We start from the raw sequence: 56643 nt of genomic DNA on the forward strand, positions 1-56643 counted from the left end.
GGGCCCGTTGCCACGACGCCGCGGCACACGCGCCGCCCGCTTCCCTCAAAGCCCTCCAGGATGTCGGTCATGCAGGTGTGCTCGAGGATGCGGGCGTGGGGCAGCTCGCGCGCGCACGCCAGCAGGCGCGTGGTAATCTCCTTGCCCGTGACGTCCTCGTGATAGAGGATGCGCGGGCGAGAGTGGGCGCCCTCGCGCGTGTAGTCGAGCTCGCCGTCCGGCCTGCGGGAAAAGCGCACGCCGCGCTTGATGAGGTCATCTATGATGGGACGGCTCGCGCGGATCATGAGGTCCACGCTCTCCAGGCGGTTCTCGTAGTGACCGGCGCGCAGCGTGTCCTCGAAGAACGACTCGTAGTCGTCCGGGTCGTGCAGGACGCAGATCCCGCCCTGGGCGAGCATGGAGTCGCAGTGGTCCACGGCCTCCTTGGAGAGCAGGACCACCGAGAGCGCCCTCGGCAGGTTGAGCGCGCAGTAGAGCCCGGCAACGCCGCAGCCGACGATCACGACGTCGCAGTCGATCACGCCATCAAACGCCTGTGTTAATTGGGGGCGGTCCCCCGCGTGCAGACGGGGGGACATCAGCGGGCCCCGAGCTCAAGCATGCGGGTGAGCGTGCGGCGCGCGCCCTCGGCAACCGCGGCGGGCGGCAGGTCCACGGCGCCGGTGCCCTCACGCAAGCACGCCACGAGGCGCTCGACGGTGATGCGCGCCATGTCCGGGCAGACCGGGCGCGTGGGCGGAAAGTGAAAGCGCTTGCCCGTGCCCCCGCAGCGGCGCTCCAGCTCGCCGCGGACGCCGTCCACGGTGAGGATGATGTAGTCGAGCGCCTCCCCGGCCACGGCCACCTCGATGATCTGCGACGTGGAGCCCGCAAAGTCCGCAAGCGCCATGGCCTCCGGGCCGCACTCGGGGTGCGCGAGCACCGGGGCGCCCGGGTGCGCCTCCTTGAGCGCGCGGACCTCGTCGGCGGAGATGTCCTGGTGGATGGGGCAGAACCCGTCGTTCAGAATGACGTTCTTCTCGGGCACCTGCTCGGCCACAAAGCTGCCGAGATGGCGGTCGGGCACAAAGAGCACGTTTACCTGCGGGAGCGCCCGAACGATCTTGACAGCGTTTGACGAGGTCACGCAGACGTCAGACCACGACTTGACCTCCACCGTGGAGTTGACGTAGCACGCCACGGCAAGCTCGTCGCCATAGCGCTCGCGCGCGGCGTCCACGGTCTCGCGGCGCACCATGTGAGCCATCGGGCAGTCGGCCGTGGGCTCAGGCATAAGGACGGTCTTCTCCGGCGAGAGGAGCTTGGCGCTCTCCGCCATGAAGCTCACGCCGGCAAAGACCAGGGTGCGGCACGTGAGCGTTGCGGCGAGCTTGGCGAGGGCAAAGGAGTCCCCCACGTGGTCCGCGAGCTCCTGGACCTCGGGCGGCACGTAGTAGTGGGCCAGGACCACGGCGTCGCGCTCCGCCTTGAGGCGCGCCACCTCGGCACGCAGCTCGTCTGTCAGCATGCTTGCTCCCCTCGTCGGCAAACCATGTCAGTATACAGCTTGCTTGACAGGTGACAAGACAGTGACGGGAAGCGGTGTCGCGCCCATGCTCTTCTCGCCCAACCAAAACGGGAGGTTTTGGGCAAAGCGTTTGATGGAGTTGGGCCCAGAGCGGCGAGCGCGCGCTCTTCTCGCCAGCGTCAACTTGGAAAACGTCCCCGACGCTGACTCAAAAGGAGGATTTGAGCGCCCGGGTCGGCCGTCAACATAAAAGATTTGCCCCACAACCTCGAGAAGTGCTCACGTGGGGGCATCCCCCGCAGCGCGCGAGGTCTCAAAACCCAAAACCCGGCTTTTCTCACCAGCGGCCGCGCAAAACACAGGCGAGAAGTGCCCGCGCCCCGCCTCGCGACGGCGCTAGTTGTTCACGCCGTGGTGGCAGACAAACGCCTCGCGCGTGATGGGCTCGAACTTATAGTCGCGCTCCTGGTAGTACTCGATGATCTGCGGCAGCGCGTCGGGCGTGGTGTCTTTGGTGCTGGAGTCGTGGAAGAGGGGCATGACGTTGGTGTAGCCCTCCACGCACGAGCTCTGCACGAGCGTGTCCACCGCCACGTTGGTGCCCGAGGCGTCGGCGGAGCTCACGTTCCAGTCATAGAACTGGTAGCCGCGCGCCTGGACGTCCTCAACGAGCGCGGTCATGATGCCCGCGCAGTAGTTGGCCGAGATCGTGTTGGACGCCCCGCCCGGAAAGCGCGTGAGGTAGGGCACGTAGCCGATCTGCTCCTTGACCATGTGTACGGAAACGCCCGTGGCACCCCAAAAGGGCCGGTTGACGCAAAAGGGCGGCGACCGGTGTCGAGGGTCGCTCGAAACACCTGATCGCCGCCCGCACTGGGTTTCCCGGCTCCTACGAGAGGGCAATGCCCCCGAGCCAGCCGCACCGGACGGTAACGGAGACGCTGTAGTCGCTCACCCACTGGGAGAGGCTCGTCGTGCGAAGGCGGCCGCTCGCGTTGTCGCGCACCACGCCATCTCCCACGTAGATGCCCACGTGGCCATAGATGATGGCGGCCGAGCTGTACGGGACGGTCGGGGTGGCCACGATCATGCCCGGCTGAATCTCAGAGGTCGGGTGCCCGCACCACGAGTAGAACATGTCGTCCGCGTTGCCGTAGAACGAGCCCACCCCGGCGCGACGGAAGACGTTGGACACCCACGCGGCGCACAGGCCGGAGCCCGGCGACGGCGTGGAGTACGCGGCGTTCACCACGTCGGAGAGCGAGCCCGTCCCAAGGACCGCGGTGTTGCCGCCGGTCCACGTGCTGCCCTGCTGGAGCTCCTGCTGGCGGCGTGCCTCCTCTGCCGCCTGCTGGGCGGCGAGAAGCTCGGCGTCACGCTTCTCCATGAGCTCCTTGACCTCGTCGGAGAGGCTGCTCACCAGCTCCTCTGACGCGGCCTGGCGGGCGCGAACCTCCTCGAGCTGGGAGAGCTGCGTTGCCTGGAGGCCCTGAAGCTCGCTGCGCTGGACCTCGAGGCTGGCCTTCTCCGTCTCGAGGGCGCTCTTCTCCTGCTCGAGGCTTGCCTTCTCGACCTCGAGGTTGGCCTTCTCGACCTCGAGCTCTGCCTTGAGGGTCTTGACGTCGTCAATCATCTGGGCGTCCGCCTGGCTGACCTTGTCGAGGTAGTAGATGTTGCTCGTCAGCTCCTCGATGGTCGCGGACGAGAAGATCAGGTCGATCGTGGAGCTCGAGCCGGCCTTGTACGACGAGCTCATTCGCTCGGCGAGGATGCTCTGCTTGCGCTCGATGTCCGCCTGCTTGGTGTCGATCTCGCCCTGCTTGGTGTCGATCTCGCCCTGCTTGGTGTCGATCTCGCCCTGCTTGGTGTCGATCTCTCCCTGCTTGGTGTCGATCTGCTGGGAGAGGTCGCTCACCTGGGCAGACGTCTGGCCAAGGGCCGAGGCGGCCTCCTCGACCTCCAGACCGAGCGCCTCGAGCTCGGCCTGTGCCTCCTCGTAGTCAAGCTGCGCGGCATCGAGCTTCTCCTGGGTGGACGTGGCGAGAGCGACCGAGGGGTAGAAGGTGGCGCAGATACCGGCGCCTATGAGAAGCCTCAGCGCGTCGCGGCGCGTGACGGAGCGAGACGCGACAACATCGCCAATGGGCACGTGCTTTAGGGACATGAAGTCTCCTCGGGTACGAATAGGGTGCAAATGACACGCCCCCCTATTCTAGTAGCAAATCCATACGGCCACGATATGAACATCTGGCTAAGGGTGATGACAAAGGTGACAGGGTAGATTGTCATCATGGGCTTCATGATGACAATCTACCCTGTCACCTTTGTCATCACCCCTGTCGTGCCCGCCCCGACTGCCCGGGCGCTAGCGGTTCTCGATCTTGGCGACGTTACCCACGGTGATGGTGATGCGCCCCTCGGCGTCGGTGGAGAAGTCCAGGTAGCCGGGCTTCTCGGCAAGCTCTGAGGGGAAGGTGATCTCAACGCCGGTGTCCGTGCGAATCTTGTGGCTCTTCGTGAGGCGGTTGGCCACGCCGCGGCGCACGGGCGCCTCCTCCGGAAGCCGCGCCTCGGCCACGCGCTGCTCAAAGCGCTCGGCGACCTCGGGTTTCTCGGCAAACACGGCACGCCCCACCTCAACGGGCGAGAAGGACTCCTCCACGTCAGCGGTCCGCGCGACGAGCGCCTTGGCGCGCCCGACCTCGACGGCCGGCGTGAGGCCAAACTCCTCGGCAACGTCGCGCACGATGACGTTCACCTCGTCGATGACCTCGTGGCTCGACGCCTTGCTCGTGCACTGCAGGAAGCGCTCGGGAATCACCATGACCTTCTCGCCGCCAACGGAGCGCTCCTTGTCATGGAAGTCGATCGAGCCGGTCTCCGCGTCAACCAGCACGTAGCTCGCCACCTTCTGCGAGGGGTTGGGCAGCGTGGCGTCCACGCGGGAGATGTCGTTGGCGTCCCCACCCACCTCGTGGACAAAGGCCTGTTTGCGCGGCAGCAGCACCACGGCAAAGAAGCGCTTCCCCGCCGGGCCGTCAAAGGCGGCGTCGACCTCGGCGTCCGTGGAGAGCGCGTCCACGGCACCCGCGTCCGTGTCAGAGAAGTCCGCAACAAGAAGATCGCACTGCTCGAGGTCCTCCGCGCGGCGCAGCTCCTCCCAGAACCACTGCGCGATCTCGCAGGAGAACTCCACGAACTCGCGCTCCCCCGCCAGGTAGCGCTGGAGCTCCCCCGCAAAACCGGAGTCAGGGGAGAACTCCCCGTGGCGGCTCTCCGCGTTGGACGAGATCTTGCGCAGGTGGCGCTGCACGTAGGAGCGCGTCGCGCGGACGGTGAGGTCGAGCGGGCGCTCCGAGAGGTACGTGGACCCGGAGTCAAAGTCAAAGACGTGGAGGATGGCGCGGTCTACCTTGAGCATGTGTCTCCCAGCATGAGGGTGAGCGGTCAGTGAACGGCCACCATGATAGCGTTCCGGGCACCGCCGCGAGCCTGTGCCGAGAAAGGCGACCCTCTGTACCACTTTTTGAGAGAGCGGCCGAGAAAAGCCGCCCTCTGTACACGGAAGCCCAGGCCGGGCACCGTCCCCAAACGCTGATGCCGAGAAAAACCCGCGCCTGTGCTAGCAAATGCCGAGAAGAGCGGGCCTCTGTACCAGAGCGCTGCCGCATGACGGCCCTCACGACTCGCGCCATGGTACAGCGGTAGGTTTTTCTCGGCGCGGAATGTGAGAAGCGGCACAGGGGCGGGATTTTCTCGGCGCGTCGCGCGAGGGCTGGTACAGAGGGCCGCCTTTCTCGGCGCGGCAAGAGGGCGGCCCGACCGGAAAACCGGCCGGGCCGCACAAAGACTCGGTTGTGACGTCCCCTACAGGACTACTTGCCGTCCTCCTCGCGCTCGAGCGAGGGGATCTTGTCGCGGAAGGTGTTCTCCGTGGCGTTGGCGTGCGGGGACTTCTTGGAGTAGCGCTTGACGGCCGCCGCGGTCTTGTTGATCGACTGCAGCGTGCCGGCGCCGGCCACGCAGCCGCCCGGGCAGGCCATGCCCTCGAGCAGGTAGCCGGGGTACTTGCCCTTGACGGCATCCTTCATCATCTTGCGGCAGTTCTCGAGACCCTCGGCGTTGACGACGTTGACCTCGCGTTCGGGGTCCATCACCTTGATGGCGTTGACCACGGCGTTGGCAACGCCGCCCGCAACGGCGAAGCCGCGGCCGTCGGCTGAGGCGACCTCAAAGTCCGAGCTGCCCTCGCCCTCGAGCTTGGTGTACTCGTCGATGCCGCGCGCCTTCATCATGCCCATCATCTCCTCAAAGGTGAGCACGAAGTCCACCTCGGAGCGCACGGACTTGCGCATGGCCTCGAGCTTCTTTGCCGAGCACGGCCCCACGAAGACGATCTTGGCGTTGGGGTGCTGCTGGCGCAGCAGGCGCGCCGTGAGCGTCATGGGCGTGAGCGCCATCGAGATGCACTCGGCGTACTGCGGGAACTCGGTCTTGGCCATGACCGACCAGGCCGGGCAGCACGAGGTTCCCATGAACGGGATCTTCTCGGGCACCTCCTCCATGAAGTCCTCAGCCTCCTGGACGGTGCAGAGGTCGGCGCCCACGGCCACCTCCTCCATGCCGGAGAAGCCGAGCATCGTGAAGGCCTGGCGCAGCTTGTCGACGTTGCCCTTGCCGCCGAACTGGCCCACAAAGGCCGGCGCCACCTCGGCGATGACCTCGTCGCCGCGGTTGATGGCCTGGATGACCTGGAAGATCTGGCTCTTGTCGGCGATGGCGCCAAACGGGCAGTTGATGAGGCACTGGCCGCAGGAGACGCACTTCTCGTAGTCAATCTGCGCGCGGCCGTGCTCGTCGGAGCCGATGGCGTGCATGCCGCAGGCGTCCGCGCAGGGGCGCACCTGGTGTTGGATGGCGTGATAGGGGCAGGTGTTGAAGCACATGCCGCAGTGGATGCACTTCTCCTGGTCGATGTAGGCCTTCTTGTCCTTGAACGAGATGGCGCCCTTGGGGCAGATCTCGCGGCAGGGGTGCGCGAGGCAGCCCTGGCAGGCGTCGGTCACGCGGTAGGTGTTGTCGGCGCACGCGTTGCAGGCAAACTTGATGACGTTCACCAGGGGCGGCTCGTAGTAGGTCTCGGGCACCGAGGCGTCCGCCAGGCCGTCCGTGAGGCTCTCGCGCTTGTCCACGCCCTGCAGCGGCAGGCCCATGGCCAGGCGGATGCGCTGCTCGACGATCGCGCGCTCCAGGAAGACCGACTCGCGGTAGGTGGCAACGTCGCCGGGGATGATCTCGTACGGGAGGTCGCGAATCTTGCGGCGCGTGGTCTTCTCGTCGTCTTCCTTCATGTCGTAGGCAATCTTGGCGACGTTGGAAAAGACGTTGCGGCGGATCTCGGTCAGGTTGGTGTAGACGCCACGCATGGTATCTGCCATCGGTGCCCCTCTCCTGGGTTGGTCTCATACGTGCGGCGCTCCCCCTCAGAAGCGCTCCCCTCTGTACGTCTAGTATCGCACAGGTCGGGGTACGCGAGGGGTGCGTTCTTCACGCTCCCGCCGGGCGCTCCGGCCAGAGGCGCTCGGGCCACGCGGTCTCAAGGTGCAGGCGCTCTCCGCTAACGGGATGGATGACGTCCTCGCTCCAGGCGTGGAGCAGAAGGCCCGAGGCGCTTCTCGCCCCGCCGTAGAGGGCGTCTCCCACCAGGGGGAAGCCCAGGGAGGCCAGGTGCACGCGAATCTGGTGGCGCCGCCCCGTCACGAGCTCCAGCAAGAGCAGCGAGCGGCCGCCCTTCTCGGAAAGCCTCGTGACGCGCGTTTCTGCCGACTTGCCCTGCCCCGGGCGACAGGCGCGCATGCGCCGCGCGTTGTGGCGGTCACGGCCGATGGGCACACTGACGACCCGATTTGCCCAGGGGAAGCGCCCCGCCACCACGGCGAGGTAGCGCTTGCGCATACCGTGGCCCGCCACCTGGGCGTCGAGCGCGCCCTGCGTTGCCTTGTCCAGCGAGAAGAGCGTGAGGCCCGTGGTCTCCACGTCAAGGCGCTGCACCGCCTGCGGGCGCACGTCCGGGCGACCGGCTGCGGCCAGGTGCTCGGCCACGGCATCCGTGAGCGTGCGGGAGGGCGTGCCGTCGGAGTGCACGAGCATCCCCGCGGGCTTGTCGCAGGCGAGAAGAACCTCGTCCTCGTATATGATGCGCAGCTCGTCCATGCACAAGACCGTACCACACCCCGGGTTTGCGGAGCCGCTCGTTGCCCAGAGGGGGGCGCTGGAGCCACGCACAGGGTGACAGCGTGGTCTTTGGCTGGTACCCAGATCGCCGCGTCCTCCGCTGCCAGTTTTGGGCAAAATCTTTGATGCAGTCGAGTGTCTCGGGGACCTTCTCGCGTGCGCTATCTGGGCAAACGCTGGCAAAAACCCGACCACGCGGCTCGCAATATAAAGGGTTTTGCCCAAAACCCGCAAAGCACCTCCCGGAAACGCCTGAAGAAAAACGCTGGAGGCCTTGCGAGCGCAAAACCTCCCATAGCGTGACAGGTTGACCTATCAGGCGCCGTGCCGAGAGGCCCCTACTCCAGGCGGGCGAGAACCGCGTCCACGAGCTCCGCGGCCGGCACCTGAACCTGCTCATGGGTCCCCATGTCGCGAAGGGTTGCCGCGCCGGCCGCCACCTCGTCGCCGCCGATGACCACGCAGAGGCGAGCGCGGAGCTTATCGGCCTGCTTGAACTGGGACTTAAGCGAGCGCCCCTGGTAGTCGGCCTCGGCACGGACTCCGGCGCCGCGCAGGGCCAGGCGCGCCTCGAAGGCCGCCGCGCGCTCCGCCTCGCCGCCGGTGCAGGCAACGTAGACGCAGCTCGGCTCCTCGCCGCCCATCTCCACGCCCGCAGCCGCGAGCGCGAGGGCAATGCGCTCGAAGCCCACCGCAAAGCCCAGGCCCGGCGTGGGCTTGCCGCCCTCGAGCTCCACGAGGCCGTCGTAGCGACCGCCGCCGCCGATGGCGCCCACGCCCGAGCCCACGGCCTCGACCTCAAAGACCGTGCGGGTGTAGTAGTCCAGGCCGCGCACGAGCGTGGGGTCCTCGACGTAGGCCACGCCCGCCGCATCCAGGTAGCGCTTGACGGCCGCGTAGTGGGCGGCGCACTCCTCGCAGAGGTTGTCCGGCGCGAGCGGCGCGCCCTTCATGACCTCGCGGCAGTGGTCGTTCTTGCAGTCGAAGGCACGCAGGGGGTTAATCTGCGCGCGCTCGAGGCAGTCCTCGCACATCTCGTCCGCGTGATCCAGGATGAACGCGCGGACCTTCTCGCGGTAGGCGGGACGGCACGCGGCATCTCCCATCGAGTTGATAACGAGCCGCAGGTCATCACGCTTAAAGCCCAGGCGCTCGAAGTACTCCATGAGCATGATGATGCACTCGGCGTCCGCCGCAGGGTCGCTCGCGCCAAGCCACTCGACGCCCACCTGGTGGAACTGGCGCAGGCGCCCCTTCTGCGGGCGCTCGCCGCGAAACATCGCCTCGGCGTACCAGAGCTTTGCGGGAGCGGCGCCCTGCGGCACGAAGTTGTTCTCCACCGCGGCGCGCACCACGCCGGCCGTACCCTCGGGGCGCATGGCCATGCGCTGGCGCGGCTTGAGGTGCGCCTCGCTGCCCTTCTCCAGCAGGTCGCCGAAAAGCGCGCCGGAGACCACGCGGAACATCTCCTTGCGAACCACGTCCGTAGACTCGCCGATGCCGTGAACGAAGGTGTCCACCTGCTCGATGGCCGGCGTCTCGATCATGTCAAAGCCGTAGGCGCCAAAAAGCTCGCGCGCCACGTCCTGCATGCGCTGCCAGGCGCGCATGTAGCCGCCAAAGAGGTCCTCGGTGCCCTGAACCTTCTGTCCCATTACGGGTCCCTTCTCGCAACTCGTCGTTTTTCGCCGAACAAGTATAGCGCACGGCCCGCGCCGCCCGCCGCCTTTGCGCCATTCCGGAGGGTATGCGCACAGTTAGTTTTTTTAAACTGGTTGCAAAAATTGTATCCGCAGGTAGGGGAGCTGAGAAAAACACATCAGGTTTTGAACTGTGCGCATACCCTCAGAGCAACGAGCGGTAGGGCGTGCCACGGCCCCCGGCAGCCAAACCTTACAAAACCGAAAGCCGGGAGTAAGCCTCATCGATGGCCCCCGCCCCGCTCACCTGCGAGGATTAAGCCAACAGCCAGGCACTCGTCTTAGGGAGGCCACCATGAAGAAGGTCATCTTCATCGCCATCGTCGTGTTTGCCGGACTCGCCGTCATCCTCGACAGCGGTCGGCCGCGCTCCGAGCGGTTCCGCCGCTAGTTGCTCGTCCCTCTCCGGAAACTAACGCGGTCTGGTTACCTTAAAGAATTGCCCCGACAGGTCTTTTGTTGAAGGATGGGCGTATTTCAGGAACCCTAACCGCGTTATTGTTCCGACGCCCCGCCACGCGCCCTCATCCGCCGCAGAAGGCTGCCGTAGAGCGCCGCGAGAACCTGCTGAAAGAGCGTCCCGATGACCACCGGAAACATGACCTCCCCCGGAAAGTACTCCCCCGCGATGACGGCGCCCGCGGAAATGTTGCGCATGCCCACGAGATAGGTCATCGTGGCAACCTGCGCCTCAGGACGGCGCATGAGCCGCGCGGCGAGAAGCCCCAGCGCATAGCCGCACGTGGCAAACACGCAGATGAACGCCGCCACCCCAACCAGCACGGGCGTGAGGTTGCGAACGTAGGGCGCAACCCCCGTCGAGTTGGTGAGCACCACGAGCACGAGCGCGATCTTTGCCGCCGGCGCTATCACCGGGGAGAGCTCGCGCGCCGCCCGCCCGCGCGTGAGGTCGTTTGCCGCCGTGCCCAGAAGCGCGGGCAGCGCTATGGAGACCACCATCTCCCCCATCATCCGCGCCGCGTCAACCTCGACGGTCTGGCCGAGAAGGGCGTGCAGCGTAAAGGGGATGGAGAAGGGCGCCGCCACGGTGGAGACGAGGATCGTCGCGAGCGCGAGCGACGGGTCGCCCCCGAGCATGTTGGTCCACATGGCGGCAACCACGGCAATGGGGACGCTGTACTCGAGCACCACGCCGCAGACGAGATTGGGGTCAGACCCAAAGAGCAGCGTGGCAAGGCCGCAGGCCACGCACGGCATCGCCACGGACGCGAGCGCCAGCGAGACGATCATGGGAGCGGGGTGGCGCAGAACGCGCCCGAGGTTGCCAAAGGTGTTGGAAAGCGCGCTCTGGAAGGTCATGAACGCAAAGAGCGGCGTCACCAGCGGGTGAAGGACGCCGATCTCCGGAAACAGCACCCCGAGCACCACGCACGCCGGCGATATGAACGCCATGTGGCTCCCGATGAAGCCGCCGAGCCGCTTCCACGCATCCATGTGCGGATAACCTCCCCTCGCAAACACGAGCCATCGTACTTCTCGCCGGGCAGGCGGCGGGCCAAGCGTAACGCGGCGGAAAAGCGCACTGCGCCGCACACCAACAGCGCTATCCTTGTGCGGACGGCACGCCACTGCGAGGGGGACCCATGAAGACCGCGCGCGACATCAAGCTCCTTGCCTTCGACCTTGACGGAACCTTTCTCGCACCGGACAGGTCCGTCACGCCCCGGGCGAGAAGGGCCATCCTCTCCCTGCGCGAGCGCGGCATCGAGCCCGTGCCCACAACCGGCCGCGCCCACCAGAAGCTCTTTAGCCAGGTGCTGGGGATGGACGGCTTTCGCTACGTCATAGCCGCAAACGGCGCCGTGGTGCTCGACGTCGAGAAGAACGTCTACTTTGTCCACGAGGTCATCGCCGCGGACGTTGCCGCGGACCTCGTGCGCGAGCTCGAGCGCCCGGGCGTCGTCACCTACACCTGCCTCGACGACGAGGCGGGAACGCGGATAGCCTCCTGCGAGAGCCTCGAGGTGCTTCTCGACATCATGGGATACAACCCGTGGGACGAGCCCATCGTCGAGCACGCGGCGGATCGCATAGAGTCCGAGGGCATCGGGGCGCTCAAGGTGGGCGCGCACTTCTGCGACCGCTGGCGCTACGAGGACTTCTCCCCGCTCGCCGGGCGCTTTGGCCTGGAGCACGCCGCCTCTGCAACAGGCAACGCGGAGTTTGGCCCGCTCGGCGTCACCAAGGCAACGGGGCTGCGCGCGCTCAGCCGCGCCATGGGGCTCGACCTCCGGGAGGTCTGCGCCATCGGGGACGCCGGCAACGACGCCGACATGCTGCGCACCGCCGGGCTGGGCGTGGCAATGGGCAACGCCACGGACGAGGCCCGCGCGGCAGCGGACATGGTGGCGCGCCCCAACTCGGAGGACGGCTTCGCGGACTTCGTCGAGCGGTACCTGCTCTCCTGAGGAGGCGCCCGCAGGCGCCGGGGCGCGACGTTTCCCAAAATCCCCCCAAGCAAGGAGGGATTATCGTGAAGGGCAGAGTTTTTCTCGCCCGCCCCTTGCCTTTAATTCCCCACTCATTACTATGAATTAGGCGAAAGAAACGACGTGCGGGGGCCGCCCCTCTGCATAAGGAAAGGTGAACCATGGCAACGCAGCTTCTCAACGTGAGCGCGCTCTCGGCGGGCACCGAGGACAAGCCCATCCTGCACGGCATCGACCTCACCGTGGGCGAGGGCGAGTGCCACGTCCTCATGGGCCCCAACGGCGCCGGCAAGTCCACGCTCGGCCACGTCATCATGGGCGACCCCGCCTATCGCGTGACCTCCGGCTCGATTGCCTTTGCCGGCCAGGACGTGACGGAGCTCTCTGCCGACAAGCGCTCGCTCGCCGGCATCTTCCTCTCCTACCAGGCACCCGTCGAGGTGCCCGGCGTGCCACTCTACAGCTTCCTGCGCTCCATCTGCCAGATGCGCCCCGAGCTCAAGACCACCGCGCGCAAGTTCCGCGAGCGCGTGGGCGCCATTGCCGACCAGCTGGAGCTTGACCAGAGCTTCCTCATGCGCGAGCTCAACGTGGGCTTCTCAGGCGGCGAGAAGAAGAAAATCGAGATGCTGCAGCTGCTTTTGCTCCAGCCCAAGCTCGCCATTCTCGACGAGACCGACTCGGGCCTGGACGTGGACGCGCTGGGCATCGTCTCGCGCGGCATCCAGGCGTATCGCGAGCAGGTGGGCGGCGCGCTCATCGTGATCACGCACAACACGCGCATCCTCGAGCGCCTGGAGGTGGACCGCACGCACGTCATGGTGCGCGGGCGCATGGTGGCCGAGGGCCCGGCGTCCCTCATCGCCGACATCGACAAGAACGGCTTCGAGCGCTTTGAGCGCGCGGGCGAGAAGGACGACGCGGCGTGCGCCGAGTGCCCGGGATGCCCCATGGCCGGTGATGCCGAGTGAGCGAGGAGCGTAAGCGCACGCAGGTCGCCGACGTTGACCGCTCCCTCTACGACTTCACCAAGTCCGAGGAGGGCTACGAGCGCTACGACGACGGCCTGACGCCGGAGATCGTCCGCGCGATCTCCGCCAAGAAGGACGAGCCGGAGTGGATGCTCGAGATGCGCCTGCGCGCGCTCGAGCTCTACCACGCGCGCCCGATGGCCGAGAACTGGGGCCCGAGCATTGCGGGCCTGGACCTTGACCACATCTCCACGTACGTCTCGCCCAAGACCAAGCAGGCCAAGAGCTGGGACGACGTGCCCGCCGACATCAAGGACACCTTCGAGCGCCTGGGCATCCCCGAGGCGGAGCGCGAGAGCCTCGCCGGCGTGGGCGCCCAGTATGACTCGGAGATCGTCTACCACAACATGCGCGAGGAGGTGGCCGAGCAGGGCGTCATCTACACCACGATCGAGGACGCCCTCCACGACCCGCAGTGGGAGCCGGTGGTGCACGAGTACTTCGGCACGCTGATCCCGCCCACCGACCACAAGTTTGCCGCGCTGCACTACGCCGTGTGGAGCGGCGGCTCGTTTGTCTACGTGCCCGCCGGCGTGACGCTCCCCTACCCGCTGCAGAGCTACTTCCGCCTCAACGCGGCGGGCGCGGGCCAGTTTGAGCACACGCTCATCATCGTGGAGCCCGGCGCGGACCTGCACTTCATCGAGGGCTGCTCCGCGCCCAAGTACTACGAGGCCAACCTCCACGCCGGCGCGGTGGAGCTCTTCGTGAAGGACGGCGCGCGCCTGCGCTACTCCACGATTGAGAACTGGTCCAAGAACATGTACAACCTCAACACCAAGCGCGCCACCATTGGCGCGGACTCCAAGATGGAGTGGGTCTCCGGCAGCTTTGGCAGCCACGTGAGCTACCTCTACCCCACCACCATCATGGCGGGCGACCGCAGCACCTGCGAGTTCACCGGCATCACCTTTGCCGGCGCCACGCAGGACCTCGACACCGGCTGCAAGGTGATCATGAACGGCGCCGACACCACGGCGTCCGTCTCCACCAAGTCCATCTCCAAGGACGGCGGCGTGAACACGTTCCGCAGCTCGGTGGTCATCGGCCGGCATGCGGACCGCGCGCGCTGCAGCGTGAGCTGCCAGAGCCTCATGCTCGACGACATCTCGCGCTCCGACACCATCCCCGCGATGGACGTGCGCAACGCCACCGCGCAGGTGGGCCACGAGGCCACGATCGGCCGCATCTCGGACGACACGGTGCTCTACCTCATGAGCCGCGGCTGCTCCGAGGCCGAGGCGCGCACGCTCGTGGTCAACGGCTTTGCCAACCCCGTCTCCAAGGAGCTCCCGATGGAGTATGCCGTGGAGATGAACAACCTCATCAAGCTCGAGATGGAAGGGGCCATAGGATGATGGCCGATATGGACCTGGCGCCCGAGGCAGGCGCCGTGCCCGAGGTCACCCTCGAGCGCGTCAACGTTGCCCCCGCGCAGACGTGGAACCGCCTGCGCACGAACGACATCACGCTCACGGTGCCCGCGCACAGTCGCAAGGGTGACGTGTACTTCTCGCTGCCGCGCCTCTTTGAGGGCGTGGAGTGCGGGATGGGCCGCGAGGTCACCGACTGGGCCGAGTCCCAGGCCGCCGGCGCCCGCTACGTGGAGGTCCCGCGCGACGAGAGGCGCGAGGAGCCGATCGTGGTCCGCGTTGGAGCGGGTGATGTGGCCGATACCGGCGTCATGGTCCGCGCAGGCGCCGAGGCCACCATCGTCGTCACCACAGGGGACCTGACAAAGGTGACAGGGTCATCTGTCAGGTTTCCTCAGGATTCTTCTGACGAGAAAAACCTGACAGATGACCCTGTCACCTTTGTCAGGTCCGGCACGTCCGCGTCTCTCATGCGTATCATCGCCGAGGCAGGGGCACGCGTGCACCTGCACGAGTACGTGGGCGTGGGCGCGGGCCAGCAGCACCTTGAGAGCGTGGGCATCACCTGCGGGCGCGACGCCCGCGTGGACGTGCACCAGTACCTGCTCGGCGGCGGCACCGTCGCGCTGGGCCTTGCCTGCGAGCTCGCGGGCGAGCGAGCGCGTGTTGACCTCGGCTGCCGCTACCACGCCGGCGACACGGAGGTCCTCGACATCAACGAGATCGTCCGCCAGCGCGGTCGCGACACGCGCTCCGAGCTCAGCTACAACGGCGTGCTCGAGGACGCGGCCAAGAAGAGCCTGCGCACCACGATCGACCTCGTTCACGGCGCCAAGGGCGCGCAGGGCAACGAGGCCGAGACCGTGCTCGTGCTGGGCGACGACGTGGTCAACAAGACGCTGCCCACGATACTCTGCGACGAGGACGACGTGGCCGGCAACCACGGCGCCACCATCGGCTCGGTGAGCCCGGAGCAGCTGGCGTTTCTCGCCAGCCGCGGGCTTTCCCGCGAGGACGCCGAGCAGCTCTTCGTTCAGGCCCTCTACGAGGACGCCCTCATGCACGCCCCCTGCCCCGAGGCCCGCGCCGTCGTGGAGGCGGGCGCCGGCTCCCTGCTCGACGAGGAGGCGTAGGAGATGGACATCCGCAAGAACCCCTACCGCGCGGACTTCCCGCTACTGGCGTCCCACCCCGAGATCGCGTTTCTCGACAGCGCGGCCACCGCGCAGCGCCCGGCCTGCGTGCTTGACGCGCAGAGACGCTTCTACGAGACCATGAACGCCAACCCGCTGCGTGGCCTCTACAGCCTCTCCGTGGCGGCAACCGCGGCCATCGCCGACGTGCGCGCGCAGGTGGCAACCCTTATCGGCGCCCCAGGCGCGCGCGACGTGATCTTCACGCGCAACACGAGCGAGAGCCTGAACCTCGTGGCCAAGTCCTTCTCGCCGTGCGTCCTGGGGCCCGGCGACGAGGTGGCCATCACCATCATGGAGCACCACTCCAACCTCATCCCGTGGCAGGAGGCCTGCCGTGCGGCCGGCGCGCGCCTCGTCTACCTCTATCCCGAGAAGGACGGCACGCTCACGGACGCTGAGATTGCCGAGAAGATCGGCCCGCGCACCAAGATCGTCTCCGCAGCGCACGTCTCCAACGTCATGGGCTGCGAGCTGCCCGCGCGCAAGCTCGCGGACGCCGCGCACGCCGTGGGCGCCGTCATGGTCGTGGACGCGGCGCAGTCCGTCCCCCACCTGCGCGTCAACGTGGACGAGCTGGGCGCGGACTTCCTTGCGTTCTCCGGCCACAAGGCCATGGGGCCAATGGGCGTGGGCGTGCTCTGGGGCAGGCATGACCTGCTGGAGCAGATGCCGCCGATGCTCACCGGCGGCGAGATGATCGACTCGGTGCGCGAGCAGGACGCCACCTGGGCGCCCGTTCCCGAGAAGTTTGAGGCGGGCACGCAGGACGCCGCCGGCATCTACGCCACCGGCGCCGCGCTCTCCTACCTCACCGAGACCGTGGGGCTTGACGCGGTGGCCGCACGCGAGGGAGAGCTTGTGGCCTACGCGATGGAGCGCCTTTCTGAGCTGGGCTTTATTGACCTTATCGGCCCTGCGGACGCGGCGCGCCACCACGGCGTCATCAGCTTCAACGTGCGCGGCGTCCACCCGCACGACGTGGCGAGCATCCTCGACGCCTCCGGCGTGTGCATCCGCGCCGGCCACCACTGCGCGCAGCCGCTGCTCGCATGGCTCGGCGTTGAGAACCTCGCCTGCTGCCGCGCGAGCCTCGCCTTCTACAACGACAAGAACGACGTCGACCGCCTGGTCGACGGCCTCACTCAGGTCTGGGGGATCTTCCATGGCAGTGACTGACCTTTACAACGCGGCCTTCATGGACCACGTCTCGCACCCCGACTACAAGTACCAGATGGAGGACGCCGACTGCAGCCACGAGGGCGTGAACCCCTCCTGCGGCGACGAGCTCACGTTCTCCGTGCGCTTTGCCGATGACGGCACCATCGAGGAGGCGGCCTTCACCGGCCACGGCTGCGCCATCTCCCAGGCGAGCGCCGACATCATGAGCGACCTCATGATTGGCAAGACGCCCGAGGAGGCGCGCGAGCTCTGCGCCCTCTTCATGCGCATGCTGCGCGGCGAGGAGACGGACGAGGCGGCGCTCGACGCGCTCGAGGACGGTGTGCTGCTGCGCGACATCGCGCACATGCCGGCGCGCGTGAAGTGCGCCGAGCTCGCCTGGCGCACGCTTGACGAAATGCTCGAGGCGCGAAATGAGTAATTGAATGTTACGAAGGGACTGTCCCTTCGTAACATTGGAGGTGATGAGAGATGGCTGGGATGTTCTCGACCAAGGGAATGTACGCGCTGCGCGCGATGGCGGACCTCGCCGCGCACGACGGCTGGGTGTCGCTCGGTGACGTGGCGCGGCGCCAGCACATCTCGCGCAAGTACCTGGAGCAGGTCATCTCCCTCATGCACAAGGCGGGCTACGTTGAGAGCCAGCGCGGTAAGGGCGGCGGCTACAAGCTCACGCGCAAGCCGGAGGACTACACGCTCGGCGAGCTCCTGCGCGCCGCGGAGGGCTCGCTCGCACCCGTGAGCTGCCTCGACTGCACCAACGAGACCCTCTGCCCGCAGCTTGACTCCTGCCCCACCGTGAGCGTCTGGCGCGACCTCGGCCGCGTGACGGCCGGCTACCTGGACTCCAAGACGCTCGCCGACCTCGTGCGCGACCCCGCCGACGGCGAGAAAGGCCCCTGCACCGCCAAGCCCATGTAGTGAAGACTGTGACAAAGGTGACAGGGTAAGTTGTCATGATGACAACTTACCCTGTCACCTTTGTCAGGTCAGAGGAACGCCCGGCCCCGCGCGCTGCGGGACCGGGCGTCGGCATACCTATGTGGCGGGCACGTGCTTCTCGCCAGACTTACGCCCAGCCCTTGCCGTCGGAGCCAAACTCCTTCATGAGCTCCTCGGTGCGGACCTTGATGGCGTCGCGGCCGGGCTTGAGGAGCTTGCGGGGGTCGTAGCCCTTACCCTGCTGGTCCTTGCCCTCCTCGATGTACTTGCGGGTGGCCTCGGCAAAGACGACCTGGAGGTCGGTGTTGACGTTGATCTTGGAGACGCCGAGGGAGATGGCCTTCTTGATCTGGTCAACGGGGATGCCGGTGCCGCCGTGAAGGACGAGCGGGAGGTCGCCGACCTTCTCCTTGATGGCGGAGAGGGCGTCGAAGGAGAGGCCCTGCCAGTTGTCCGGGTAGATGCCGTGGATGTTGCCGATGCCGCAGGCGAGGAAGTCGACGCCCAGGTCGGCGATGGCCTTGCACTGGTTGGGGTCGGCGATCTCGCCCATGCCGGCAACGCCGTCCTCGACGCCACCGATGCCGCCGACCTCGGCCTCAACGGAGATACCCTTGGCGTGCGCGGCCTTGACGACCTCCTCGGTACGCTTGAGGTTGAGGTCGAAGGTCTCCTCGTGGGAGCCGTCGTACATGACGGAGGTGAAGCCGGCCTCAATGCACTTGAAGACGTCCTCGTAGGTGCCGTGGTCAAGGTGGAGCGCCACGGGGACGGTGATGTTCTTGTCCTCGACGAGCTGCTTCACGATGTCGGCGACAATCTTGTAGCTGACCTGCCACTTGGCGGCGCCGCTCGTGCACTGGATGATGACCGGGGACTGCAGCTCCTCGGCGGCGTCGAGAATAGAGGACGCCCACTCGAGGTTGTTGGTGTTGAAGGCGCCGACGGCGTAGTGGCCCTTCTCAGCGGCCTGGAGCATGGCAGTAGCGTTAACGAGCATGTTGACCTCCATTTGGTTGGTAGCCCTAAAGGACGTACGAATTAATGATAGCGCGACAGAAGGGAGAAATCGGTCTCAGGCGCATATTTTGGCGGCCAAGTTTGTCAGCTCTCTGCACGGTTGAGCGCACAGTGGCAGCCACCTGCCCATTGTCCTAGAATCGTGTGCCGTTGTATCAATTGCGAGAAGGGAGCATCCGTTTTATGGAGCGTCCGAACGCCTGGAAGAAGTACAGCGCCGAGCAGCTCGACGCGCTGCACTACCTCTGCGAGGGCTACAAGTCCTACATCTCCGAGAACAAGACCGAGCGCGAGTGCTGCGCCGCCGCCGTGACCATGGCCGAGGAGGCCGGCTACGCCAACCTCTCCGAGCGCATCGCCTCTGGCGAGCCGCTCAAGGCCGGTGACAAGGTCTACGCCGTCAACCGCGGCAAGAGCCTCATGCTCCTGCACATGGGCACCGAGCCCCTCACGGCCGGCGTCAACATCCTCGGCGCGCACATCGACTCGCCGCGCCTCGACGTCAAGCAGGACCCCGTTGAGGAGAAGAACGAGCTCGTCACCCTTGACACCCACTACTACGGCGGCGTCAAGAAGTACCAGTGGGTCACCATGCCGCTCGCCATCCACGGCGTGGTTGCCAAGAAGGACGGCAGCGTCGTGAACGTGGTCATCGGCGAGGACGAGGCCGACCCCGTCTTCTGCATCACCGACCTGCTCCCCCACCTCGGCGCGCAGCAGATGTCCAAGAAGGCCAGCGAGGTCATCGAGGGCGAGATGCTCGACGTGCTCGTGGGCAACCGCCCGCTCGTCATCGAGGAGGGCGCCGAGAAGGACGAGGACGCCGAGAAGAGCCCCGTCAAGGCCGGCGTCATCGCCATCCTGAAGGACACCCTGGGCATCGAGGAGGAGGACCTGCTCTCCGCCGAGCTCGAGATCGTGCCCGCCGGCGCGGCGCGCGACTTGGGTCTCGACCGCTCGATGATCCTCGGCTACGGTCAGGACGACCGCGTCTGCGCCTACACGAGCCTCATCGCCCAGCTCGACTGCGAGACTCCCGCTCGCACCGCCGTCTGCCTGCTCGTGGACAAGGAGGAGATCGGCTCCGTGGGCGCCACGGGCATGACGAGCCACTTCTTTGAGGACGCGATGGCCGAGGTGCTCGAGCTCGCCGGCGAGACCGGCCCGCTCGCCCTGCGCCGCTGCCTCGCCAACTCCAACATGCTCTCGAGCGACGTCTCGGCCGGCTTTGACCCCACGTTCGCGAGCGTCTTTGAGCCGAAGAACAGCTGCTACCTCGGCCACGGCCTCACGTTCAACAAGTACACCGGATCGCGCGGCAAGGGCGGCTCCAACGACGCCGACGCCGAGTACGTGGCCACCATCCGTCGCGTGATGGACGAGGGCGGCGTCTCCTGGCAGACCGCCGAGCTCGGCAAGGTGGACGCCGGTGGCGGCGGCACGATCGCCTACATCCTGGCCACCTACGGCATGAACGTAATCGACTGCGGCGTGCCCGTGCTCTCCATGCACGCGCCGTGGGAGACCACGAGCAAGGCCGACGTCTACGAGGCGTATCGCGGCTACCAGGAGTTCCTCAAGCTCGCGTAGGAAACTTCGTTACGGCAACGGGGGCCGCCCCTCCGATTCTCACGCAAGGACTGCGCTTCGCGGAAGATCCTTGCTTAGAGAATCGGAGGGGCGGCCTTTTGCTGTCACGGTTGTCTGCAGCGGCGTGAGGAACTCCTGGTGGCCGTCGCTCAGGGCCTCCACCCTCTGGAGGGCGCGGGGAGGGTCACTCGATGGCGAGCGTCACCTGGGTGTTGGGGAGGCCGGTCACGGTGGCGGTGGTACGGCCGCGGTCCCAGCTGAGGAACGTATCGCTGTTGATGCGGAACTCCCACTCCTTGCCGGACTCGTCGACGCCGCTGAGGTAGTACGTCGCGCCGCTCTCGCCGCTCACGTCCCTCGTCTCGACATCGTGCAGCTCGACGCGCACGGGGTCGAAGAGGTACGGGATGTCCAGCAGCGGCTGCCCCACAAAGACGTAGCAGGTACACACCATGAGCGCGATGATGACCGCCCCGAAGATGCGCTCGCCCACGCCCTTGAAGTCATCGCGCAGCTGCCGCGCCACCGCCACGACGCCAAAGGAAAAGATGGCGAGCCAGCCCGGAACGCCCACGAGCCGATACGCCACCGCGATCGGCCCCTCGTCCGTCTTGCCCAAGGTAAACAGGCCGATGAGTCCCCACGCGACATAGCTGACCACGGCCAGGGGAACAAGAACTATCAAGGCAATCGCCAGATAGCGGCGCCGGCGGTCACGGGCGGACTCCACGGGAGACTCGCTCGCCTCCGCCTCCTCCATCGCCGCCTTGAGCCTCGCGTACGTATCGTCCTCGTGCGCTTCCATGTACCCCCCTCCGCTCTCAAGACAACGTTAGCCCGAAGCAAGGGGAAATGCTGGCTTGGCCGGCATCCCTTGCGCAACGCTTACGTCGCGGGCCAGGGCGGCCGGGCAGGATCCTTTGCCGGAATCTCGGATTGCGCATGGCGAGAAGAACGCGTAGCTCGGGATTCTGCGGCTAGACGGCCGCGTTTCCCAAGCTACGCGTTCGGTAGTTCAACTTCTGTCACGCGCTAACGCGGATGTTGGTAATCCCCGATTGCGTGTGGAGGTCCGGGGCCGAGGTTCTTCTCGCCCGCACCTACAGGTCGGCCATCGTCTTGCCGGCGCCAACGAGACCCTCGAAGTCGGCGGTGAAGGCGTCCACCGCAGCGTCGATCGCGGCGTTCTTAATGAGGCCCTCGATCACGGAGGAGGCGGCCGTCACGGCGCCGACGCCGTAGCGGGCGAGCTCGAGGATCTGCTGGGAGTTCTTGAAGCTCACGGCGAGCACCTCGCAGGGGAGGTCGTTGGCGCGGAAGATGTCGTGGATCTCCATGGCAACGCCTACGCCGTCGTAGCCCATGTTGTCGATGCGGTTGATATAGGGGGCGGCGTAGGAGGCGCCGGCCTTGGCGGCGAGGAACGCCTGCATCGGGGTGTAGATGGCCGTGGCGGTGGTGCGGATCCCCTCGGCGGCGAGCATGCGAATGGCCTTGAAGCCCTCCGGGACGCTCGGGACCTTGGGGAAGGTGTGGGCGCCGAGCTCGGCCACGATACGCCGGCCGTCGGCGACCATCCCGTCGGCATCGCGGGCCACGACCTGCGCGTGGAGCTCCATCTCGGGCCCGATGATGTCTCGGATCTCGTGCAGGGCCTCGAAGGGCTGGCGGCCGGAGGCGGCAAGGATCGACGGGTTGGTGGTCACGCCGTCGACGGGGTAGTACTCGACCAGGCGCTTGATGGCATTGACGTCGGCGTCGTCGATGATGAGCTTCATGACTGGTTCCTTTCGCTTGGCGTGTGGAAGCGTGCAAAAGTGCCTGTCCCTTTTGCACGCTACAGGGTCTGCTCGGTGCGGGCGATGATGTCGTCCTGGGTGGCGCGGGAGAGCACGTTGAAGAACGCGGAGTAGCCGGCCACGCGGACGATCAGGTCCTTGTGCCTCTCGGGGTGGGCCTGCGCGTCGAGCAGGGTCTCGCGGCTCACGATGTTGTACTGCACGTGATAGCCGTGCAGGCGGTCGAAAAACGATGAGATGAGCATCTCGAGCTTCTGCTTGTTGCGTTCGGAGGCGAGCATCGTGGGAGCCATCTTCTGGTTGAGTAGCACGCCGCCCGTGATCTTCTCCGTGGGAAGCTTCGAGACAGACTTGAAGACGGCGGTGGGACCGTGGGTGTCGGCGTTGTGCGCGGGGCTGCAGCCCTCGGCGAGCGGCTCGTGGGCGTGGCGGCCGTCGGGCGTGGCCATGGTCCCCATTCCCTGCCCCACGTTGGCGCTGATCGAGGAGGTGCCGGCGTAGCGGATGCCGCCGATGGGGCCGCGGCCATGGCGCGTGTTGGGATACTTGGCAATCTCGTCGATGTAGGACTGGTAGGCGTCCACTACGAGCTGGTCCACGGAGTCGTCATCGTTGCCGTACTTGGGGGCGTCGTTCACGAGCATCCGGCGGATCTGCTCACCCTTCTCGCCCGCGAAGTCGCTCTCCAGCGCGTCGGCGAGCTCGGCCGGCGTGATGCGCCTCTCGTCAAAAACGAGCTTCTTGATGGCCGCGAGGGAGTCGGCCATGTTGGCGATGCCCACCTGGAGGCCTGAGATGAAGTCGTAGACCGCGCCGCCCTCCTTGATGGTCTTGCCGCGGCCGATGCAGTCGTCCGTGAGCGCGGAGCACAGGACGTCCGGCACGTCGCGCTCGGAGGCCTTGTCGATGGCGTTCTCCACGATGACGTTCGCACGGGTGATCTCTCGGATGGTCTTGTCCCAGGCCTCCATGAGCTCGTCGTAGCTCTTCATGTCACGGAAGCTGCCGTAGCCCTTGGCAAAGCGCTTGCCGGTGGTCACGTCCACGCCGTCGTTCATCACGCAGAGCAGCATGCGCGGGAAGTTCACGTAGCTCATTCCCGTGCAGCGGTAGCCCCACTTGCCCGGGACGGCCGTCTCAACGCAGCCGATGACTGAGTAGTTGTAGGCGTCCTCCTCCGCCACGCCCCACTTGATGAAGGACGGGATGATTACCTCGTCGTTGTTGAGCGCGGGCATGCCAAAGCCGAGCTTCATGACCTCGATGCACTCGTCGTAGAACTCCTTGTTGAGCCCGGCGTGGTAGCGCACCGTGAGGTTGGGCTGGGTGAGGCGGGTCTTCGCCACGGACTGCAGCACGAGGAAGGAGAGGTCGTTGACCGCGTCGCGCTTGTCCGTGGTCTGGCCGCCGATGGTGACGTTCTGGTACATGGGGCTGCCGGCCGAGGAGAACGTGTGCGCCTGGCTGCGCACCTTGTTGACGGAGAGCGTCTTGATCCAAAGGCAGGTGAGGAGCTCGAGCGCCTCGTCACGCGTGATGGCGCCAGAGGCGATGTCCGCCTGGTGGTACGGGAACATGTACTGGTCGAAGCGGCCGTAGGAGAGGCTGTGGCCGTTGGACTCGATCTGCAGGATGAGCTGGATGAACCAGACGGACTGCACGGCCTCGCGGAAGGAGCGGGCGGGTTCGTAGGGCACGCGCTCGCAGGTCTCGGCAATCCGGCGAAGCTCGGCCGCGCGCGCCTCGTCCTTCTCGGCCTCCGCCATCTCGCGGGCGAGCGCGGCGTAGCGCCCGGCGAAGCGGCGCACCGCGACGATCACCACGAGGACGGCCTTGTAGAAGACGCTCTTGTCGATGGCGTCGGGGTCGGTGAGGTCGAGCGCGGCGCGGCACCGTCCCGCTTGCGCTGGGCAAGAAGGACGTCTGCGTGATCACCGACCCCCACCTGAGCGACGAGGCGCGCGGCGAGCTCGCCGCGGCGGGCGTCACGACCCTGTGACACGGGGACGGAGGGATTGTCACCGCTCCGTCCCCGGTGTCCCACTCCGTCGCGTCACTCCCCCGGTTCCGGCGAGGCGCCCTCCCCGTCGCGATTCATCCGCTCGGCGTAGTCGCGAGCCCGCTCAAGCTGCTCGCTCAGCACGTCAATCGTCTTGGCGAAGGACTCGTTGGCCTGCTCGCGGAACCTGTCGATGCCGTCGAGCGTCGAGAAGACCGCGTCGTATGCGCGCCTCAGCGTCTCGGGCGAGACGCCGCTCGAGACGGCCTGCTGCTGCGTGCGCAGGGAGTTCTCCTGCAGCAGCTTGCTCGTGCGGTCGATCATGGCGTCGGTGGTCCTGTTGACGGCGTCGATCTGGTCGAGCACGAGCTTCTGGTTCTCGAGCGACTGCGCGACGATCACGGCGGTGCGCAGCGCGGTCACCGTGGTGGTCTTGGCGCGCTCGACACCTCGGACCAGCTGGTCGTTGTTCTGCTGGATGATCCCCATCGAGAGGTAGGCCTGGATGGTCACCGCCGCCTGGGTCTGCACGTCCTGGCGGCGCTGACGCACGGCGAACAGCGCGTCGCGCTCGAGCGAGGCGGCGAGCTCGGCGTTGCCCGCGGCCCGCTCGCGCTCGATGCGCTCCACGAGAGCGTCGTCGATGCCGGTCAGCAGCTCGTAGGCGCGCCTCAGGGTCCCGAGGTTGCCCCAGAGGCTGCGCCGCTCCACGTTGAGGGCGGCGTTGTCCTTGCGCAGCAGGTCCTGCCCCTTGCCGAGCGCGAGCAGAATCGCGTTGAGCTGGCCCTGGTTGGACTCGTAGCGCCGGAAGTAGCGCCTCACGCGACTCGCGAGGGGCAGCGCCCCCAGCAGGCGCTCGGCGAAGGTGTCCTCGCCCGGCGCGAGCTCGTCGACCTCGTTGCGCAGGTCGACGAGGCTCCTGGAGACCTCCTGCTGCGCTCCCCCGGACCTGGACGTGGCCAGGGACTGCTCGAGGAAGCGGCTCGAGGTGCTGCTGGTCTCGCGAAAGGCGTCGGCGCCCACCTCGTAGATGGCGTCGACCTCCTGCTTGAACTCGAGGCTCTGGGGCGGCAGGGTCGCCACGCGCGCGACCCAGGAGCCGGCGTTGTCGCTCAGGCGCCGGAGCTCCGCGGCGTCAGGGGCGGGCACCTGCGAGAGCGCGCCCTCGACGCGCACCGGCTCGGGCGCCGGGGTCGCCTCAAGGTCGAAGCGGTCGTCGGGCGCGCTGAGAAGGTCATCGGACATGGGGTCTCCTTTCATGGGGGGTAGGTGGGGTCGGGCGGCAGGCGCGCCCGCGGCCGCAAGGCGGTCGGGCCACGCGGGACGTCAGCTCACGTCGAGCTCGCTCGGGCGGTGCCCGAGGCGCTGCCTCAGGTAGTCGGCGCCGGTCTCGATCTGGGTGGAGGCGCCCTCCACGATGCGCGCGCGCACGAGGTCGAGCGCGCCCGCCACGTCGGCGCACTGCCCGTCGAGCGCCGTGACGTTGCGGCGCGCGCGAGAGCTCGCGCGCCCGCCGAAGCCGAGGTAGCGCACGTTGGTGACGAGCTGCTCCCAGGCGCCCGGCAGCCAGGTCGTCGCGAGCGAGAGCACGAGGCGACGGTCCTCCTCCGCCCCGGCGGACGCGAGCTCGGGCAGGCCCACGAGCTCGACCATGGACGCCACGAGGGCGCGAAGGGGCTCGGCCTCGGCGGCGATGCCCCGGGGCTCGTCCGCCGCGCACGCTCCCTCGATGCGCGCCGCCATCTCGTTCACGGCCTCCGCGGACTCCTTGAGGGCGGGGTCGGCGCCCACGAGCGCCTCAAGGTCAATGGCAGCCACGTGGCTCGGCATGTTGAGCGAGGTGAGCAGCAGCCACGACCCAGCCGACATGAGGGCGCCCGCCGCGATGAGCCCCACGCGGGCAGCGACGCCCGCGACGAGAAGGGCGGCGCCGCAGAAGACCGCGAGGACCGCCACGGACACCCCGATCGCCATGACCCTCTCGCCCCGCATCGATCCCTCCCTCTCTCTCCTCGCCCGACCCGGCACCCGCCCTCGTCTACAGATAGCCGCGGATCTCCTTGAAGGCGGCGGTGAGGTCCCCGTCCGCCGCGTCGAAGACGCGCCCACCCGTGAGCTCGGCGAGCTGCTCCATCTCGTCCCTGCTCGCCTCGCCGAACAAGATCGCGTACACCGGGATGCCATGGACCTCGGGCGTGGCCTCGTACCATGACCTGAACGCAGCGAGGTCCGGCGACTCGAGGTTCTCGCCGTCCGAGAAGAGCACGACGGAGGTCACGTTCGCGTCGGAGCGGGTCCGTGCCGCAAGCTCGAGGGAACGCTCGAGCGTCCCGTAGATCGCGGTACTGCCGGACGCGACGAGCCCCCGGACGTAGTCGCCCACGTCGGAGAGGTTCCCGTCCTCGCCGACCGTGATGTCGCGCTCGTCCTTGACCGAGGTGGCGAACTCCACGAAGTGCACCGTCTCGCGCGGCTGGAAGGTCAGAAGCGAGCCCGTCCCCTCGGCGCCCGTGTCCGTGAGCGAGCCGAGCGCCGCCTTGAGGGAGTCGAGCCGCGAACCCTCCATCGAGCCCGAGGTGTCGATCTGGAAGACCATGTTGGCGGGCTTGCGCACGTCGGAGACCCAGCTCGAGAGCAGCGCCCTCACCGTCTCGAGGCGGTTGGGGAAGGGGATCTCGAAGGCCTCCGTGGCGTCGTCGGCCGTGGTGGCGTCGGTCCGGCGCAGCGTCTCGTCGGCGATGCGCCGCTGGACGTCGTCGCGCCGCAGGTAGTCCACGAGCGCGCGGTAGGCCGCCTCGGCCCGGTCGCCACGGCCCGAGAGCAGCGTGAGCGGGTAGTCGGCGGTGATGACGCCGTCCTGGGGGATCACCTCGACGAGGCCGGGGTCCGCCAGGACCAGGGACTCGTAGTTGAAGACGCCGTCCACCGCCGAGGGGTCGTTGCCGTAGGCGTCCATGAGCCAGCCCGACGAGCCGCTCGTGAGCGCCTGTCCCTGCGCGAAGCGCGTGAGGTCCGCGGCCACCGTCTCGACGTCGTCGGCGGTGATAGCCGCACCCGTGCCCGAGAGCGCCGTGGCGAGCTCCACGAGCGCTGAGAAGCCGCTGTTGGACGAGACCGGGCTCGACATGCCGTAGCGGAACTCCCCCGAGGCGGCGGCGTCGACGACCTCGGCCCACGTCGGGCTCCGCTCGTCCCAGCCCAGCTCGGCGGCGCGATCGGCCCGCACGCCCAGCACGACGGGCGTGCGCATGATCGACGTCTCCTGGCTCACGAGCGAGCCCTTCTCGTCGAAGAGCGACATGTAGGCGTTTGACGGGAACCACGTGGCGTCGTAGTCGCCCTCGCCCGCCATCACGGCCTCCGTGCCGTCGAGCGTGCCCATGTACTCGAGCTCGACCGTGATGCCGAGCTCGTCCTGGGCGTCCTCGAGGATGCCCTCCATGTCCTTGACCTCGGACCCGGCGAGCACGCGAAGCGTGGCGCCGTCGACGGAGGGGCCGTTACCGCCCGACGCCCCCTGGGTCGCGGGGGCGTCATCGGCGGGCTCGTCGGGCGCCGAGCAGGCGGGTAGCGCGAGCGCGCTCGCGATGGCACAGAGCAGGGCGAGAAGGACGACGAGGGCGCGGCGACGCGGGGCGGGTGCTGGTCTCATGGTTCTTCTCCCTTCGCGCTAGTAGAGCGCCTCGATGGTCTGGAGCATGGCGTCGGCCACCTCGTAGCTGGGGGCCTGCGCGGCATCGATGAAGGTCCCGTCCTCCGCGTACCCGGTGAGGGACGCCCCGCTCACCGTCTCGGCGAAGGCGGCCGAGTTGGCGCCGTTGAGCCTGAAGCCGTGCCGCGCGATGACGCGCGCCATGTCGGCGTCGTTCTCGAGGACGTCCTGGACCCGCTGGCCGGCCTCCGAGAAGGCCACGACCACGTGGTCCGAGAAGATCGTGGGCGAGGGGTAGCAGATCCTCATAGACGAGGTCACGCGGGCGGGCTCGTTCATCTGCGCCTCGAGGTACTGGCTCTCGTAGATGAGGGTGAGCGGCTGGTTCATGGGCCCCTTGGAGAGGAAGGACTCCCACGGCCCCGAGGAGGACGACTGCGAGTACCCCTGGTCGAGGAAAAGGCGGGCGAGCGAGTCGGAGGCCTGCCGCCGGGCGGCGTCCTCGCTCGTCACGACCGCGTTGCCGTTGAGCACGTAGCTCGCGAGGCACAGGTACATGAGCGCCGAGTTCGAGGAGCGCACATCGGTCGTGGTGACCATGACGTTTCGGCTCGAGGGGTACGCGTCCGACCCGACGAGGTCCGACCAGCGCCTGCCCTCCGCCACGGCATCGAGGTAGGCCGCCATGTCGAGGTACCACACGCCGTCGCGCTGCTCCGCGATGCCGTTCTGCAACAGGACGTCGAGGGCGGCGTCACCCGTCGCCAGGGCGAGCGGCGAGTAGAAGGGCCGGGTGGTGGAGAGGACCGCGTCCCCGTGGACGTCGGCGAGGTGCGCGGCGGCGATCTCCGAGGAGGGGGAGGCGAAGTCCGCCTCCTCGATGCCGGGGCGCTCCGCCATTGCCCAGGAGCCCGAGGTCGTGACCTGCACGTCGAGGCCGTAGCGGGCGAAGATGGCCCGGGCCTCGGGGTCGGCGAAGAGAGACTCCTTCTCCGAGCCGATGACCCCTCGGACGACGGTGAGCTCCTCGGCCTGGTCGGTCGAAGGCTCGGGGGACGGAGAGCCCCCGCCCGACTCGCCGGACAGGAGCGCGATGGCGCCCGCCACCACGACCGCGGCGACGATGAGGGCCACGCCGGCGATCAGCGTCTTGGCTCGAGCTCCCACGCCACCTCCCCTACCTGAACGCATCCTTACCATAACGATACGTCCGGGGAGGGTGCGCGGGCGGGCGCCGGGGGCGAGCCTTGCGCGAGCATTACGCGGGCCTTACGCGAGCGTGACGCGCCCGCGCGGCCGGGCGGGGGCGTGCGGGCGCGCCTTTCGCGCACGGGGCGGGCGGCGCCGGACCGCTGCTCTTCACGAGCGAGCATGCCACCACGCACGGTTCCTCGCTGTTATCAGGGGCGTTCCGCGCACCATGGCATGCTCGGCTGTGTGGGGCGGCACCGACCCCCCGGCGCAACCAGGCGTGACCGCCCCCTGTCGGCGCGCACTCGACGCAATCTCGCGCGACCAGCTCCCCGAGCCAGCGAGCACTCGGCCGCGTCGCGCGCTCGTCGTAGCCCGATCGCGCACATCTTCGCGTTTTGGGTGCGGACGAGCTCTGATTATGAAGGTGTGCGCGGTCGCGCCTACCATACGACGCAACCGGCCCGGCGGGCCGCCCGCGGCGATTCGACATAGTCCGCCCCAAGCGCACGGCTTCGCCCCCGATTTCGTGCGTTCGGCGCGGGACAATGCCAGAGGCACGTCTGTGCGGCGCGTGCCGGGTGCGGCGAGCGCGCGCCAGCGGGGTACCGCCCGACGCCCCGCCTACCCCAGCAGCGCCATCACCCGGCGCTTGGCGGCGAGGTACTCGTCAGTGAGCTCGAAGCTCTCGCTGGCCACACGGTTCACGGGCACGATGCCCGCCACATGGCTCGGCTCGCCCGCGGCAGGCGCTCCAGCGAGCACGTAGATCCGGCTCGCCATCGAGACGGCCTCGTCCACGTCGTGCGTGATGACGAGCGCGGAGAGCCCCAGCTCAGCCACCACGTCAACAAACCAGCGACGCACGTCCACGCGCGTGAGGGCGTCAAGCGCCGAGAAGGGCTCGTCCAGAAGCGTCACGTCCGCGCCCATGAGGTAGGTGCGCAGGAACGCCGCGCGCTGGCGCATGCCGCCCGAGAGCTCGCTCGGCCACTTGAGCTCGCAGCCCGCAAGGCCAAAGCGCTCGAAGAGCGGCGCGGCCTTCTCGCGTGCCTCTGCCTTCTTCATACCGGCAAGCACGAGCGGCAGACACACGTTGTCAATGATGCGATGGCTCGGCAGGAGCAGGTCCTTCTGCAGCATGTAGCTCACGCGGCCAGGCCGGCCGGTCACGTCCTCCCCGTGGAGAAGGACGCGACCGGACATCGGCATGGTGAGGCCGGCGAGGGCGTGCAAGATGGTCGTCTTTCCGCAGCCGGAGCGGCCAACGAGACAGCAGACCTCACCGGGCTCCACGGTCACGTCAACGCCCTGGACGACGACGTGTTCGCCGTCCCACGACAGCGTGAGGTCGCGTGCCTCGAGCGCAGGGATTCCCGTCCCTCCGCCGACGGGTCGAGAAGCCCCGGCGCTCGGACAGTCCTCGCCGCGCACAGAGCGCGCGTCTGCGGAACTCGCGGCGGGGCTTCTCGTCCCGTCGGCTACCTGCACGTTCTTCTCGCCAGCCCCTGCCATGCGCTACTCCAGGAAGGAGAGGTCGTAGCCGGCGTTGACGTCGAGCTGGTTCTCAACGAGGTTGTTGTCGTTGAGCCACTGGTAGAAGGCGGCCCAGCGCTCGGGGTCGATGACGCCCCAGCTCTCGGCGTCGGCCACGTACTGGTCGGCGAGGTAGGACTGGCTCTGGTGCACGAGCGCGGAGTCGAGCTCGGGCACCTGCGCGCAGAGGATGTCGGCGGCCTCGTCGGGGTTCTCGACGGCAAACTCGTAGCCCTTCTTGACCGCGCGCAGGAAGGCCTTCACGGCCTCGGGGTTCTGTGCCGCGAAGTCGTCGTTGGCGGCGATGACGGGCGTATAGTAGTCAAAGACCGGGTCCACCGAGATGAAGCTGAAGTAGTTGTACGGGAAGTCCTGCACCACGGCGTTCTGGACCGCCCAGGCCTCGTAGACCCACACGGTGTCGAACATGTTGGCGCGCAGGCCGCTCACCTCGTCGTCCACCTCATACGGCACGAGCTCGACCTTGGACCAGTCGCCGCCGTCGGTCTCCACGCAGTGCTTGACCGTGGCCTGCTCGACGGGCATGTTCCAGGTGGCGTAGGTGTGACCCTCCATGGCGGCGGGGTGCGTGACGCCATCCTCCTCGCGGCTCATGATGCCAGAGGTGTTGTGCTGGATGACGGCGGCCACGGCCGAGTAGGGCATCGGCTGGTCGGAGGCCAGGTTGTTGGCGATGTAGTCTTGGTAGGAGACGCCCATCTGCGCGCCGCCGGCCCCGATCAGCGCGTCCGCGCCGTCCGCGGGCGGCTGGACGATCTCCACCTCGAGGCCCTCGTCGGCAAAGTAGCCCTGGTCGAGCGCCACGTAGATGCCCGTGTGGTTGGTGTTGGGGGTGTAGTCCAGGACGAAGGAGATCTTGGTCTTCTCGCCGTCCGTGGAGTCGGCGTTGCCCTCGGCTGCGGGCGTCCCGGAGTTGTTGCAGCCGGCGAGCGCGGCAGTGGCGGCGGAGGCCCCCGCAAGGGTGACAAACTGGCGGCGGCTGAGGTTCTTATCGGTCATTGTTGTTCCTTTCTGCCCTCTTCCAGGGCATGCACGCGCACTGGGCGAGCTCAACGAGCTTCATGAGCGCCAGCGAGAGCGCGGAGATGACGATGATTGCGGCAAACATGCGGTCGTACGAGAAGGACTTGCGCACGCGGGTCATGTAGACGCCCAGGCCCTCGTTGCCGCCGAGCCACTCGGCGATGACGGCGCCGACGATGGCGTAGGTGGCGGAGATCTTGAGGCCGCTGAAGAACTGCTCCGTCGCGGCGGGCAGCTTGGCGTACCAGAAGATCTGCCAGCGCGAGGCGTTCATCGTGCGCATGAGGTCGACGACGTCCGGGTCCACGGAGCGAAAGCCCGAGGCCAGCGACACCGTGATGGGAAAGAACGTCGAGATGATAACGAGCACGATCTTGGGCAGCGCCCCGTAGCCGAGCCACAGCACCAGAAGCGGCGCGATGGCCACCGTCGGGATGGTCTGCGAGATGGTCATGAGCGGCTCGAAGGCCAGGTAGAAGCCCTCAAAGCGATCCATGAGCACCGCAAAGACAAAGCCCAGGGCAACGCCCACGGCAAGGCCCGCTGCGGCCTCGGCGAGCGTGGCCACGCAGTGGCTCGCGAGCAGGGCGGCGTCCTCCACGAGCGCCTGCACCACCTGCACCGGCGTGGGGAGCAGGAAGTTGGGGACGAGCCCCACGCTCACGACGGCCTGCCAGATGGCGAGAAGCGCCAGAATGGTGACAAGCGGCGTGAGGATGCGGCGCGCGCGGGTTGGCTCGGTGCGGACGGCCATGCTAGGCCGCCGCGTCCGCGGACTTGGGAGCAAACTCCGGGTCGCCGGGGTGGTACTTGCCGATCTTGCGGTCCGTGGACATGACGTCGCCGTCAGGGCGGTAGTTGATCTTGGCGTAGCACATCATGTGCTTGCACCCCGCCTTGGCACCCACGAGCTGGCAGTTCTTGAGGATCTCCATGCAGGTCTCGTAGTCGCCCTCGATCGCCGTCTCAAAGGGGCCCACAAAGTAGTCGATCCCCGTTGAGTCGATGTAGGCGATGACGGCATCCACCGCGTCGCACGTAGCGTCGTCGTTGGTGGCGTCCATGGGCAGGAACTGAATCGCAACCGAGCAGTTCACGCGCCCCTCCCTTCCGGGTGCCCCAAGGCACCCCGTCTCTCGTAGGTGCCTCGTTACGCGCGAAGCTCGTCCCTACGCCGGCATTACCCGGATCAGGTTCCTGGGTCAGGGCCGCGATCCTGGGCCCAATCTCAGCCGGCGTGCGCCAGCCCCCCCGTTGTCGGTTGGTAGTGTAGCACGCGCGAGAAGGGCGTGGCGCGTGCTTCTCGTACGCGCCGGCGGGACGGCGCTCGCGGCGGCCGCGCTTCGGGCATTTCCGGCACCGACGCCCCGTGCCCTCCCGGTGCACAAATCCAGATTTGAGCAAATGCGGTGCTCAAAAGGGGGATTTGAGTGCCGGGAGCGTCTCGGGGGACTCGTCTTCTGGGCTTCAGCCCGACGGTCCTTCTCGCCAGCTGGGGCTTTGCAGGCGAGAAGGACCTCTCGTCGATGCGCCCGTGCTCAAATCAACCATTTGAGCACGGGCATTACTCAAATGGGAGTTTTGAGCGCCATGGTCTCGATACGGCACCGGCCCCGTGACGGGACCGCCCCGTAACCGAGCCGCCGCCGTATGGCACATGCCTCACCCACGCCGCACCGCAGCAGACGTACCATGGTCAGAGGACGAGAAGAACGGAGGGCCCGTGACCGGACGCACGCACCTCGCGGTTGGCGCCGCGGCGGCACTGCTCGCCGCCGGGCCGGGCGCGCCCCTCACGACCCTTGCCCTCGCGGCGTCCTGCGGCGCGGCGGGCGCCACCCTCCCCGACCTCGACGTGAGGGACACCGCGCACCCCTGGCGCGAGCGGCTCTCGCGCGCCGGCGCGGCGGCGCTGCTCGTGGGCGCGCTGGTCTTTGACGCGGCAAACGGGAGCGCGGTCCTGCGCGAGGCGGCCTCGCACGGGCTCGGCCGGCTTGCGCTCGGGATCGTCGGGCTCGTTGCCCTCGCCTGCGCGTCGCGGCTCTCTGCCCACCGGGGCTTCTCGCACTCCCTGCTCGCGCTTGCGGGATACGCCGCGGCAACGTGGCTCGTCTGCCCGCCGCTTGCGCCCTACCTCGCCCTCGGCTTTGCCACGCACCTCGCGCTGGACGCGCTCACCTACCGTGGCCTGCGCCTGTTCTGGCCGCTCCCCCACGGCCTTAGCGCCCGCCTCTGCAAGACCGGCGGGGTCGTGGACGCGTGCCTGCTCGCCGCGGCGGTTCTCGCCGTCGCGCTTCTTGCCTGGCAGGCCCTCTCTTAACGACCGGCTTGCGCCACTCGCCGAGTGCTAGCCTGCGGGCCCCCTCAAAGTGGGAAGCACAGAGGTAGCAGCACCCAACTTGGAGAGGAGACCCCATGGCCAAGCAGTTTCCAGCCCTCAACAGCCCCTTTAGCATCGGAAAGGTGACCATCAAGAACCGCTTTGTGATGGCCCCCGTGACAACCGGCAGCTACCTCAACCCGGACGGGTCGTTCTCCCCCACCGGCATCGAGTACTTCGTGCGGCGCGCACAGGGCGGCATGGGCCTGCTCCAGACGGGCGCCCTCACCACGGACACCGAGGTTGACGCCACCTCATCGCTCGGGGGCGCGTTCCGCACGAGCCCCGCAGCGTTTCTCGCGACCTCCGACGCCATGCTCAACCGGACCCGTGCCTACGGCGCAAAGTTCTTCGTGCAGCTGACGCTCGGGCTCGGACGCAACGCGCCCGGCCTCTACGGCCCCTCGGAAAACCCCGTCTTCGGCGCGCCCAACCTGACGTCGCCGGCGCTCACGGTCGACCAGATCCACCGCAAGGTCGAGCAGCTCGTGGAGGCGGCGGGCATTGCCAAGCAGGCCGGCTTTGACGGCGTCGAGGTGCACTCGATCCACTGGGGCTACCTGCTCGACCAGTTTGCCTCCGCGCTCACCAACCGACGCGAGGACGAGTACGGGGGCACCCTCGAGAACCGCCTGCGCGTGAACCGAGAGATCGTCGAGGGAATCAAACAGACGTGCGGCGAGGACTTCCCCGTGACCATGCGCCTGGGCCTCAAGTCCTACGCCAAGGGCTTCATGCAGGCGAGCTTTGACGGCGAGGGCGAGAAGTACCGCACGCTCGAGGAGGGCGTGCGCATCTGCCAGCTGCTCGAGAGCTACGGCTATGACGCGCTGGACGTGGACACCGGCGTCTACGACTCGTTCTACTACGCGTGCCCGCCGATGTACCTGCCGCGCGGCTACATGGTCGAGCTTGCCGAGAAGGCCAAGGGGGCCGTGGGGATCCCCGTGATCGTGGGCTCGCGCATGGGCGACGTCCACGTGGACGAGCAGGCCATCGAGGAGGGCAAGTTCGACGCCGTCGCGCTCGGCCGGCCCATGATGGCCGACCCGGACCTCCCGCGCAAGGTGCAGTCCGGACGCGCCGACAAGATCCGCCCGTGCATTGCGTGCAACCAGGGCTGCCTGGGACGGCTCTTCGGCGGCCTGCCGTGCGGCTGTGCGGTCAATCCCGAGGTGGGCCGCGAGGGCGAGGGCCCGCTCGCACCGGCGCCAACGAAGAAGCGCGTCGTGGTGGTCGGCGGCGGCGTGGCGGGCATGGAGGCTGCGCGCACCGCACGTCGCCGCGGGCACGACGTGACGCTCCTCGAGAGGACGGACGCGCTCGGCGGGCACCTGCTCACGGGCGGCGCGCATGACTTCAAGGTGGAGGTGCGCGAGCTCAACGCCTGGTACCAGGGCGAGCTTGCGGACCTTGGCGTGGACGTTCGGATGGGCATGGAGGCAACGCCGGAGCTCATCGACTCGCTCGGGCCGGACGCCGTCGTTCTCGCCGCGGGGTCGGTGCCGGTGATGCCCCCCATCGAGGGTACGGACAACCCCAAGTGCGTGGGCTGCGTGGACGCCCTGCGCAACGAGGGCGCGCTCGGCCAGCATGTCGTGGTGGTCGGCGGCGGACTCGTGGGCTGCGAGCTCGCGCTCGACCTCATCAACAAGGGCCGCGAGGTGGAGATCGTGGAGGCGCTGCCGGCGATCCTCTCCTCCGGAATCCCCGTGCCGCTGCCCAACATGATGTACCTGAACGACGCCTTTGCCTATCACGGCACCCCCGTCCACACGGGCGCCAAGATCGTGGCCGTTACCGATGAGGGGGCCGTGGTCGAGAGCGTCGAGGGCGGCGAGAGGAGCGTGCTGACGGCAGACTCCGTGGTCATTGCCGTGGGCTTCAAGCCGCGCGAGAGCATGGCGAGCGAGCTCGTTGGCCGCGGCTACGAGGTCTACGAGGTCGGCGACGGTCGCCAGGTGGGCAACATCCTCACGTCCATCTGGGACGCCTACGAGGTCGCGCACGCGCTGTAGGCGCATGGTATGTGACTCCGGGGCCGGCCTCGCGCTGGCCCCGGAGCCGGCGGCCCGGACATCCCCGACGCCGACGCCCCAGACCCCGGCGCACAAATCTGGATTTGAGCAAACACGGCGCTCAAAAGGCCGATTTGAGTACGTGCGCATCAACGAGAGGTCCTTCTCGCCCGCAAAGCCCCAGTTGGCGAGAAGGACCGTTGGGCTGAAACCCAGAAAACGAGCCCTCTGAGACACCCTCAACACCCAAATCGCCCATTTGAGCAACGGCATTACTCAAATGGGCGATTTGAGCGCCATAAGCTCGTTACGGAGACAGCCCCGTGACGACGCGACCGCCGCCTTAGGACACGCACTGCGCCGCAGCAGAAGCACCATGCTTCGGAGGATAAGAAGGACGAAGGTCCTAGCCCTCCGCGCGCACGCCAAGCTCGCGGCAGAGGATGCGCGCCGCGGCACCGGCGGCCAGTGCGCAGTGCGCCTGGCACTGGGAGACACGCTCCTCGCCCCACCACTCCATGCCGCGCGTGAGCACGCGACAGCAGGTCACGTGCTTGGCGGTACCGTCGCGAAAGGCATCGTGCAGCTCGGCGGCAAGGGGCTTGGCGCGCTCCTTGGTCTGCACCATAAGGCCGAGAAACGCCACGGCGCCGGCAAGCGCGCCGCAGATGCAGCCCGAGCCGCCAACGCCCGCGCCCATCCCGGCGCCCATCGCCACCACAGAGCGCGGGAAGTCCGGCTCAAAGGCGTCCCAGAGCGCCGCGATCACGGACTCGCCGCAGTTCATGTGATCGGGGCCCGGCCGGTTGAAGTCGCGCGCCGCGGCCTCCACGGCGGCAATGCTCACGCTCTCTTTCATGTCTCCCCCTCGCGTCGAAATCACGCTCATTCTAGCAAGGGTGTACATTGGGGACAGTCTCCAATTTGCTGACGAGGGAGAGGCCATGAGGATCTTCGCGTACGCGCTGCGCCCCTATGATGAGCTTGGCTACCTTGACGCGCTGAGCCGCGAGCTGGGCTTTGACTACGACTGGACGCCGGACTACCCCACGCTCGAGAACGCGGGTCTCGCCGCCGGTGCGGACGGCGTGTGCATCATCACCAATCCCATGTCGCGCGAGCTGCTCTCCCGCTACCGCGCTCTCGGCGTGCACGGCCTCGCCACCCGCTCCATAGGCTTTGAGCACATCGACGTTGCCGCAGCTCGTGAGCTGGGCATACGCGTGGCGCACGCGGCCTACCCGCCCGAGGGCGTGGCCAACTTCACGATCATGCTCATGCTGATGGCGCTGAGAAAGGTCAAGCTCTTCATGGCCCAGGCTGCCGTCCAGAACTTTGACCTCGAGGGCAAGATCGGACGCGACCTCTCCAGCTGCACGGTGGGCGTGGTGGGAACGGGCGCGATCGGCGCCTGCGTGGTGCGCCACCTCCGAGGCTTTGGCTGCCGCGTGCTCGCCTGCGACCCCGTCGAGAAGGACGAACTGCGCGGCATGGCAACCTACGTGAGCCTGGGCGAGCTTCTTGCCTCGTCCGACGTGGTGACGCTGCACGCGCCGGGCCTGCCCGAGAACCACCACATGATCGGTGCGGCGGAGCTTGCCGCCATGCGGCGCGGAGCCATTCTCGTCAACGCGGCACGCGGGAGCCTCGTGGACACCGAGGCGCTTCTCGGCGCGCTTGAGTCCGGACACCTGGGAGGGGCGGCGCTCGACACCATAGAGCACGAGCAGAACCTCTACTACCTCGACCGCAGCCTCGACGTGCTCCCCAACCGGGACCGGGCGGCGCTTTCGGCCCTTCCCAACGTGATCGTCTCGCCGCACATGGCCTTTTACACCAACGAGGACGTGGAGGGCATGGTACGCAGCAACGTCGAGGCGCTCATGGCCTTTGCCGCGGGCAACGAAAACCCCTACGAGGTTCGCTGACCTCGGGACGCCCCGATACCCATCTGCAAGGCGGGACCCTTCCCGACACATTTTGCGGTGAAAGCGTCGGCCCGCGTCCCCACCTCAAGAACTGGGGACGCGGGCCGACGGTTTTTCTCGGCAAAGTGTCGGAAACCGTCCCCGTTTCAGGGGGACAGAGGGGCGAAGGATGCGAGAAGAACCCGGCACCTACTCCTCGTCGGGCTTCTCGGCCTTCTCGGGCTTCTCGGGCTTTGCGGCGGCGCCGGCCGCACGGCGGTTGCGCTGCTCGATCTCCTCGGCGGTGAGGACGTCCTCGATGCGCAGGTTGACGCCGGCCACCTCGAGGCCCGTCATGCCCGTGACCTGCTTGACCACGGCGTGCTTGACGTCCTCGAAGACCTGCGGGGCATACGCGCCGTACTCGATGAGCACGGAGATGTTCACGCGCACGGCGCTCTCCGGCGTCACCTCCACGGTCACGCCCTTGGTGGAGTCACTCGCGCCAAAGGCGTCCTGGACGCGGTTGAACCAGTTGCCCTTCATGCCCACCACGCCGGGCACCTCGCGCATGGCGATGGCCACGATCTTCTCGATGACGCCGTTGGAGAAGGTGAGCGAGTCCTCCGAGTCCACGTCCTCATCGTCTGTCGCCGCCTCGATGTCCTGCCCGACCTCGGGAGCCTCGGCGAGCGCGGTCTCCTCCACGACCTCGACCTGCTCGACCTGCTCGATTGCCTCGTCGGTTGCGGCAGTCTCGTTCTTGGTCATCTCTCGCTCCTGTCCTCGGGCGCCCGCGGGGCGGGGCGCGACGCTACTGGTTGTTCCTGACAAAGATGTGACGCAGGGCGTTCACGATCTTGGGGTCCCCGTCGAGCACCTGGCCGGCGGCCACGCCCGCGATCACGAGCACGGCAATGACGAGCGTCCGCCAGAAGCCGATCGCAAAGAACACCACAGCGGCGAGAAGCCCTATCACGCCGCCCCAGAACGCCTTCTCGTGACCCGGGAAGGTCCGGCTCACCCACGCAGAGACGCAGTTCACGCCGTGGCGCACGGCATCGCCGGCGGAAGCCTCCGCCTCGTCCGGACGATGCTGCGCCTGGGACGACGGCTCGTCCTTCTCGCCCAGCTCGATCTTGGGCTTAGGGGTCTTCTCGTCTGCCATGGCTTAGCCCTCCCTCGGGGTCTCGCGGGCGGAGCCCATGGAGACCGTGATCTCGCTCGTGGAGTCGGTCGCATCGGAGGCGGCGGGCACCGGGGCGGACGCGGGGCGAGCCTCGCCCTCCCCCTCGTCCGCGGCGGCAACCGTCACGGACTCCGGCTCGATGAACTCGAGGCTCACGTCCTCGACCTTGTCCCCGCAGACGGCGGCGAGGCCGTCCATGAGCTCCTCGTGCAGCTCGGCGCCCTTGACCACCACGTCGACCGTCTCGTGCGGAAGCACACGAACGTGCACGCGGACGTGTCCGCGCTGCTTGGCATCCACGCGGACGCGCGCGGCGGTGCAGGAGCCGTCCGCCTCCACGATGTGGGAGGCCTGGGCGGCGATGGCGTCGCGCGTGACGGAGATGATGCCGCCGTCAACCGTGGCAATCTCGACGGTGCGCACCGTGCGGCGCGAGAAGAGCGCGCGGCAGAGCAGCACGAGCATCCCGAGGGCGCTCACGGCAAGGCAGACGAGCACCGCGATGACGTAGGGCTCGAGGTTGAAGAGCGCGGAGGCCTCCGTGGTCCAGGGGCCAAACCACGTGAGCGCAAAGGCGGCGAGCGCCAGCGCGTTAGCAAGAACGAAGACGGCCATGCACAGGCGCTTGAGTCCACTCATGCGTATCTCCCATCGGGCGACGGTCCCAACACGTCACGTACTCTAGGATACCCCTTGCCCCGGACAAGAACCCCGGCGGCGAGCAGATCGTCGGCGGCCGTCCGGACCAAGGACAACGCGCGCAAAGAGGATGCCCAGAGCGGCGGAGCTCACGGAGGCGAGAAGAATCGCGCACTTGGCGGCGATCGCGTCCTCGGGCGCCGCGAAGGCGAGACCCGTGATGAGGATGGACATGGTAAAGCCGATGCCCCCCATGATGCCCACGCAGGCGACCTGCCCCCAGCCCATGCCGCGCGGCAGCCGCGCAAAGCCCAGGCGCACGAGAAGGTAGGTCACGAGGATGATGCCGAGCGGCTTGCCCACGACAGCGCCCAGATAGACGCCGTGTGCCACCGGGCTGGCGAGAAGCGCGCCGAAGTTCTCGCCCACCAGGTGCAGCTCGGCGTTCACGAAGGCAAAGAGCGGCAGCACGCCGAAGTTCACGAACGTGGTGACGTAGCGCTCCGTGCGCTGCAGGGGCGGCGTGACGTGGTGCATCACGCGCTCCACGCGCCAGGCGCCGTCGGTGAAGTCGTGCTGGCCGAGGACATGGTGCTCGTCGTCGTAGGTGTCGCCGAGATCGTGCGCGCGGCGCTCGAGCCAGTCGCCGAGCTCGACGAGGCGCACGTCGGAGCGGCTCGGCAGCGCAAAGGCGAGGATGACGCCGGCGAGCGTGGCGTGGATGCCGGAGTTGAACATGCAGGCCCAGAGCACCAGGCCCACGGCCACATACGGCCCCACCGAGTAGACGCGCGCCCGGTTGAGGGCGGCGAGCACGCCCACGAGGGCGAGCGACGCGAGGCACCACGGCAGGTTGGGAACCTGGCCGTAGAAGAGGGCAATGACCACGATGGCGAGAATGTCGTCGGCGATGGCGAGCGTCTGGAAGAAGACCTTGGTCGCGGGCGAGATGCGGTCCCCCAGAAGCGACACCACGCCGAGCGCGAAGGCGATGTCGGTGGCGATGGGCACCGCCCAGCCCCCGGCGGGCCCTCCCTCGGCGAGGTTGAGGACCACGTAGATGAGCGCCGGCGCGCAGACGCCGCCCACCGCGGCGAGCATGGGCAGCATCGCCTGGCGGGGCCGGCGCAGCTGCCCCACGGTCATCTCGTACTTGAGCTCAATGCCCACGAGCAGGAAGAAGATGGCCATGAGGAAGTCGTTCACGAACTGCTCCACGCTGAGCGAGACCGTGAGGCGCCCCACCCCCACCTCGAGCGGCAGGGCAAGCAGGTACTCGACCCCCTCGTAGAGCGGGGTGTTGGCAACGACCAGGGCGAGAAGCGCCGCGGCCACCATGACGGCCGCCGCCACGGTGGAGCTGCCGGTCACCGTGCGCAGGGCGCTCCGGCGCTCAAGCCGGCGAATGACGGCGGGCTCACGGAAGATGCTCGGACGCGTCATCGCCCGGTCGCCTCCTCGGAGGCGAGCAGGAGCGCCTGCTCCACGGCGACCTTGTCGGCCAGCGCCTCGGTGGCGGCCTGGAGCAGCCAGGCGAGCTCGGGGTCGGCCGGGTTCCCGTCACAATCAACGAGGGTGATGCCCGCGGCGGGCTCGTCGTCCTTCTCGCCGGGCGAGAAGCGCCGTGCGAGGGCGCCCTCGAGCGCGGCGCACGAGCTGTCGTAGAGCGCCTCGAGGTCGAGCTCGGAGGCCCAGATGAGCGCCGCGAGCTGGCTTACCTGTGCGATGGAGAAGACGCGCTTGAGCGCACAGACAAACAGCAGCGAGGCCACGTGGCGGCGCGTGTAGCGCTTCTTGCGCGGCGCCGGGATGACACCCTGCTTGACGTAGTTGTTGACCATCGAGCCCGTGACGAGGGTCTCGCCGGGGAGCTGCATGAACTCGAGCTCCTGCGAGACGAGCGTGAGGAGCTGGTCGAGGTAGAGCTCTATCCGGGGCATCTCCCGGATGCGCGAGATGTGCACCGAGCCCATGCGCTTCGCAAGCCGCTCCCGCTGGTCGGCGCTCACGCGCGCCGCGACGATCGCCCTGTTCTTCTCCCCCATGCCGCCCATCTCCGATTTTTCTCCAGAAACGGATTATCTAGTATTCAAAACTACGTCTAGGGTCTATAGTCTAGCCAACATGATACCGACCGTGACGAGAGGCGTCACGTCATGAGGGGGAAACCATGAACGAGCAGCGCATCGTCGTCATCACGGACTCCGGCACGGACACGCCGGCGGACTTTGCCGCCGCCCATGACGTGCGCGTGATCCCGCTGCGCATCAACTACTCCGACGGCTCCACGTACGAGAACGGCGTGGACATCACGGCCGAGGAGGTCGTCGAGCGCTTTGCGGAGGAGATTCCCACCACGTCGCTGCCCTCCCCCATGAAGGTCCGCGACACCCTCGAGCGGGCGCGCCGCGACGGCTACGTGGGCGCCGTCGTGGTGACCATCTCCTCGGGGCTCTCCGCCACCTTTGAGACCATCTCCATGGTGGCGCGTCAGATGGAGGACTTCCCCGTGGTGATGGTGGACACCAAGAGCATCGGCATCGCCGCCGGCTTTGTGGTCATGGAGGCCGTGAGGCAGATCGAGGCGGGCATGCCGCTCGAGCGCCTCGGCAGCGTCCTTGCGGCGGTGAGCGAGCGCGTGCGCGTGTTCTTCTCGGTACAGAAGCTGGACTTCCTGCGCAAGGGCGGCCGCATCAGCGAGGCCGTGTACCGCGTGGGATCCGTGCTCAACATCAAGCCGGTCCTCACCTGCAGCCCCGAGGGCAAGTACGTCATCGAGAAGAAGGCGCGCGGCTGGCAGCGGGCGCTGGAGACGCAGATCGCCCTCGTGGCCGAGCAGGCCGCGCGGTGGCCGCAGGTGCGCCTGGCCGTCTGCACGTACGACCCGCGCATACGAGAAGAGCTGGTGCTGCGACTGCGCGAGCGCATCGGCAACGCCGTCGAGATCCTGCAGACCGGCCTCTCGGCCGACCTTCTCGTCCACACCGGCCCCACCCTCGTGGGCATGGGCGTGATGGGGCTGTAGCCTTCTGCTCCACCCGTCCGGCGTGGGCCGGCGGTAACATCCGGCGCTCAGACAGCTTCGCCGCAAAGGGCGCGGCTGCAGAACTCGCGGCGGACGTTACCGCCGGCCCACGCCTACTCGTTTGGGACAGAAGCGTTTGCACGCGCGCCTCGGCAGCCCCCTCTCGCCGGGGGGGCGGGCAGGTTGCCTACAGGCCAGCCACCATGTGCTCGACGATCCTGGCGCAGCGCTCGGCAGAGGCGCGCTCGAAGGTCGCGTAGTCCATGGCCTGGCCCTCGGTGCCCGGCTTGTCCGAGATGGCGCGCACCACGACGAAGGGCACGCCGTTGGCCTCGGCCGCCTGGGCGATGGCCGCCCCCTCCATCTCGCAGCAGAGCGCGCCGAAGGTGTCCACGATGCGCCTGCGGGTCTGCTCGTAGCACACAAACTGGTCTCCGGAGGCCACGCGGCCGGCGAGCACGTGCACCTCGGGCGCCGCCTCTGCGGCCGCGGCGAGGGCCGCGTTGCGCAGAGCCTCGTCCGCGACAAACTCCACGCGCTCACGTCCGGGGATGAGGCCGGGCTCGTAGCCGAGCTCCTCGACCTCAAAGTCGTGCTGGACGCAGTCAGTTGAGACCACGAGGTCGCCAATGTCCAGGCGCTCCGAGTCGAGCGAGCCCGCGATGCCGGTGTTGATGAGGTGCGTGCAGCCAAAGTGATCGGCCAGAACCTGCGCGCAGATGCCGGCATTCACCTTGCCCACGCCGCACTTGACCACCACCACGTCCTTCTCGCCCAGGCGGCCGGAGCAGTAGTCCGTGCCGGCCACGTGCTGTGTGCTCGCATCCGAGAGCTCCGCCTTGAGGTGCTCTACCTCCACGTCCATGGCCCCGATGATTCCGATCTTCATGTGTGCCCCCTAGTCCTCCGGGTAGACGAGATGCGCCTCGTCGATGTTCTCCAGCGTGTTCGTCACGTAACGGCGCGCCCACCACTTGGCCTGGGCGAGGTCCGCGTCGTGCCAGTTGCCGCACTCCTCCGGGCGCGCGCCGGGAATCTCCCCCTCGAAGTCGCGGACAAACTCGAAGGTCTCGCGCACGAGCGGCGCCACCTCGGCGGAGGTGTGCTCGCCAAAGAGAATGAGGTAAAAGCCCGTGCGGCAGCCCATGGGGCCAAAGTAGACCACGCGCTCACGCCAGTCGGGGCTGTTGCGCAGGTACGTGGCGCCCAGGTGCTCGATGGCGTGCACGGCAGCGGTGTCCATGACCGGCTCGCGGTTGGGAGCCGTGAGCCGCAGGTCAAAGGTGGTGACAACGGCGCCCGTCGCCGGATCGGCGTCCATGCGGGACACGTAGACGCCCGGCTCGAGCGTGAGATGGTTGACGGTGAAGCTGGCGATCTTCTCCATGGGGCCTCCGGAGTAGCAGGTTCTTCTCGGCGGTTCTTCTGTCTTCAAGTGTAGCGAGTCGACATCTCACGGAAAACGTGGGGCGGGCGCGTTGCAGCCCCGTCCGCGGCAGGCGCGGCGCCGTTGTGTGCGGTTTTTTGAAGGGACCCCCAGTAGAGCCAGCATGAGCGGAGAAAAACCGCAGGTAGCGGGCGTACGGCCAAACGCTCTACTCAGGGTACCGCTCAAAAACCACACACAACAGCGAAGGGTGCCTCATAGAGCTCGCTACAGCGCACTTGCGAGCCAGGGACGCCCGGAGAGAGAGCGCGCCAGGCGGTCCTGTGCCGTGGAGAAGACCACGTCGGGCAGGACGTGCAGGCGAACCTCGCCCTGCGTGCCGTAGGCGGAAAACGCCGTGAAGATCACGTCCGTCTCAAACGCGGGGTCGAGAAGGTCAGCGAGCTCCCGCGCGGCCACCTGACAGCACTCCTTCGCCACGGCGTTGAGGTCCGCGCCCGGCACCACCGCGATGGGCACCCCGCAGTAGCCCACGCTCCAGGGCGTGATGCGCGTGAGCGCGGTCTTGGAGAGCACTGAGTTGGGGATGACCTCCACCGCGCCGCCGCGCATCATGACGGAGGTGCTGCGCCACGTGACGTCGGTGACCTCGCCGGTCACGTCGCCCACGGAGATGTGGTCCCCGGGCTGGACGGACTTGCTCAGCATGAGGCTGATGCCGCCGATGATGTTGGAGATCGTGTCCTGCATGCCCAGGGAGACGGCGATGGACACCACGCCGAGGGCGGCCACAAAGCCGGCGGGGTCCACGCCAAAGACGGGGCGCATCACGCAGAGAAGGGCAAGCACCCAGATGACGGCGCGCACGATGTTGATGAAGAGCGAGGCGCTCGGCAGGTTGGAGGCGTCGAGCACCTTGTGCATGAGGCGCACGACAACGCGCTCGACCAGCCACGCGATCACCATCGCCACGACGAGCGTCACGCCCTTGTCGAGCCACCCGCCCGCGTCTATGCCAATGAAGTGCTCCATCACGTTCCTCTCGTCCGTCACAAGCTCGATCTATGCGTACGCATAAATGTTACGAAGGGACTGTCCCTTTGTATCATCCCTCGATCTTGACGATGGGGGCAAAGCCCTTGAGGAGCTTCTTCGTCTTTCCCGTGCGCGTGAACTTGACCTCAATGGTGTCCCCCGAGGTGGCAAGGACCACGCCCGGGCCAAAGGTCTTGTGAGAGACGTGATCGCCGGGGGCAAAGCTTGCGGCGGCGCGCGCGGCATCCGGCTTAGTGACGCTCGTGGGACGCGGGGCGTCGGAGGGGCGAGAAGAGCCCCCGGTCGAGCGCGTGCGCGAGCCGAAGACGTTGCCGCCGTAGACCGACGAGCCCCGGCCGCTGCCGAAGGTGCCGTGACGGTCCCCGCGCTTCTCCCAGCCCACGCCGGAGAAGCCCGAGGAGCCCACGCCCACGCGCTCCACGTCCGCGTCGGGGATCTCGCGCAGAAAGCGGCTCGGCGCGTTAGCGGCCACAGAGCCAAAGGTGCGCCTCGTGGTGGCATGCGTGAGGTAGAGCTTCCTGCGGGCGCGCGTGATGGCCACGTAGGCCAGGCGGCGCTCCTCCTCCACGCTCGCCTCGTCGCTCTCGTAGGAGGCGTGCGGGAAGATGCCCTCCTCCATGCCGGCAACGAACACCACCGGAAACTCCAGGCCCTTTGCCGAGTGAATCGTCATCATCGTGACCGCATGCGTCTGACCGGCAAGAGAGTCCAGGTCAGACCTCAGGGCAAGCCACTCGATGAGTGCCGGCAGCTTCTCGGACGCAACGGGAGGCCTGAGGGGAGCGGGCGCCGAGGCGGCGTCCCCAGCGGGCGAATCGCCTTGGCGAGCGAGCGAAGCGAGCGCTGAGCCCGTCGGGGACGCCGCCTCGGCGCCGGATGGCTCAAGCGCACCCGCAGCACGCAGCTGCGCCAGGCTCTCAAGCGTCTCCACCGCGTCGTGCGTCTCGTCGAACTCGGCGGCAACGCCCAAAAACTCCTTGATGTTCTCGATGCGGCCGTCCGCCTCCACGGAGTGCTCCGCCTCGAGGGCCTTGATGAGGCCGGCGCGGTCCACGATGGCGTCCACCACGTCGGCCAGCTCGCCGGTGAAGTGACGCGCCGCCTCGATGGTGCCGGTGAACTCCGAGAGCGCCTGGCGCACCTTGGCGCCGAGCAGGCCCGTCTCGGCAATTGCCAGCTCGCAGGCGCTGAAGAACGAGATGCCCTCGTCGGCCGCGAGCTCGCGGATCTTGGCGATGGAGGTGGTGCCGATGCCGCGCCGCGGCGTGTTGACCACACGCAGCGCCGCCACGTCGTCATCCGGGTTCACGACGAGCTTGAGGTAGGCCATGACGTCGCGGACCTCGGCGCGGTCGAAGAAGCGCGTGCCGCCCACGATCTTGTAGGGCACGCCCGCGCGCAGAAACATGTCCTCGAGAATGCGCGACTGCGCGTTGGTGCGGTAGAAGACGGCCACGTCGTCGTAGCTCGTGCCGCCATCGTGGAGCTTCTCGATCTCCGAACCGATCCAGCGGCCCTCGTCGCGCTCGTCGGCGGCCTGGAACACGCGGATCTTCTCTCCGTCGCCCGCGTCGGTGAAGAGGCGCTTGGGCTTGCGGCGCGCGTTGTTGGCTACGACGGCGTTGGCGGCGGCGAGGATGTGGCCCGTCGAGCGGTAGTTCTGCTCGAGGCGCACCACGCGAGCGTCCGGGTAGTCCTTCTCAAAGTCCAGGATGTTCTGGATGTCCGCGCCGCGCCAGCTGTAGATGGACTGGTCGTCGTCGCCCACGACCATGAGGTTTCTGTGGCGGGCGGCCAAAAGGTTGGTGATCGCGTACTGCACGTGGTTGGTGTCCTGATACTCGTCCACGCTGATCTGGCGGAAGCGGTCCTGGTAGCGCTCCAGCACCTCGGGGTGCTTGGCCAGAAGCTCAAAGGCCTTGACGAGAAGGTCGTCGAAGTCGAGCGCGTTGGCCTTGGCCAGGCGCTGGTCGAGCGCGCGGTACACGCGCCCCGCCGCGCGGTCGGCCGGGTTGGACGAGCTCTCCAGCTCCTCGGGGCCCACCATCGCGTTTTTGGCAGCGGAGATCTTGGCGCGAATGGAGTTCAGCGGGAACTGCTTCTGGTCGATGTCGAGGTCGGCCATGATGGTCTTGACCAGGCGGCGCGAGTCGTCGTCATCGTAGATGGTGAAGTTGGGGCGGTACCCCGCGAGCTCGGGGTCCTCGCGCAGCATCCGCACGCACATGGCGTGGAACGTGCAGACCCACATGCCGCGCGTGCCGTACGGCAGCAGGGCCTCCAGACGCTCGCGCATCTCGGCGGCTGCCTTGTTGGTAAAGGTGATGGCGAGCACCTGCCAGGGCTTGACGCCCTCGTCGGCGATCATGTGAGCGATGCGGTACGTGAGCACGCGCGTCTTGCCCGAGCCCGCGCCCGCGAGCACCAGAAGCGGGCCGCGCGTGCACTCGACGGCCTCCCGCTGGGCCGGGTTGAGCCCGGCGAGGTCGATGGTCGGCGCCGGCGCGGCAAAGCCGCCGGCTGCGGCAAACAGGGTCTGCTGGTCGTAGGTCATGTGACTCCCAGGTTCTTCTCGGCAGAACTCGTGCCATACGAGTGTAGCCGCACGACCGGACAGAAATGACCGCACGGAAAGAAGAACACAAGGGCCGGGCACAGGGCGCGGGGCGCCGGTCGGGCGGGAGCGCGCGGACGAGCCCCGGCCCGGCGACCTCGGCGGCGGCGCGTCGCGCTACTTCTTCTCCGCGTCGGAGTCGCCGATGGTGATGTCCTTGTCGTAGGTGAGGCTGTAGGCTACCTCGAGGCCGCGAAGCAGCTCGCGGGCGTCGTGCTCGCCCATCCTCTGCAGCGTCGCCGCCAGGCTCGAGACGCCGCTCGAGCTGTGGTCGTGCGCGTAGCTGTGCCCCTTCTCGGTGCAGTAGGCGATCACGCGGCGCCGGTCCTGCTCGTCGGGGACGCGACGAACGTAGCCCTTGGCCTCGAGCGAGTCCAGGATCCTCGTCATGCGGGGTCGCGTGTAGCCGAGCTTCTCGGCAAGGTCGGACGGGTTCATCCCCCCGTCCTGGCGCGAGAGGTACTCCAGGACCGGGTCCTCCCCCATCGACATGCCGTACGCCGTGCCAATCGAGCCCTTGGCAACGCCTCGCGAGTACATGATGAGCTTTTTCGCTGCGTCCTCGTAGTCCATCGCCGCGCGACTCGTCCTTTCCAGCGAGCTCGCGGGGTCCCAACCCCCCGCCCCGACATCTGGCTGAACGATAATAGTAGCAACATTTTGCGCGCCGTCCACAGCGTCACCCCCCGAGCATCACCGGAAAAACTTCTCTCGATGCGGCGCCGCCTCAGCCAAGAAGCGAGAATATCGTCTCGGCAAAGCCGTCATGGTCGTTGTCGAGCGCCGTCACGTGCGCGGCCGCGGCGCGCACCTCGGCGGGAGCGTTGGCCATCGCCCAGCTCTGCGGGACAGCCCTGAGCATGTCGACGTCGTTTCCCCCGTCGCCGAACGCCGCAGCGTCTCGCTGCGAGATGCCGAGGTGCTCGCAGACCGCGCGGACCCCCCTGGTCTTGCTCGCCTCCCCGCTCATCACCTCGCACAGGGTCGCCGACGAGCGCACCACGGCGAGCGAGGGAAACGCCGCCCCCACCTCGCGCTCGGCGCGCGCGATGGCGTCGGGCTCGCCCACGAGCAGGAACTTGTGAAGCCCGCGCTCCGTGAAGTGGTCCTCGAGCCTGCCCTCGACCGACCGCACGCCCACGATTCGCTCCTCGCGGACGACGCGGGGGTCGCTGCGGTCCGACGTCACCCAGCTGTGGTAGCCGTAGGCCATGCAGCACACGTCGGGCGCGTCGCAAGCGACGTAGTCGCGCACCTCGAGCGCGCAGCCGAGCGCGATGGGGCAGCTCAGCAGCTCGGCGCCTGCGGAGTCGAGCACGTATGCGCCGCTGTAGCACACGAGCGGGCCGGGACGTCCCAGCTCGCCCTGGATTCCCGAGAGCGCCTCGGGCATGCGCGCCGACACGAGCACGAGCGGCACGCCGCGCTCGGCGAGCGCGCGGGCGGCTGCGGCGGTGCGCGGCGTCACGCGGTGCGAGCCGTCGAGCAGCGTCCCGTCCACGTCGGTGAACACGGCCGACGGCAGGCCGCGCACGTCCTTCTCGCTCTCCGTCAAGATGCGCTCCATCTCCATCACCCCTCCGTCCCGCGCACGTGCGCCCGCACGAGCACGGCATCCGATCCGCCGACGTTTTCCACCGTGAAGCGCCCGGTCGCGGCGGGTGCGACGAAGGTCTCCACGCGGTGCACCGCCATGGGCTCGAAGGCCCCCGCGGGGCTCCCCACGACCACCTCGTCGCCCGCGACCAGGTTGAGCACGCTCACCGTGCCCCGCGTGTCGAGAAGGACGCGCGCGCCGGGCCCGATCGTGTAGCGGCGCGTCTCGAGCGGCTCGAGCTCGTGCAGGCCCGTGCGCTCCACCCGCGCCGCGCCGCACGGCTCGTCTACCTCACGCGCCCGGCCGACCAGGTTGCGCCGCACCCACCCCTCGTCGCGGTCCCAGCGGATGACCCGCCCGCCGTGCTCCAGGTGCACCGGGCGCGGGCGGCCGTCCAGGCCCGTGCGTCCCCAGTCCCAGAGCTTGAACGTGAAGATGTAGGGTGTGGCGCTCACCTCGAGCACCATGGTCCCCGCGCCGGAGCAGTGCACGGTGCCGGCGGGGATGAGGAAGTGGTCGTGGGGCCGCGCGGGGAGGCGGTTCACGTAGCGCTCCGCGTCAAAGGGCTCGCCGCCCGCGTTCGCCCGCTCGAGGGCCGCCATCATCTCCCCGGGGTCGACGCCCTCCCTCAGCCCGAGGTAGACGCAGGCACCCTGCTCGGCGTCAAGGACGTAGTAGCTCTCGTCCTGGGTGTAGGCCATGCCGAAGGCGCGCCTGATGTAGTCGGTCGTGGGGTGGACCTGCAGGCTCAGGTTCTGCCCTCCCATGGTGTCCAGCAGGTCAAAGCGAATGGGGAACTCCGCCCCGTAGCGCGCGTAGACCCCCTCGCCCAGCAGGGGCACCGGGCGCAGGAGCGTGAGGTCCATCGCCGGCACGCGCACCACCGCGTTGTCAAAGGCCAGGGCCAGCGCGTTCTCCTCGGGCACGCCGTCGAACGACCACGCGTAGTTGGGCGCCCCGTCGGGCAGGTCGAACCTCTCGCGCATCCACTGCCCTCCCCAGACGCCCGGGTCAAAGTAGGGCACCGTGCGAAACGGTCGGCTCGACGCCACGTCCAGGGCCTCGGCCAGCGCAGGCCCCGCGACGGCGCGCGGCGACCCGGCGTCGACGGTGTCCACGACAAAGTCAGCCCGGCCGAGCAGACTCGCCTTGTGGCGGTCCGCGAGGCGCCACTCCACGAAGTAGCCGCGCTTGAACTTGCGCAGCGGTTCGTCCCCGCCGTTGTCGCAGCGGTAGTTGGGCATTCCCGCGCGGTAGCGAAGCTGGATCTCCCAGCGCGTCACGTCGCAGTAGACGAGCACGTCTCCCGGGTGCACGAGCGCCGCGCCAAACCCGCACACGACGACGAGCCCGCGCGCCCCTCCCACGCGCTCGCGCGCCGAGGCGAGCGATTCGGCGTCCATGAAGTCCTCGAGCTCGCCGAAGCACATGCGCCCGAAGACGCGGTCGTCGGTGAGGAAGGGCTCCATGCGCCGCGTGAGCTCGTCGGGCTCGGGAAAGAGCTCGCGGGTGTCGACGAGGACCTCGGGCCGCAGGCGCGCGAGCGCCTCCAGGACCTCGTCGTCGTGGACCCCCGGATAGGAGTCGCAGGCCACGACCACGCGGTCCGCGCCCGATAGGCGAAGCGCACCCACGCGCCGTGCGAGCGCGCCCACGAGCGCCTCGTAGCCGAGAAGGACCTCGTGCCCCGGGACCCTCAGCGTTGGGAACCTGTCATAGCGCCCGGCCACCGTCCCCTACCTCCCCTCGCCCTTCTTCGCACCCTCGCCGTCGCCCCGCGCGTCGAGGTCCACGCCGGCGGCGTCAAGGATCGCCCTCACGTTGCGCTTGGCGTTGGTGGTCCCCACCTTGAGGACGACCGAGATCGCGGCGCCTACGGCGAGCAGCGCCACCCCGAGCGCGCCAAACCCCGCGCCGCCACCGCCGTAGAAGCCCCAGTACCCCACGATGAAGCCCAGGGCGAGCAGCGAGTAGCCGATGCGCAGCCACACGTTCAGCCGCTGGATGGCATCGGTCTGGAGCTTGGCCTCGCGAACGAGGTCCGCGCGGGTCCAGCCTGAGGTGTCAAGAGCCATGGTCTGTCCTCTCTAAGGCAGGGAGCCCGGGCCGCGCAGGGGAGATGGCGGCCCGGGCAGAAGGAGGTATTCGAGTGGTTCGGTACGGACGTGACTAGGCGGTCGGGGCCGCGATCGTGGCGGCACCGAAGAAGCCCACGGCGGCGCCGACGAAGGCGATGACGAGCAGGATCAGCATCGTGACGATGGGGCTGACCTTCTTCTTGGTCATGAGCCACCAGCACAGGATCGTGAAGCCCAGGGGCAGCAGCTTGGGGTAGATGCCGTCGAGCGTGCCCTGGAGCGTGCCGCCGCCGGGGAGCTGCAGCGACGTGGAGATGGAGACCCAGGTGGCGCAGACGGCGCCGATGACCATGGTGCCGACCATCACGATGGCGTCGCGCAGCGCGGTGGCGTTGGGGCCGACGAGGGCCTCGACCGCGGCGCCGCCGAGGTCGTAGCCACGATAGTACGCAAGGCGCATGCCGAAGTAGGCGAGCAGGTTCCACACCACGATGTAGAAGATGGCGCCGAGCGGGCTGCCACCCTCGGAGAGGCCCATCGCGATGCCGAGCAGGATCGGGATGAGCGTGCCGACAATCAGGGAGTCGCCGATGCCGGCGAGCGGACCCATGAGACCGGCGCGGATGCCGTTGATGGTCTCGTCGTCGATGGCCTCGCCGTTGGCGCGCGCCTCCTCGAGGCCCACGGTCACGCCGACGATCATGGAGCCGATCTGCGGCTCGGTGTTGAAGAACGCCGAGTAGGTGGTGAGGGCCTTCTGCTGGTCCTCCTTCTTGTCGTAGAGGTCCTCGACGATCGGCAGCATGGAGACCAGGTAGCCGAAGGTCTGCATGTGCTCCTGCGAGAAGCACGTGAGGTTGCCGTAGTACCAGTTGCGGAAGGACTTGGCGAGGGCCCTCTTGGAGACCTTCTTGCCTCCCTTGGCGGTGGTGTCAGCCATTAGATGTCCTCCTCTTCCTCGTCGTCGGCCGAGGTGAGCTCGCCGGATGCGGCGGCGACCACGGGACGGTTCTTGAGCGTGGAGATCTGGAAGTTGATGAGCGCGAAGAAGCAGGCGATCGCGGAGGCGGCGATGAGGTTGCAGCCCATGACCGCGGCGAGCGTGAAGCCGAAGAAGAAGGTCAGGAAGTCGGTGGGCTTGGCAATCACCTGCTTGAGCAGGATCGCGATACCGACGCAGGGCAGAAGCGAGCCGAGCGCGAAGAGCGTCTTCATGGGCAGGCCGTCCATGGGCAGGCTGTTCATGATGAAGCTCACCATGTCCTGGCCAAAGTACACGATGACGAACGTGGGAATGAAGGAGCAGACGATGTGGGAGATCCAGGGCAGGACCATGTCCACGAGGTAGAGCTTGTGGGTGTCGCCCTTCTCGAGCCACTTCCAGCCCATGCCCTGCCAGGCGAGGTTGATGGTGGCGGTGCCGTAGAAGAGGATGGCGCCGAGGGTGCCGCAGGTGGCGCCGAGGGTCGTGGCGAGGGCGGCGGCGTCGGCGGAGTTGGGGTCGAGGCCCTGGGCCTTGACCGCCATCATGGCGAGCGGGATGCCGATGTAGCACGCGGCGCGGACATCGGCGGAGACGGTGCCGCCGGGGGTGACGAGCGCGATGTAGACCACCTGGATGGCCATGCCCACGATGATGCCGAGGGTCATGTCGCCCAGGATGATGCCGACGATGAGGCCGGCGACGAGCGGGCGCCCGAGCGTGTAGTTGCCGATGGACGTGCCGCCGAGGCCGGGCATCGACGCCAGGCAGGCGAACAGTCCCAGCAGTGCCGCCTGGAACACGTTAATAACCATTGCTTACCACCTTTCCGTGAGCTGTCCCCTAGGGACATTATGATTGCCGAAGCGGCGGCATCCCGGGACGTGCCGCCACGAAGCAACATGAGAGGCTGGGCTAGAACCCAAACTGACCGCGGAACTTGTCCCAGGTGCCGGTCTCCTTGTCGGGGATCAGGCGGAAGTCGACGGTATAGCCCTTCTTGGAGATGGCCTCGAGCGCCTCGGCCTCCTCCTGGGTGATCGACTGGTTGTTGCCAATCTTGGTGGTGCCGGGACGGTCGTTGCAGGGCCCTACGATGACGGTCTTGACGTCATCGGGAACAAAGCCAAAGTTCACGAGAATCTCGGCCATGTCGACGGGGTTCTTGGTGATGAGGAAGTAGCGGGTCTTGGAGTCGCGGACGGTCTGCGCCTTCTCCTTGAAGTGATCCATCGTCCACACGAAGGTCTTCTTGTCCGGAGCGGCGCTCTTGTAGGCGCTCTTGAGGACGGGGTTCGACGCCGCGGCGTCGTTGACGGCGATGATGCCGTCGCAGGGGTACTCGAGGGCCCAACGGGTGACGGTCTGACCGTGGATCATGCGGTCGTCGATGCGGACAAACGAAACTGCCATGTTCTTCTCCTTACTCGTGTTGCTATCCAATGGCGGGCGAACCCGCCGTCCTTGCGTCATGCGGGCTAGAGGTCCTCGTCCTCCTCGTCGGAACCAAGGTCGAGTGCCATCTCGCTCATGGCCGCCTGGCCCTCAGAGAGCATCGAGGCGCACAGGGCGTCCTCGTCATCGGACTGGAGGTCAAACGCCGCCGTGAGCGCCATGGGGAGGTTCATCCCGCCAAAGGCGCGCGCCTGGGCGAGAAGCCCGTGGGCGGCAAGCGTGTTGAGCGCGTTAGTGAGCGGCGAGCCGCCGATGAGGTCGCCGAGGACGATCACGCGGTCGTTCAGGGTAATGGGGGCGATGACCTCCTCGAGCTCGGCAACAAACTGGTCGGCGCCCTCGCCGTCGCGAAGGCTGCAGCTCAAGATGTCGTCGCGCTTTCCCACCAGCATGTCGAGCACGCTGTGGAGGCCGGGGGCAAAGGTTCCGTGGCTGACCAGGAGCAGGTATCTCATCTTGGGTGTCCTTTCGTCGCTGATTTGCCGTAGCTTGACTCTCGCTGAAAATGATTGTCGTTATTAACTATTAACGGCACAATCAGATAGTTGTCAGCGGTAACTATTCGTCGGTTAACGGTAGCAACTATTTCGCTGAAACAACTATTATCCGAGGGCACGGAATATCGAAACCGCAGGTCACGAGCCTGAACAGCGCAACTCGGCCAATAGTTGCGCTCAAAGTGCCCGTGATATTCCTACTACAAATTGGGCATGGTGAACGGCACCACCCAGTGGCAGTCCAGAAAATCGAGGCTGCGGCACGCCCCTCTTGTCGCGCGTCCTGAAAAATGGACCCATGGCATGGAGCGGCCCTCAAAAGTCCTGAAAAATGAGGTCGTGGCAAAGATGGGGGGCCTCTGCGTGCCACAGGTTCGATTTTCAGGACTTTAGGAGGGGGTCGCGTGCCGCAGCCTCGTTTTTAAGGACAGGCGAGAAGAACGTGCGCCCCTACGTCCAGCGGCACACGAAGCCGAGGACGGCGTCCCAGTAGCGCTCCGGGTCGGCAAAGACCGCGCAGCAGTGCCCGGCGCCCGGAAAGGCCACGAGCTCATGGCCCGTGCCCGTACCAGCGAGCTCGTGGGCCATCTCAACCGGCACCACGCGATCACCCTCGCCGTGAAGCAGCAGCACCGGCACCCGCGTGCGCGCGAGCGCCTCAACGGGACGGGCGGCCCGCAAGTCGTAGCCGCCGGGCGCACGCATCAGGCGCCGCCGCGCCACGTCGAGCAGCGGGTGCGCCGCAACGGGCGGCGTTCCGAGCGAGCCCGTGGACACCACGTTTTCCGCCGTGCGCCAGAAGTCGGAGTAGCCCGAGTCCGCCACGCAGGCGCGGACCTGCGAGGGGAGGTCCTGCTCGCCCGAGGCCATGAGGCACGACGCCGCGCCCATCGAGATGCCCATCAGCGCAATGCGCGCGCCCTCCCCTGCCCTGCCAAGCACCCAGTGGCTCCATGCCACGAGGTCACGCCGGTCGAGCCAGCCGCAGCCGACCCAGTCGCCGCCGCTCGCCCCATGCGCGCGAAGGTCACAGAAGAGCAGGTTGTACCCGGCCTCGGCGAAGCGCCGCGCGTAGGTGAGGCCGGCGCGCCAGTTGTCGTGATAGCCGTGGGCAAAGACGAGCCAGCGCGGGGAGCCCGGACAGCACGCGAGCACGTGGCCGGCGAGGCGCGTGCCATCGTCGGAGGTCGCAAAGACGTCCTCGATGGCGACCGACTGCCCGTGGAGCCAGCGCCAGGTGCGGTCCGCCTCCTCGGCGCGGTCCCACTCGAGGACCCCGCCCTCGTGCTCAGTCAGCCCCGGCGACATCTCGCGCACGCGCACGTCACCGCCCCCGCCCAGATACGGCCCGAGCTCCTCGGAGCCCAAGTCTCTCTGCGGACCGAGCACCGCCGGCATCAGCCTGCCCACGAGCGCGGTGGCACCCAGGCCCGCGCAAGCGCGGGCCAGCGCCCGAAGACCGTTCTTCTCGCCCATGTGCGCTCCTTTCCAGCGGCCGCGCCTACAGCGCGGCGAGCAGCGCCTCGCAGCCGGCGAGCACGTCTTGGTACGTGGCGTCAAAGTCACCGGTGTACCAGGGGTCCGCCACGTCGCGCCCGCGGCCCGTCCAGTCAAGAAGGCGGCTCACCTTGCCGTCCGGGTCCGCACCGAGGATGCGCGAGAGGCCCCAGGCGTTCTCCGCGTCCATGTAGACGATGTGGTCCCAGCTTTTGTACTCGTCGTGTCGCACGCGCCGGGCACGGTGACGCCCCACGGGGACGCCCTCGGCACGCAGCTTTGCCACGGTACCGTGGTGCGGCGGGTTGCCAAGCTCCTCGGAGCTCGTCGCCGCCGAGTCAATCACAAACTCGCCCTCGCGCCCCGCGCGTCGCACGAGGTCCTCCATCACAAACTGGGCCATCGTCGAGCGGCAGATGTTGCCGTGGCAGACAAAGAGTATGCGCGTCATCACCGGTCCTCCGTACGTTCTCTGGTCAGGCAAGCATTGAACCACAATGTTCGCTACACTGTGGCGGCCAAAACCCAAGGAGAAGAGCATGTCACAGTCCGTCACCGCCATCGTGCCCCGCGCGCGGCAGATCGTCCGTCGCGACCCCGTCCTCGCCATCGCCGCCGTTCTTGCCGTCGCATCGTGCGCGCTCGTCCCACCGGACGCCGGCTATGCGGGCTACGTTGACTTTCGCACCCTCGGCCTGCTCTTCAGCCTCATGACCGTGATGGCGGGCCTCACCCGCGCGGGCGTCTTCACCGCCGCCGGCCGGGCGCTGCTCGCGCGGACCCACTCCGGCACGGGGGCCATCATGGCGCTCGTGCTTCTTCCCTTCGTGGCGAGCATGCTCGTCACCAACGACGTCTCGCTCATCGCCTTCGTGC

At 67.7% G+C, this 56643-nt stretch carries 53 protein-coding genes and 1 pseudogene (1 of these 54 only partly in view); 13 read left to right on the forward strand and 41 right to left on the reverse strand.

Going from position 1 to position 56643, the window contains the following annotated elements; all coding sequences use genetic code 11:
• The 9 genes from QUW25_RS04995 to QUW25_RS05035 form a co-directional block, all read right to left on the reverse strand.
• Positions 1–524: FAD-dependent oxidoreductase (locus QUW25_RS04995; protein WP_289511121.1), on the reverse strand; the 524-nt coding region annotated here is incomplete at its 3' end.
• Positions 525–580: 56 nt separating this feature from the next.
• A complete protein-coding gene (nadA, locus tag QUW25_RS05000) occupies positions 581–1510 on the reverse strand; it encodes a quinolinate synthase NadA (RefSeq protein ID WP_289511122.1) in 930 nt (309 codons plus the stop codon).
• 396 nt (positions 1511–1906) lie between these two features.
• A complete protein-coding gene (locus QUW25_RS05005) occupies positions 1907–2284 on the reverse strand; it encodes a hypothetical protein (protein WP_289511123.1) in 378 nt (125 codons plus the stop codon).
• Positions 2285–2399: 115 nt separating this feature from the next.
• Positions 2400–3674, reverse strand: a complete 1275-nt coding sequence (locus QUW25_RS05010) for a coiled-coil domain-containing protein (RefSeq protein ID WP_289511124.1) — start codon at positions 3672–3674, stop codon at positions 2400–2402.
• 201 nt (positions 3675–3875) lie between these two features.
• Positions 3876–4931, reverse strand: a complete 1056-nt coding sequence (locus QUW25_RS05015) for a nucleoid-associated protein (protein ID WP_289511125.1) — start codon at positions 4929–4931, stop codon at positions 3876–3878.
• A gap of 454 nt (positions 4932–5385) precedes the next feature.
• Positions 5386–6948 (reverse strand): 4Fe-4S dicluster domain-containing protein, encoded by a 1563-nt coding sequence (locus tag QUW25_RS05020; RefSeq protein WP_289511126.1) that lies wholly within the window; start codon positions 6946–6948, stop codon positions 5386–5388.
• 109 nt (positions 6949–7057) lie between these two features.
• Positions 7058–7723, reverse strand: a complete 666-nt coding sequence (locus QUW25_RS05025) for an RluA family pseudouridine synthase (protein ID WP_289511127.1) — start codon at positions 7721–7723, stop codon at positions 7058–7060.
• A gap of 359 nt (positions 7724–8082) precedes the next feature.
• Entirely contained in the window at positions 8083–9399 is a 1317-nt protein-coding gene (gene hisS, locus QUW25_RS05030; protein ID WP_289511128.1) for a histidine--tRNA ligase, read from the reverse strand.
• A 540-nt stretch (positions 9400–9939) separates the two neighbouring features.
• Positions 9940–10899, reverse strand: coding sequence for a bile acid:sodium symporter family protein (locus QUW25_RS05035; protein WP_289511129.1), 960 nt, complete (start codon positions 10897–10899; stop codon positions 9940–9942).
• 149 nt (positions 10900–11048) lie between these two features.
• Here QUW25_RS05035 and QUW25_RS05040 point away from each other — a divergent pair, with 149 nt between their 5' ends.
• The 7 genes from QUW25_RS05040 to QUW25_RS05070 all read left to right on the forward strand — a co-directional run bounded on the left by QUW25_RS05040 (position 11049) and on the right by QUW25_RS05070 (position 17594).
• On the forward strand, positions 11049–11873 hold the full coding sequence (locus tag QUW25_RS05040) for an HAD family hydrolase (protein WP_289511130.1): 825 nt from the start codon (positions 11049–11051) through the stop codon (positions 11871–11873).
• Between the two features lie 182 nt (positions 11874–12055).
• Positions 12056–12865: a Fe-S cluster assembly ATPase SufC gene (gene sufC / locus QUW25_RS05045; RefSeq protein ID WP_289511131.1), complete on the forward strand. Its 810-nt coding sequence runs from the start codon at positions 12056–12058 to the stop codon at positions 12863–12865.
• Positions 12862–14283 (forward strand): Fe-S cluster assembly protein SufB, encoded by a 1422-nt coding sequence (sufB, locus tag QUW25_RS05050; protein ID WP_289511132.1) that lies wholly within the window; start codon positions 12862–12864, stop codon positions 14281–14283. The genes sufC and sufB overlap by 4 nt, the downstream gene beginning before the upstream one ends.
• A complete protein-coding gene (locus QUW25_RS05055; protein WP_289511133.1) occupies positions 14283–15431 on the forward strand; it encodes a SufB/SufD family protein in 1149 nt (382 codons plus the stop codon). The genes sufB and QUW25_RS05055 overlap by 1 nt, the downstream gene beginning before the upstream one ends.
• Before the next feature lie 3 nt (positions 15432–15434).
• Positions 15435–16670: an aminotransferase class V-fold PLP-dependent enzyme gene (locus QUW25_RS05060; protein ID WP_289511134.1), complete on the forward strand. Its 1236-nt coding sequence runs from the start codon at positions 15435–15437 to the stop codon at positions 16668–16670.
• Positions 16657–17094, forward strand: coding sequence for a Fe-S cluster assembly sulfur transfer protein SufU (gene sufU / locus QUW25_RS05065; RefSeq protein WP_289511135.1), 438 nt, complete (start codon positions 16657–16659; stop codon positions 17092–17094). Before QUW25_RS05060 ends, sufU begins: the two co-directional genes overlap by 14 nt.
• Positions 17095–17144: 50 nt before the next feature.
• Positions 17145–17594 carry an RrF2 family transcriptional regulator gene (locus QUW25_RS05070; RefSeq protein ID WP_289511136.1) on the forward strand — a complete coding sequence of 150 codons (450 nt, stop codon included), beginning with the start codon at positions 17145–17147 and terminating at the stop codon, positions 17592–17594.
• A 148-nt stretch (positions 17595–17742) separates the two neighbouring features.
• On the opposite strand, the gene fba is transcribed toward QUW25_RS05070, so the two are convergent.
• Complete coding sequence (gene fba / locus QUW25_RS05075; RefSeq protein WP_289511137.1) at positions 17743–18615, reverse strand: class II fructose-1,6-bisphosphate aldolase; 873 nt, start codon at positions 18613–18615, stop codon at positions 17743–17745.
• 203 nt (positions 18616–18818) lie between these two features.
• Between fba and QUW25_RS05080 the strand changes: the two genes are divergently transcribed.
• Positions 18819–20225: an aminopeptidase gene (locus QUW25_RS05080; RefSeq protein WP_289511138.1), complete on the forward strand. Its 1407-nt coding sequence runs from the start codon at positions 18819–18821 to the stop codon at positions 20223–20225.
• A gap of 184 nt (positions 20226–20409) precedes the next feature.
• Here QUW25_RS05080 and QUW25_RS05085 read toward each other — a convergent pair whose 3' ends face one another.
• From QUW25_RS05085 to QUW25_RS05135, 11 genes and pseudogenes are all read right to left on the reverse strand, one after another.
• Positions 20410–21030, reverse strand: coding sequence for a hypothetical protein (locus QUW25_RS05085; protein ID WP_075280783.1), 621 nt, complete (start codon positions 21028–21030; stop codon positions 20410–20412).
• 295 nt (positions 21031–21325) lie between these two features.
• Positions 21326–22003: a transaldolase family protein gene (locus QUW25_RS05090; RefSeq protein ID WP_289511139.1), complete on the reverse strand. Its 678-nt coding sequence runs from the start codon at positions 22001–22003 to the stop codon at positions 21326–21328.
• Positions 22004–22062: 59 nt separating this feature from the next.
• Positions 22063–23913 (reverse strand): annotated as a pseudogene (locus tag QUW25_RS05095) (glycyl radical protein); the annotation flags it as partial.
• Between the two features lie 164 nt (positions 23914–24077).
• A complete protein-coding gene (locus QUW25_RS05100) occupies positions 24078–25268 on the reverse strand; it encodes a toxic anion resistance protein (RefSeq protein ID WP_143786344.1) in 1191 nt (396 codons plus the stop codon).
• An 81-nt stretch (positions 25269–25349) separates the two neighbouring features.
• Positions 25350–26015 carry a hypothetical protein gene (locus QUW25_RS05105; RefSeq protein ID WP_204793559.1) on the reverse strand — a complete coding sequence of 222 codons (666 nt, stop codon included), beginning with the start codon at positions 26013–26015 and terminating at the stop codon, positions 25350–25352.
• 46 nt (positions 26016–26061) lie between these two features.
• Positions 26062–27675 (reverse strand): vWA domain-containing protein, encoded by a 1614-nt coding sequence (locus tag QUW25_RS05110; RefSeq protein ID WP_289511140.1) that lies wholly within the window; start codon positions 27673–27675, stop codon positions 26062–26064.
• Between the two features lie 18 nt (positions 27676–27693).
• On the reverse strand, positions 27694–28842 hold the full coding sequence (locus QUW25_RS05115; protein ID WP_289511141.1) for a hypothetical protein: 1149 nt from the start codon (positions 28840–28842) through the stop codon (positions 27694–27696).
• Between the two features lie 648 nt (positions 28843–29490).
• Positions 29491–30381, reverse strand: coding sequence for an ABC transporter ATP-binding protein (locus tag QUW25_RS05120; RefSeq protein ID WP_289511142.1), 891 nt, complete (start codon positions 30379–30381; stop codon positions 29491–29493).
• A gap of 3 nt (positions 30382–30384) precedes the next feature.
• Entirely contained in the window at positions 30385–31422 is a 1038-nt protein-coding gene (locus QUW25_RS05125; RefSeq protein WP_289511143.1) for an ABC transporter substrate-binding protein, read from the reverse strand.
• Positions 31412–32200 carry an ABC transporter permease gene (locus QUW25_RS05130; protein ID WP_289511144.1) on the reverse strand — a complete coding sequence of 263 codons (789 nt, stop codon included), beginning with the start codon at positions 32198–32200 and terminating at the stop codon, positions 31412–31414. Before QUW25_RS05130 ends, QUW25_RS05125 begins: the two co-directional genes overlap by 11 nt.
• Before the next feature lies 1 nt (position 32201).
• Positions 32202–32543, reverse strand: a complete 342-nt coding sequence (locus tag QUW25_RS05135) for a thiamine-binding protein (RefSeq protein WP_289511145.1) — start codon at positions 32541–32543, stop codon at positions 32202–32204.
• A 626-nt stretch (positions 32544–33169) separates the two neighbouring features.
• Between QUW25_RS05135 and QUW25_RS05140 the strand changes: the two genes are divergently transcribed.
• Positions 33170–33766, forward strand: a complete 597-nt coding sequence (locus QUW25_RS05140; protein WP_289511146.1) for a metal-dependent hydrolase — start codon at positions 33170–33172, stop codon at positions 33764–33766.
• Positions 33767–33861: 95 nt separating this feature from the next.
• Entirely contained in the window at positions 33862–35844 is a 1983-nt protein-coding gene (locus QUW25_RS05145; protein WP_289511147.1) for an FAD-dependent oxidoreductase, read from the forward strand.
• A 406-nt stretch (positions 35845–36250) separates the two neighbouring features.
• Here QUW25_RS05145 and QUW25_RS05150 read toward each other — a convergent pair whose 3' ends face one another.
• Positions 36251–36703, reverse strand: a complete 453-nt coding sequence (locus QUW25_RS05150; RefSeq protein ID WP_289511148.1) for a C-GCAxxG-C-C family (seleno)protein — start codon at positions 36701–36703, stop codon at positions 36251–36253.
• A gap of 85 nt (positions 36704–36788) precedes the next feature.
• Here QUW25_RS05150 and QUW25_RS05155 point away from each other — a divergent pair, with 85 nt between their 5' ends.
• A complete protein-coding gene (locus QUW25_RS05155) occupies positions 36789–37772 on the forward strand; it encodes a D-isomer specific 2-hydroxyacid dehydrogenase family protein (RefSeq protein WP_289511149.1) in 984 nt (327 codons plus the stop codon).
• 189 nt (positions 37773–37961) lie between these two features.
• On the opposite strand, the gene QUW25_RS05160 is transcribed toward QUW25_RS05155, so the two are convergent.
• From QUW25_RS05160 to QUW25_RS05180, 5 genes are read right to left on the reverse strand one after another with little or no spacing between them, the layout of a single operon-like run.
• A complete protein-coding gene (locus QUW25_RS05160) occupies positions 37962–38522 on the reverse strand; it encodes an Asp23/Gls24 family envelope stress response protein (RefSeq protein ID WP_289511150.1) in 561 nt (186 codons plus the stop codon).
• Between the two features lie 43 nt (positions 38523–38565).
• Positions 38566–38919 (reverse strand): DUF2273 domain-containing protein, encoded by a 354-nt coding sequence (locus QUW25_RS05165; protein WP_289511151.1) that lies wholly within the window; start codon positions 38917–38919, stop codon positions 38566–38568.
• A gap of 3 nt (positions 38920–38922) precedes the next feature.
• Complete coding sequence (gene amaP / locus QUW25_RS05170) at positions 38923–39579, reverse strand: alkaline shock response membrane anchor protein AmaP (RefSeq protein ID WP_289511152.1); 657 nt, start codon at positions 39577–39579, stop codon at positions 38923–38925.
• Between the two features lie 42 nt (positions 39580–39621).
• Positions 39622–41022, reverse strand: a complete 1401-nt coding sequence (gene nhaA, locus QUW25_RS05175; RefSeq protein ID WP_289511153.1) for a Na+/H+ antiporter NhaA — start codon at positions 41020–41022, stop codon at positions 39622–39624.
• On the reverse strand, positions 41019–41624 hold the full coding sequence (locus tag QUW25_RS05180) for a DUF1836 domain-containing protein (RefSeq protein ID WP_289511154.1): 606 nt from the start codon (positions 41622–41624) through the stop codon (positions 41019–41021). The genes nhaA and QUW25_RS05180 overlap by 4 nt, the downstream gene beginning before the upstream one ends.
• Positions 41625–41749: 125 nt before the next feature.
• Between QUW25_RS05180 and QUW25_RS05185 the strand changes: the two genes are divergently transcribed.
• Entirely contained in the window at positions 41750–42604 is an 855-nt protein-coding gene (locus QUW25_RS05185; protein WP_289511155.1) for a DegV family protein, read from the forward strand.
• Positions 42605–42791: 187 nt separating this feature from the next.
• Here QUW25_RS05185 and QUW25_RS05190 read toward each other — a convergent pair whose 3' ends face one another.
• From QUW25_RS05190 to QUW25_RS05255, 14 genes are all read right to left on the reverse strand, one after another.
• A complete protein-coding gene (locus QUW25_RS05190; RefSeq protein ID WP_289511156.1) occupies positions 42792–43493 on the reverse strand; it encodes a 5'-methylthioadenosine/adenosylhomocysteine nucleosidase in 702 nt (233 codons plus the stop codon).
• 9 nt (positions 43494–43502) lie between these two features.
• A complete protein-coding gene (locus QUW25_RS05195) occupies positions 43503–43991 on the reverse strand; it encodes an S-ribosylhomocysteine lyase (protein WP_289511157.1) in 489 nt (162 codons plus the stop codon).
• Between the two features lie 267 nt (positions 43992–44258).
• On the reverse strand, positions 44259–45023 hold the full coding sequence (locus QUW25_RS05200; RefSeq protein ID WP_289511158.1) for a mechanosensitive ion channel family protein: 765 nt from the start codon (positions 45021–45023) through the stop codon (positions 44259–44261).
• Positions 45024–45096: 73 nt separating this feature from the next.
• The gene (locus QUW25_RS05205; protein WP_289511159.1) at positions 45097–47601 is read right to left on the reverse strand and encodes an ATP-dependent helicase; all 2505 of its coding nucleotides are present in this window, start codon (positions 47599–47601) and stop codon (positions 45097–45099) included.
• A 177-nt stretch (positions 47602–47778) separates the two neighbouring features.
• Complete coding sequence (locus QUW25_RS05210) at positions 47779–48234, reverse strand: MarR family winged helix-turn-helix transcriptional regulator (protein ID WP_289511160.1); 456 nt, start codon at positions 48232–48234, stop codon at positions 47779–47781.
• A gap of 154 nt (positions 48235–48388) precedes the next feature.
• Positions 48389–49234 (reverse strand): Cof-type HAD-IIB family hydrolase, encoded by an 846-nt coding sequence (locus QUW25_RS05215; RefSeq protein WP_289511161.1) that lies wholly within the window; start codon positions 49232–49234, stop codon positions 48389–48391.
• Positions 49234–50988 (reverse strand): class I mannose-6-phosphate isomerase, encoded by a 1755-nt coding sequence (locus tag QUW25_RS05220; RefSeq protein WP_289511162.1) that lies wholly within the window; start codon positions 50986–50988, stop codon positions 49234–49236. Before QUW25_RS05220 ends, QUW25_RS05215 begins: the two co-directional genes overlap by 1 nt.
• A gap of 6 nt (positions 50989–50994) precedes the next feature.
• Positions 50995–51333 carry a hypothetical protein gene (locus QUW25_RS05225; protein ID WP_289511163.1) on the reverse strand — a complete coding sequence of 113 codons (339 nt, stop codon included), beginning with the start codon at positions 51331–51333 and terminating at the stop codon, positions 50995–50997.
• Between the two features lie 94 nt (positions 51334–51427).
• Positions 51428–52276 carry a PTS system mannose/fructose/sorbose family transporter subunit IID gene (locus tag QUW25_RS05230; protein ID WP_289511164.1) on the reverse strand — a complete coding sequence of 283 codons (849 nt, stop codon included), beginning with the start codon at positions 52274–52276 and terminating at the stop codon, positions 51428–51430.
• Positions 52276–53133, reverse strand: a complete 858-nt coding sequence (locus tag QUW25_RS05235; protein WP_289511165.1) for a PTS mannose/fructose/sorbose/N-acetylgalactosamine transporter subunit IIC — start codon at positions 53131–53133, stop codon at positions 52276–52278. Before QUW25_RS05235 ends, QUW25_RS05230 begins: the two co-directional genes overlap by 1 nt.
• A gap of 100 nt (positions 53134–53233) precedes the next feature.
• Entirely contained in the window at positions 53234–53731 is a 498-nt protein-coding gene (locus tag QUW25_RS05240; protein WP_289511166.1) for a PTS system mannose/fructose/N-acetylgalactosamine-transporter subunit IIB, read from the reverse strand.
• Positions 53732–53796: 65 nt separating this feature from the next.
• Positions 53797–54228, reverse strand: a complete 432-nt coding sequence (locus QUW25_RS05245; protein ID WP_289511167.1) for a PTS sugar transporter subunit IIA — start codon at positions 54226–54228, stop codon at positions 53797–53799.
• Positions 54229–54720: 492 nt separating this feature from the next.
• Positions 54721–55746 (reverse strand): alpha/beta hydrolase, encoded by a 1026-nt coding sequence (locus QUW25_RS05250; protein ID WP_289511168.1) that lies wholly within the window; start codon positions 55744–55746, stop codon positions 54721–54723.
• 25 nt (positions 55747–55771) lie between these two features.
• Complete coding sequence (locus QUW25_RS05255) at positions 55772–56218, reverse strand: low molecular weight protein-tyrosine-phosphatase (protein WP_289511169.1); 447 nt, start codon at positions 56216–56218, stop codon at positions 55772–55774.
• Between the two features lie 88 nt (positions 56219–56306).
• Between QUW25_RS05255 and QUW25_RS05260 the strand changes: the two genes are divergently transcribed.
• Positions 56307–56643: the beginning of an SLC13 family permease gene (locus QUW25_RS05260; RefSeq protein WP_289511170.1), read on the forward strand. Its footprint extends 824 nt past the window's final position; the window shows 337 of its 1161 coding nt (coding positions 1–337); it begins with the start codon at positions 56307–56309; its stop codon lies beyond the right edge, outside the window.

Origin of the sequence: Thermophilibacter provencensis (assembly GCF_030372065.1) — a bacterium.
Lineage (GTDB): Bacteria > Actinomycetota > Coriobacteriia > Coriobacteriales > Atopobiaceae > Thermophilibacter > Thermophilibacter provencensis_A.

Coding starts and splice junctions, on each gene's coding strand:
- nadA (WP_289511122.1), bottom strand. CDS start 1,510: ATGCTGACAGACGAGCTGCGTGCCGAGGTGGCGCGCCTCAAGGCGGAG.
- QUW25_RS05005 (WP_289511123.1), bottom strand. CDS start 2,284: ATGGTCAAGGAGCAGATCGGCTACGTGCCCTACCTCACGCGCTTTCCG.
- QUW25_RS05010 (WP_289511124.1), bottom strand. CDS start 3,674: ATGTCCCTAAAGCACGTGCCCATTGGCGATGTTGTCGCGTCTCGCTCC.
- QUW25_RS05015 (WP_289511125.1), bottom strand. CDS start 4,931: ATGCTCAAGGTAGACCGCGCCATCCTCCACGTCTTTGACTTTGACTCC.
- QUW25_RS05020 (WP_289511126.1), bottom strand. CDS start 6,948: ATGGCAGATACCATGCGTGGCGTCTACACCAACCTGACCGAGATCCGC.
- QUW25_RS05025 (WP_289511127.1), bottom strand. CDS start 7,723: ATGGACGAGCTGCGCATCATATACGAGGACGAGGTTCTTCTCGCCTGC.
- hisS (WP_289511128.1), bottom strand. CDS start 9,399: ATGGGACAGAAGGTTCAGGGCACCGAGGACCTCTTTGGCGGCTACATG.
- QUW25_RS05035 (WP_289511129.1), bottom strand. CDS start 10,899: ATGGATGCGTGGAAGCGGCTCGGCGGCTTCATCGGGAGCCACATGGCG.
- QUW25_RS05040 (WP_289511130.1), top strand. CDS start 11,049: ATGAAGACCGCGCGCGACATCAAGCTCCTTGCCTTCGACCTTGACGGA.
- sufC (WP_289511131.1), top strand. CDS start 12,056: ATGGCAACGCAGCTTCTCAACGTGAGCGCGCTCTCGGCGGGCACCGAG.
- QUW25_RS05055 (WP_289511133.1), top strand. CDS start 14,283: ATGGCCGATATGGACCTGGCGCCCGAGGCAGGCGCCGTGCCCGAGGTC.
- QUW25_RS05060 (WP_289511134.1), top strand. CDS start 15,435: ATGGACATCCGCAAGAACCCCTACCGCGCGGACTTCCCGCTACTGGCG.
- sufU (WP_289511135.1), top strand. CDS start 16,657: ATGGCAGTGACTGACCTTTACAACGCGGCCTTCATGGACCACGTCTCG.
- QUW25_RS05070 (WP_289511136.1), top strand. CDS start 17,145: ATGGCTGGGATGTTCTCGACCAAGGGAATGTACGCGCTGCGCGCGATG.
- fba (WP_289511137.1), bottom strand. CDS start 18,615: ATGCTCGTTAACGCTACTGCCATGCTCCAGGCCGCTGAGAAGGGCCAC.
- QUW25_RS05080 (WP_289511138.1), top strand. CDS start 18,819: ATGGAGCGTCCGAACGCCTGGAAGAAGTACAGCGCCGAGCAGCTCGAC.
- QUW25_RS05085 (WP_075280783.1), bottom strand. CDS start 21,030: ATGGAAGCGCACGAGGACGATACGTACGCGAGGCTCAAGGCGGCGATG.
- QUW25_RS05090 (WP_289511139.1), bottom strand. CDS start 22,003: ATGAAGCTCATCATCGACGACGCCGACGTCAATGCCATCAAGCGCCTG.
- QUW25_RS05100 (WP_143786344.1), bottom strand. CDS start 25,268: ATGTCCGATGACCTTCTCAGCGCGCCCGACGACCGCTTCGACCTTGAG.
- QUW25_RS05105 (WP_204793559.1), bottom strand. CDS start 26,015: ATGCGGGGCGAGAGGGTCATGGCGATCGGGGTGTCCGTGGCGGTCCTC.
- QUW25_RS05110 (WP_289511140.1), bottom strand. CDS start 27,675: ATGAGACCAGCACCCGCCCCGCGTCGCCGCGCCCTCGTCGTCCTTCTC.
- QUW25_RS05120 (WP_289511142.1), bottom strand. CDS start 30,381: ATGGCAGGGGCTGGCGAGAAGAACGTGCAGGTAGCCGACGGGACGAGA.
- QUW25_RS05125 (WP_289511143.1), bottom strand. CDS start 31,422: ATGACCGATAAGAACCTCAGCCGCCGCCAGTTTGTCACCCTTGCGGGG.
- QUW25_RS05130 (WP_289511144.1), bottom strand. CDS start 32,200: ATGGCCGTCCGCACCGAGCCAACCCGCGCGCGCCGCATCCTCACGCCG.
- QUW25_RS05145 (WP_289511147.1), top strand. CDS start 33,862: ATGGCCAAGCAGTTTCCAGCCCTCAACAGCCCCTTTAGCATCGGAAAG.
- QUW25_RS05150 (WP_289511148.1), bottom strand. CDS start 36,703: ATGAAAGAGAGCGTGAGCATTGCCGCCGTGGAGGCCGCGGCGCGCGAC.
- QUW25_RS05155 (WP_289511149.1), top strand. CDS start 36,789: ATGAGGATCTTCGCGTACGCGCTGCGCCCCTATGATGAGCTTGGCTAC.
- QUW25_RS05160 (WP_289511150.1), bottom strand. CDS start 38,522: ATGACCAAGAACGAGACTGCCGCAACCGACGAGGCAATCGAGCAGGTC.
- QUW25_RS05165 (WP_289511151.1), bottom strand. CDS start 38,919: ATGGCAGACGAGAAGACCCCTAAGCCCAAGATCGAGCTGGGCGAGAAG.
- amaP (WP_289511152.1), bottom strand. CDS start 39,579: ATGAGTGGACTCAAGCGCCTGTGCATGGCCGTCTTCGTTCTTGCTAAC.
- nhaA (WP_289511153.1), bottom strand. CDS start 41,022: ATGACGCGTCCGAGCATCTTCCGTGAGCCCGCCGTCATTCGCCGGCTT.
- QUW25_RS05180 (WP_289511154.1), bottom strand. CDS start 41,624: ATGGGGGAGAAGAACAGGGCGATCGTCGCGGCGCGCGTGAGCGCCGAC.
- QUW25_RS05185 (WP_289511155.1), top strand. CDS start 41,750: ATGAACGAGCAGCGCATCGTCGTCATCACGGACTCCGGCACGGACACG.
- QUW25_RS05190 (WP_289511156.1), bottom strand. CDS start 43,493: ATGAAGATCGGAATCATCGGGGCCATGGACGTGGAGGTAGAGCACCTC.
- QUW25_RS05195 (WP_289511157.1), bottom strand. CDS start 43,991: ATGGAGAAGATCGCCAGCTTCACCGTCAACCATCTCACGCTCGAGCCG.
- QUW25_RS05200 (WP_289511158.1), bottom strand. CDS start 45,023: ATGGAGCACTTCATTGGCATAGACGCGGGCGGGTGGCTCGACAAGGGC.
- QUW25_RS05205 (WP_289511159.1), bottom strand. CDS start 47,601: ATGACCTACGACCAGCAGACCCTGTTTGCCGCAGCCGGCGGCTTTGCC.
- QUW25_RS05210 (WP_289511160.1), bottom strand. CDS start 48,234: ATGGACTACGAGGACGCAGCGAAAAAGCTCATCATGTACTCGCGAGGC.
- QUW25_RS05215 (WP_289511161.1), bottom strand. CDS start 49,234: ATGGAGATGGAGCGCATCTTGACGGAGAGCGAGAAGGACGTGCGCGGC.
- QUW25_RS05225 (WP_289511163.1), bottom strand. CDS start 51,333: ATGGCTCTTGACACCTCAGGCTGGACCCGCGCGGACCTCGTTCGCGAG.
- QUW25_RS05230 (WP_289511164.1), bottom strand. CDS start 52,276: ATGGCTGACACCACCGCCAAGGGAGGCAAGAAGGTCTCCAAGAGGGCC.
- QUW25_RS05235 (WP_289511165.1), bottom strand. CDS start 53,133: ATGGTTATTAACGTGTTCCAGGCGGCACTGCTGGGACTGTTCGCCTGC.
- QUW25_RS05240 (WP_289511166.1), bottom strand. CDS start 53,731: ATGGCAGTTTCGTTTGTCCGCATCGACGACCGCATGATCCACGGTCAG.
- QUW25_RS05245 (WP_289511167.1), bottom strand. CDS start 54,228: ATGAGATACCTGCTCCTGGTCAGCCACGGAACCTTTGCCCCCGGCCTC.
- QUW25_RS05250 (WP_289511168.1), bottom strand. CDS start 55,746: ATGGGCGAGAAGAACGGTCTTCGGGCGCTGGCCCGCGCTTGCGCGGGC.
- QUW25_RS05255 (WP_289511169.1), bottom strand. CDS start 56,218: ATGACGCGCATACTCTTTGTCTGCCACGGCAACATCTGCCGCTCGACG.